The 56,378-nt window shown below is 62.4% G+C and carries 55 protein-coding genes and 1 tRNA gene (1 of these 56 running past the window's edge); 29 read left to right on the top strand and 27 right to left on the bottom strand.

The features are described from left to right. Nucleotides 1-929, bottom strand: the 5' portion of a protein-coding gene (locus tag IVA95_RS01000; RefSeq protein WP_247508797.1) for an ATP-binding protein. 1,018 nt of this gene lie to the left of the window's left edge; the window shows 929 of its 1,947 coding nt (coding positions 1-929); the start codon lies at nt 927-929; its stop codon lies off the left edge, out of view. Beyond that, nucleotides 926-1,603, bottom strand: a complete 678-nt coding sequence (locus tag IVA95_RS00995; protein WP_247508796.1) for a response regulator transcription factor — start codon at nt 1,601-1,603, stop codon at nt 926-928. Before IVA95_RS00995 ends, IVA95_RS01000 begins: the two co-directional genes overlap by 4 nt. Before the next feature lie 160 nt (nt 1,604-1,763). Here IVA95_RS00995 and IVA95_RS00990 point away from each other — a divergent pair, with 160 nt between their 5' ends. The 3 genes from IVA95_RS00990 to IVA95_RS00980 all read left to right on the top strand — a co-directional run bounded on the left by IVA95_RS00990 (nt 1,764) and on the right by IVA95_RS00980 (nt 5,561). Then, nucleotides 1,764-3,032: a threonine ammonia-lyase gene (locus tag IVA95_RS00990; RefSeq protein WP_247508795.1), complete on the top strand. Its 1,269-nt coding sequence runs from the start codon at nt 1,764-1,766 to the stop codon at nt 3,030-3,032. Nucleotides 3,033-3,443: 411 nt separating this feature from the next. Further along, nucleotides 3,444-4,019: a TRAP transporter small permease subunit gene (locus IVA95_RS00985; RefSeq protein ID WP_247508794.1), complete on the top strand. Its 576-nt coding sequence runs from the start codon at nt 3,444-3,446 to the stop codon at nt 4,017-4,019. A gap of 6 nt (nt 4,020-4,025) precedes the next feature. Further along, on the top strand, nt 4,026-5,561 hold the full coding sequence (locus IVA95_RS00980) for a TRAP transporter large permease subunit (protein ID WP_247508793.1): 1,536 nt from the start codon (nt 4,026-4,028) through the stop codon (nt 5,559-5,561). Between the two features lie 207 nt (nt 5,562-5,768). On the opposite strand, the gene IVA95_RS00975 is transcribed toward IVA95_RS00980, so the two are convergent. The 3 genes from IVA95_RS00975 to IVA95_RS00965 form a co-directional block, all read right to left on the bottom strand. Further along, the gene (locus IVA95_RS00975) at nt 5,769-6,881 is read right to left on the bottom strand and encodes a TRAP transporter substrate-binding protein (protein WP_247508792.1); all 1,113 of its coding nucleotides are present in this window, start codon (nt 6,879-6,881) and stop codon (nt 5,769-5,771) included. A 504-nt stretch (nt 6,882-7,385) separates the two neighbouring features. Continuing rightward, entirely contained in the window at nt 7,386-7,778 is a 393-nt protein-coding gene (locus IVA95_RS00970; protein ID WP_247508791.1) for a hypothetical protein, read from the bottom strand. Between the two features lie 191 nt (nt 7,779-7,969). Then, nucleotides 7,970-8,857, bottom strand: a complete 888-nt coding sequence (locus tag IVA95_RS00965; RefSeq protein WP_247508790.1) for a helix-turn-helix transcriptional regulator — start codon at nt 8,855-8,857, stop codon at nt 7,970-7,972. Between the two features lie 92 nt (nt 8,858-8,949). Here IVA95_RS00965 and IVA95_RS00960 point away from each other — a divergent pair, with 92 nt between their 5' ends. The 3 genes from IVA95_RS00960 to IVA95_RS00950 are packed head-to-tail and all read left to right on the top strand — an operon-like array spanning nt 8,950 to nt 11,214. Next, entirely contained in the window at nt 8,950-9,642 is a 693-nt protein-coding gene (locus IVA95_RS00960) for an ABC transporter permease (protein ID WP_247508789.1), read from the top strand. Nucleotides 9,643-9,644: 2 nt separating this feature from the next. Next, nucleotides 9,645-10,367: an ATP-binding cassette domain-containing protein gene (locus tag IVA95_RS00955; RefSeq protein WP_247508788.1), complete on the top strand. Its 723-nt coding sequence runs from the start codon at nt 9,645-9,647 to the stop codon at nt 10,365-10,367. 22 nt (nt 10,368-10,389) lie between these two features. After that, entirely contained in the window at nt 10,390-11,214 is an 825-nt protein-coding gene (locus tag IVA95_RS00950) for a substrate-binding domain-containing protein (RefSeq protein WP_247508827.1), read from the top strand. A gap of 30 nt (nt 11,215-11,244) precedes the next feature. On the opposite strand, the gene IVA95_RS00945 is transcribed toward IVA95_RS00950, so the two are convergent. After that, nucleotides 11,245-11,454: a hypothetical protein gene (locus IVA95_RS00945; RefSeq protein ID WP_247508787.1), complete on the bottom strand. Its 210-nt coding sequence runs from the start codon at nt 11,452-11,454 to the stop codon at nt 11,245-11,247. A 178-nt stretch (nt 11,455-11,632) separates the two neighbouring features. Between IVA95_RS00945 and IVA95_RS00940 the strand changes: the two genes are divergently transcribed. Further along, a complete protein-coding gene (locus IVA95_RS00940; protein ID WP_247508786.1) occupies nt 11,633-11,941 on the top strand; it encodes a hypothetical protein in 309 nt (102 codons plus the stop codon). Nucleotides 11,942-12,015: 74 nt separating this feature from the next. Here IVA95_RS00940 and IVA95_RS00935 read toward each other — a convergent pair whose 3' ends face one another. Next, on the bottom strand, nt 12,016-12,972 hold the full coding sequence (locus tag IVA95_RS00935; protein ID WP_247508785.1) for a lytic transglycosylase domain-containing protein: 957 nt from the start codon (nt 12,970-12,972) through the stop codon (nt 12,016-12,018). A gap of 203 nt (nt 12,973-13,175) precedes the next feature. Here IVA95_RS00935 and IVA95_RS00930 point away from each other — a divergent pair, with 203 nt between their 5' ends. The 3 genes from IVA95_RS00930 to IVA95_RS00920 all read left to right on the top strand — a co-directional run bounded on the left by IVA95_RS00930 (nt 13,176) and on the right by IVA95_RS00920 (nt 15,805). Then, the gene (locus IVA95_RS00930) at nt 13,176-14,360 is read left to right on the top strand and encodes an MFS transporter (RefSeq protein WP_247508784.1); all 1,185 of its coding nucleotides are present in this window, start codon (nt 13,176-13,178) and stop codon (nt 14,358-14,360) included. A gap of 57 nt (nt 14,361-14,417) precedes the next feature. Beyond that, nucleotides 14,418-15,368 carry an oxygenase MpaB family protein gene (locus IVA95_RS00925; RefSeq protein ID WP_213246578.1) on the top strand — a complete coding sequence of 317 codons (951 nt, stop codon included), beginning with the start codon at nt 14,418-14,420 and terminating at the stop codon, nt 15,366-15,368. An 89-nt stretch (nt 15,369-15,457) separates the two neighbouring features. Then, a complete protein-coding gene (locus IVA95_RS00920) occupies nt 15,458-15,805 on the top strand; it encodes a hypothetical protein (protein WP_247508783.1) in 348 nt (115 codons plus the stop codon). 117 nt (nt 15,806-15,922) lie between these two features. Here the strand turns inward: IVA95_RS00920 and IVA95_RS00915 are convergent, their stop codons facing one another. Beyond that, complete coding sequence (locus tag IVA95_RS00915) at nt 15,923-17,086, bottom strand: galactose oxidase (protein WP_247508782.1); 1,164 nt, start codon at nt 17,084-17,086, stop codon at nt 15,923-15,925. Nucleotides 17,087-17,265: 179 nt separating this feature from the next. Between IVA95_RS00915 and IVA95_RS00910 the strand changes: the two genes are divergently transcribed. The 10 genes from IVA95_RS00910 to IVA95_RS00865 all read left to right on the top strand — a co-directional run bounded on the left by IVA95_RS00910 (nt 17,266) and on the right by IVA95_RS00865 (nt 29,195). Further along, nucleotides 17,266-19,056, top strand: a complete 1,791-nt coding sequence (locus tag IVA95_RS00910) for a peptide ABC transporter substrate-binding protein (RefSeq protein ID WP_247508781.1) — start codon at nt 17,266-17,268, stop codon at nt 19,054-19,056. A 542-nt stretch (nt 19,057-19,598) separates the two neighbouring features. After that, complete coding sequence (locus tag IVA95_RS00905) at nt 19,599-21,560, top strand: peptidoglycan-binding protein (RefSeq protein WP_247508780.1); 1,962 nt, start codon at nt 19,599-19,601, stop codon at nt 21,558-21,560. 165 nt (nt 21,561-21,725) lie between these two features. After that, nucleotides 21,726-22,253 (top strand): DUF3592 domain-containing protein, encoded by a 528-nt coding sequence (locus IVA95_RS00900; protein WP_256470132.1) that lies wholly within the window; start codon nt 21,726-21,728, stop codon nt 22,251-22,253. Then, entirely contained in the window at nt 22,250-23,947 is a 1,698-nt protein-coding gene (locus IVA95_RS00895; RefSeq protein ID WP_247508778.1) for a caspase family protein, read from the top strand. The genes IVA95_RS00900 and IVA95_RS00895 overlap by 4 nt, the downstream gene beginning before the upstream one ends. A 185-nt stretch (nt 23,948-24,132) precedes the next feature. Further along, nucleotides 24,133-24,891, top strand: coding sequence for a phosphonate ABC transporter ATP-binding protein (gene phnC / locus IVA95_RS00890; protein WP_346657971.1), 759 nt, complete (start codon nt 24,133-24,135; stop codon nt 24,889-24,891). A gap of 30 nt (nt 24,892-24,921) precedes the next feature. Then, nucleotides 24,922-25,794, top strand: coding sequence for a phosphate/phosphite/phosphonate ABC transporter substrate-binding protein (gene phnD, locus IVA95_RS00885; protein WP_247508777.1), 873 nt, complete (start codon nt 24,922-24,924; stop codon nt 25,792-25,794). Between the two features lie 4 nt (nt 25,795-25,798). After that, on the top strand, nt 25,799-26,605 hold the full coding sequence (phnE, locus tag IVA95_RS00880) for a phosphonate ABC transporter, permease protein PhnE (protein WP_247508776.1): 807 nt from the start codon (nt 25,799-25,801) through the stop codon (nt 26,603-26,605). A 19-nt stretch (nt 26,606-26,624) separates the two neighbouring features. Then, on the top strand, nt 26,625-27,629 hold the full coding sequence (locus IVA95_RS00875) for a phosphonate dehydrogenase (protein ID WP_247508775.1): 1,005 nt from the start codon (nt 26,625-26,627) through the stop codon (nt 27,627-27,629). Between the two features lies 1 nt (nt 27,630). Continuing rightward, nucleotides 27,631-28,509, top strand: a complete 879-nt coding sequence (locus IVA95_RS00870) for a LysR family transcriptional regulator (RefSeq protein WP_247508774.1) — start codon at nt 27,631-27,633, stop codon at nt 28,507-28,509. Nucleotides 28,510-28,817: 308 nt separating this feature from the next. After that, the gene (locus tag IVA95_RS00865; RefSeq protein ID WP_247508773.1) at nt 28,818-29,195 is read left to right on the top strand and encodes a hypothetical protein; all 378 of its coding nucleotides are present in this window, start codon (nt 28,818-28,820) and stop codon (nt 29,193-29,195) included. Between the two features lie 90 nt (nt 29,196-29,285). Here the strand turns inward: IVA95_RS00865 and IVA95_RS00860 are convergent, their stop codons facing one another. Beyond that, nucleotides 29,286-30,755 (bottom strand): hypothetical protein, encoded by a 1,470-nt coding sequence (locus IVA95_RS00860; protein WP_247508772.1) that lies wholly within the window; start codon nt 30,753-30,755, stop codon nt 29,286-29,288. 299 nt (nt 30,756-31,054) lie between these two features. Continuing rightward, nucleotides 31,055-31,139: transfer RNA gene (locus tag IVA95_RS00855), tRNA-Leu, on the bottom strand. 171 nt (nt 31,140-31,310) lie between these two features. Between IVA95_RS00855 and IVA95_RS00850 the strand changes: the two genes are divergently transcribed. Then, the gene (locus tag IVA95_RS00850; RefSeq protein WP_247508771.1) at nt 31,311-31,853 is read left to right on the top strand and encodes a disulfide bond formation protein B; all 543 of its coding nucleotides are present in this window, start codon (nt 31,311-31,313) and stop codon (nt 31,851-31,853) included. A 598-nt stretch (nt 31,854-32,451) separates the two neighbouring features. Here the strand turns inward: IVA95_RS00850 and IVA95_RS00845 are convergent. Continuing rightward, nucleotides 32,452-33,504 carry an AbrB family transcriptional regulator gene (locus IVA95_RS00845; RefSeq protein WP_247508826.1) on the bottom strand — a complete coding sequence of 351 codons (1,053 nt, stop codon included), beginning with the start codon at nt 33,502-33,504 and terminating at the stop codon, nt 32,452-32,454. 284 nt (nt 33,505-33,788) lie between these two features. Between IVA95_RS00845 and IVA95_RS00840 the strand changes: the two genes are divergently transcribed. Beyond that, the gene (locus IVA95_RS00840) at nt 33,789-34,277 is read left to right on the top strand and encodes a hypothetical protein (RefSeq protein ID WP_247508770.1); all 489 of its coding nucleotides are present in this window, start codon (nt 33,789-33,791) and stop codon (nt 34,275-34,277) included. 41 nt (nt 34,278-34,318) lie between these two features. Here the strand turns inward: IVA95_RS00840 and IVA95_RS00835 are convergent, their stop codons facing one another. Then, nucleotides 34,319-34,915 carry a TetR/AcrR family transcriptional regulator gene (locus tag IVA95_RS00835; RefSeq protein WP_247508769.1) on the bottom strand — a complete coding sequence of 199 codons (597 nt, stop codon included), beginning with the start codon at nt 34,913-34,915 and terminating at the stop codon, nt 34,319-34,321. A 98-nt stretch (nt 34,916-35,013) separates the two neighbouring features. On the opposite strand from IVA95_RS00835, the gene IVA95_RS00830 reads away from it, so the two are divergent. The 4 genes from IVA95_RS00830 (at nt 35,014) to IVA95_RS00815 (ending at nt 37,509) form a co-directional block, all read left to right on the top strand. Next, complete coding sequence (locus IVA95_RS00830; RefSeq protein WP_247508768.1) at nt 35,014-35,439, top strand: acyl-CoA thioesterase; 426 nt, start codon at nt 35,014-35,016, stop codon at nt 35,437-35,439. A gap of 3 nt (nt 35,440-35,442) precedes the next feature. Beyond that, nucleotides 35,443-35,919, top strand: coding sequence for a PaaI family thioesterase (locus IVA95_RS00825; protein ID WP_247508767.1), 477 nt, complete (start codon nt 35,443-35,445; stop codon nt 35,917-35,919). Nucleotides 35,920-36,018: 99 nt separating this feature from the next. After that, nucleotides 36,019-36,804 (top strand): sulfite exporter TauE/SafE family protein, encoded by a 786-nt coding sequence (locus IVA95_RS00820; RefSeq protein WP_247508825.1) that lies wholly within the window; start codon nt 36,019-36,021, stop codon nt 36,802-36,804. A 30-nt stretch (nt 36,805-36,834) separates the two neighbouring features. Then, nucleotides 36,835-37,509, top strand: a complete 675-nt coding sequence (locus IVA95_RS00815; RefSeq protein WP_247508766.1) for a DsbA family protein — start codon at nt 36,835-36,837, stop codon at nt 37,507-37,509. A 70-nt stretch (nt 37,510-37,579) separates the two neighbouring features. On the opposite strand, the gene IVA95_RS00810 is transcribed toward IVA95_RS00815, so the two are convergent. The 8 genes from IVA95_RS00810 to IVA95_RS00775 form a co-directional block, all read right to left on the bottom strand. Beyond that, nucleotides 37,580-37,786 carry a hypothetical protein gene (locus tag IVA95_RS00810; RefSeq protein ID WP_247508765.1) on the bottom strand — a complete coding sequence of 69 codons (207 nt, stop codon included), beginning with the start codon at nt 37,784-37,786 and terminating at the stop codon, nt 37,580-37,582. 54 nt (nt 37,787-37,840) lie between these two features. Continuing rightward, nucleotides 37,841-38,695, bottom strand: a complete 855-nt coding sequence (locus tag IVA95_RS00805; protein ID WP_247508764.1) for a hypothetical protein — start codon at nt 38,693-38,695, stop codon at nt 37,841-37,843. An 8-nt stretch (nt 38,696-38,703) separates the two neighbouring features. Then, the gene (locus IVA95_RS00800) at nt 38,704-40,044 is read right to left on the bottom strand and encodes a hypothetical protein (protein WP_247508763.1); all 1,341 of its coding nucleotides are present in this window, start codon (nt 40,042-40,044) and stop codon (nt 38,704-38,706) included. Between the two features lie 118 nt (nt 40,045-40,162). Next, the gene (locus tag IVA95_RS00795; protein WP_247508762.1) at nt 40,163-41,236 is read right to left on the bottom strand and encodes a phospholipase; all 1,074 of its coding nucleotides are present in this window, start codon (nt 41,234-41,236) and stop codon (nt 40,163-40,165) included. Between the two features lie 32 nt (nt 41,237-41,268). Then, a complete protein-coding gene (locus IVA95_RS00790; RefSeq protein ID WP_247508761.1) occupies nt 41,269-42,240 on the bottom strand; it encodes a S1C family serine protease in 972 nt (323 codons plus the stop codon). A gap of 163 nt (nt 42,241-42,403) precedes the next feature. After that, a complete protein-coding gene (locus IVA95_RS00785; protein WP_247508760.1) occupies nt 42,404-43,921 on the bottom strand; it encodes an AMP-binding protein in 1,518 nt (505 codons plus the stop codon). Between the two features lie 227 nt (nt 43,922-44,148). Further along, nucleotides 44,149-44,466, bottom strand: a complete 318-nt coding sequence (locus IVA95_RS00780; RefSeq protein WP_247508759.1) for a hypothetical protein — start codon at nt 44,464-44,466, stop codon at nt 44,149-44,151. A gap of 115 nt (nt 44,467-44,581) precedes the next feature. Next, a complete protein-coding gene (locus IVA95_RS00775) occupies nt 44,582-45,505 on the bottom strand; it encodes a division plane positioning ATPase MipZ (RefSeq protein WP_247508758.1) in 924 nt (307 codons plus the stop codon). Between the two features lie 300 nt (nt 45,506-45,805). Here IVA95_RS00775 and groES point away from each other — a divergent pair, with 300 nt between their 5' ends. Both groES and groL read left to right on the top strand, forming a co-directional pair. Continuing rightward, nucleotides 45,806-46,120 carry a co-chaperone GroES gene (groES, locus tag IVA95_RS00770; RefSeq protein WP_213246753.1) on the top strand — a complete coding sequence of 105 codons (315 nt, stop codon included), beginning with the start codon at nt 45,806-45,808 and terminating at the stop codon, nt 46,118-46,120. 53 nt (nt 46,121-46,173) lie between these two features. Further along, nucleotides 46,174-47,814 (top strand): chaperonin GroEL, encoded by a 1,641-nt coding sequence (gene groL / locus IVA95_RS00765; RefSeq protein ID WP_247508757.1) that lies wholly within the window; start codon nt 46,174-46,176, stop codon nt 47,812-47,814. 66 nt (nt 47,815-47,880) lie between these two features. Here groL and IVA95_RS00760 read toward each other — a convergent pair whose 3' ends face one another. From IVA95_RS00760 to IVA95_RS00745, 4 genes are all read right to left on the bottom strand, one after another. After that, complete coding sequence (locus IVA95_RS00760) at nt 47,881-48,606, bottom strand: PEPxxWA-CTERM sorting domain-containing protein (protein WP_247508756.1); 726 nt, start codon at nt 48,604-48,606, stop codon at nt 47,881-47,883. A gap of 334 nt (nt 48,607-48,940) precedes the next feature. After that, on the bottom strand, nt 48,941-49,498 hold the full coding sequence (locus IVA95_RS00755; RefSeq protein WP_247508755.1) for an HNH endonuclease: 558 nt from the start codon (nt 49,496-49,498) through the stop codon (nt 48,941-48,943). A gap of 276 nt (nt 49,499-49,774) precedes the next feature. Next, entirely contained in the window at nt 49,775-50,407 is a 633-nt protein-coding gene (locus IVA95_RS00750) for a LysE family transporter (RefSeq protein ID WP_213246761.1), read from the bottom strand. Nucleotides 50,408-50,439: 32 nt separating this feature from the next. After that, on the bottom strand, nt 50,440-50,865 hold the full coding sequence (locus IVA95_RS00745) for a nuclear transport factor 2 family protein (protein WP_247508754.1): 426 nt from the start codon (nt 50,863-50,865) through the stop codon (nt 50,440-50,442). Between the two features lie 229 nt (nt 50,866-51,094). On the opposite strand from IVA95_RS00745, the gene IVA95_RS00740 reads away from it, so the two are divergent. After that, nucleotides 51,095-52,000, top strand: a complete 906-nt coding sequence (locus IVA95_RS00740) for a LysR family transcriptional regulator (RefSeq protein WP_247508753.1) — start codon at nt 51,095-51,097, stop codon at nt 51,998-52,000. A 24-nt stretch (nt 52,001-52,024) separates the two neighbouring features. Here IVA95_RS00740 and IVA95_RS00735 read toward each other — a convergent pair whose 3' ends face one another. The 3 genes from IVA95_RS00735 to IVA95_RS00725 all read right to left on the bottom strand — a co-directional run bounded on the left by IVA95_RS00735 (nt 52,025) and on the right by IVA95_RS00725 (nt 56,098). Beyond that, on the bottom strand, nt 52,025-52,993 hold the full coding sequence (locus IVA95_RS00735; RefSeq protein WP_247508752.1) for a peptidyl-alpha-hydroxyglycine alpha-amidating lyase family protein: 969 nt from the start codon (nt 52,991-52,993) through the stop codon (nt 52,025-52,027). A 124-nt stretch (nt 52,994-53,117) separates the two neighbouring features. Then, nucleotides 53,118-54,905 (bottom strand): NAD(P)/FAD-dependent oxidoreductase, encoded by a 1,788-nt coding sequence (locus IVA95_RS00730; protein WP_247508751.1) that lies wholly within the window; start codon nt 54,903-54,905, stop codon nt 53,118-53,120. A 95-nt stretch (nt 54,906-55,000) separates the two neighbouring features. Next, nucleotides 55,001-56,098 carry a DUF2855 family protein gene (locus tag IVA95_RS00725; RefSeq protein WP_247508750.1) on the bottom strand — a complete coding sequence of 366 codons (1,098 nt, stop codon included), beginning with the start codon at nt 56,096-56,098 and terminating at the stop codon, nt 55,001-55,003. Nucleotides 56,099-56,378 lie beyond the last annotated feature (280 nt).

Here is a 56,378-nt window from a genome sequence, read left to right as displayed (position 1 = left end):
AGGAAAAGGGCGCGCACCAGCGCCTGATTTCCGAACAGGCCGGCCAGCGCCAATGCGATGCCCGGAATGAAGATGATCCAGGCGTAGCGCTGCCACTTCCAGCCCGAGAGCAGCAGCGCAAAGACCAGCACCAGTGCGCTTTCGATCGGCGCGGAGGAAATCAGGATCACATTGAACCTGGAAAACGCCGTCTCACCCATCGGCGTTTGCAGGAACGCCTGGCCGACACCCACGGCCATCGCCGCCGCCAGAACGCCGTAGGCTGGCTCGTGTCGACGCATCACCCACATGATGCCGAGAATGACAGCCAGAATCGCCTGCCAGGATGAGAACACCACCGGCAACGTCACGAACACCAGCGTTCTGAGATTATAGGTCGGGCGCAACTCTTCATCCGGGCCGACCCAGATGCGATCGAGGAAGCCGGTGATCGGGCCCCAGATGAACAGTCGGATCGAGATGTCGTTGTCGCCATCGCGCAGCACGGAAGCGGGGATCACCGCAATCGCCGGCGTGTTGCGGTCGGGCCGGTTGGCGGCAGGATCGCGCCGGCTGTCGAGGATCACCACATCGTTGACGGTAACCTCGACGCCGTTGGTAAAGCGCGGCAGGAACACCGACCAGGCCTGCGAGGCCTCGCCGGCCGGGCGGACGAAGTGCCCCCTGAAGCGGGGCGGATCGTTCATCGCATTCCGCAACGGCGAGAAGTACGGCAGCGTCACCGCTCGCTCGGCGCCGGCTTCGGTGAGCTGAAAGGCCGTCACCTGATACTGCGCGGGAGGTCCGGGCAGCGATTGCAGAAGTGCCATGATGCAGGCGACGGCGATCACCGCCTGCAGCAACAGATACTGAATGAGCCGGGACGACCGCAGCCGACGCCGCGCGCGGCCGGGCAGCTCCGGTTGCACGTCGTCCCCGTGATCGTTCACAACTTGATCAAGCCCTGCTGGACCGCCTCGAACACCGCCTCGCCCCGGGTATGAACCTCGAGCTTGCGATAGATGCTCTTGATATGCCCGGGCACGGTCTGCCGCGACAGGCCGAGATGGCTGGCGATCTCGGCATAGCTGAAGCCCTTGGCGATGCCCCAGAGAATGTCGATTTCGCGCGGCGTCAGTTTGGCGGTGTTGAGCGCGGGGCCGGGCGGCGGCTCCGGCGTGCTCTGGGTCCGGCGCACGATGAAGCGCGCGATCGAGGCCGAGATCGGCGAATGACCCGCGACGAGGTCGCGCACGGTGGCGGCGATGTCGGTCGGGAACGCGTCCTTGAGCAGATAGCCCGTGGCGCCGACGGTGATCGCCGAAATCACGCTTTCCTCGTCGCCGAGGATCGAGATCACCATGATCTCGGTATCGGGAAAGCGCCGGCGGGTCTCGCGGATCAGGTCGACGCCATGGCCATCCGGCAACTGAAGATCGGTCAGCAGCACCTTTGGCGCGCCTTGCGCGAGACAGGCGCGGGCTTCGGCGAGCGTGCCGGCGGCCCTGACCTGGTATCCGGCCTTGGCCAGTGCATCCTGCAGCCGCCAAAGCGTCGGCGCATCATCTTCGACCAGCACGACCGTGATGGCTTCCGCCTTGGGCCCATCGCTCAATGAATTCATCTGAAAACTCCGGCTGCCTGTCCCTGCAGCCCGCGCAAGTGTAACCCCGTGGCAGCTTTTTGCGACACCCATGTTCATGGGGCGGAATTTTTGCGAGATTCGAGGGAGGCGAAAGGAGCGGAAAAGGCCTATACGATTGCCTCTCAACGAGGCCACCGAAATGCCGAATCCTCCTAAAAATGTACCGCCGACAAACGTCGCTTCCAAGCCCGGCCGCCTTGCGGTCACGCCGGAGGACATCACGGCTGCGGGCGCGTCCATTGCCGGGTCGGTCGTCGTCACCGAATGCGACCAGAGCCGGACGCTGAGCGAGATCGGCGGCTGCAACCTCTGGCTCAAATTCGAGAACCTGCAGTTCACCTCGACTTTCAAGGAGCGCGGCGCGCTCAATCGGCTGCTGGCGCTGTCGCCGGAGGAGCGCCGGCGCGGCGTGATCGCGATGTCGGCCGGTAACCACGCGCAGGGCGTGGCTTATCATGCCAGCCGGCTCGGCATACCCGCAGCCATCGTGATGCCGGTCGGTACACCGATGGTGAAAATCGAGAACACGCGGCGTCACGGCGCGAATACGATCATCTCCGGCAAGACGCTGGAGGAGGCCGGCGAATTCGCGCGCACGCATGGCGAGACGCACGGCATGATCATGATCCATCCTTACGATGACCCGCTCATCATTGCGGGGCAGGGCACCATCGCGCTCGAAATGCTCCGGGCCGCGCCGCAGCTCGACACGCTGGTGGTGCCGATCGGCGGTGGCGGGCTGATTTCCGGCATGGCGGTTGCGGCCAAATCGCTGAAGCCCGATCTGCAGATCGTCGGCGTGCAGGCGCAGCTCTATCCCTCGATGTACAACGCCATCAAGGGCGATCATCTGCCGATGCGCGGTGACACGCTCGCCGAAGGCATCGCGGTGAAGGTGCCGGGCCGCATCACCACCGAAATCATCCGCCGTCTCGTCGACGACATCGTTCTCGTCACCGAAGACCAGATCGAGCGGGCGGTGGCGATGCTGATCGCGATCGAAAAGACCGTGGTCGAGGGCGCCGGTGCCGCGGGCCTTGCCGCGGTGTTGGCCGCGCGGGAGCGTTTTGCCGGCCGCCATGTCGGCCTTGTGCTGACCGGCGGCAATATCGATACGCGGCTGATCGCATCCGTGCTGACGCGCGAACTGGCGCGCGAGGGCCGGCTGACCCAGATCGCGATCGACATCGTCGACCGCCCCGGCCAGCTCGCCGCCGTCTCGGCGCTGCTCGCCGAAGCCGGCGCCAACATCATCGAGGTCTCGCACCAGCGCACCTTCTCCGACCTGCCGGCCAAAGGCACCTTGCTCGAAGTCGTCATCGAAACGAGGGATCGGGTGCATCTCGACGAGGTGATGAAGCGGCTCGGCGAGGCCGGATTCGTCGCGTGGCTGCCGGGGCGAAGGTGACCGTAGCTCTTTCGAGCGAAGCACGTCCACGGACTTGATCCGGGCATGGCGACCGGTTCGCGTAAGGAAAACGCGTCAAAGCAAAAGAGCTGGAGCGTGAAGTCATCATTCAGAGTGGCCGGTTATGCGCGTTGGTGCGCATTTTGGGATCAAGCTGGATCTTGAGTGAGGTCCGGGAAGGACCCAGAACCGACGTTCCGTCCCGGCGGGACGGCTAAGCGGCCGACGTCTCGGATTGTTTTCTGCCCAGTTGTGCATCGCAATCGTGACCAGATCGCTAGCGGTCATTCATCCGCTGGCACCCAGACGGCCGCTAAGCTAACATCGCGATCATTTGAGAGGAGCGGTGGGTCGCACTGGGCGCTTTACTCTTACGGGAAGTCCAAAGCGGACACCGTCTGGACATGCTGCATGGCCAACATTTCTGCTTCGCCAAAGCCCATGCCACCCCGCGGCTATTTGGCCGTCATCCGTAGTATCGACAAGTTCACGGAATTGACCGGGTACCTCTTCGTCCTCTCGATCATTCCCCTGATTTGCGCCAATGTGGTTGAGGTTTTTGCCCGCTACGTCCTGGGGGATCCGACGATCTGGGCCCTCGATGTGACGACGATGTCTTACGCGACCTTGTTCATGCTGGGCTCGGCATTGGCGCTTTTGAAGGGCGCTCACATCCGCACCGATGTACTTTGGGAAAAATTCTCGGATCGCACGAAAGGCATGATCGACAGCCTGGCGTTCCTGCTGTTCTTCCTGCCGACAATGGTCGTGCTGTTCTTCCTCTCGATAGACGATTTCTTGTACTCGCTTTCGATCGACGAACGCGGAAGCTCCGGCGCGTGGACGCCGGTCCTGTGGCCGCTGCGCGGGGTTATTCCGCTGACGGCATTCATGCTGTTCTTGCAGGGTATCTCGGAGCTGATGAAGAGCCTCTGGGCGTGGCGAACCGGCACATTCTTGACCAGGCACGAGAAGATTGAGGTCTGAAGGACCATGAACCCCGCCGAAGCTCTCGGACTTGCCATGCTCGTCGGTATGGTCTTCGTCATCTTCATCGGTTTCCCGATTTCCTTCACGCTGCTGTTTCTCGCCCTTGTGTTTGGTGCCATTGGCCTCGGGTGGGAGCAGACTTTCAATCTCGCCTACCTGCAAATCTGGGGCACGATGAAAGACGAGATCTTTCCCGCCGTGCCGCTGTTCATCTTCATGGGTTACATGACCGAACAGGCCGGGCTCATGGAGCGGCTGTTCGTGGCTTTCCGCAGCGTTCTCGCACCGGTGCGCGGAGCGCTCTATTTGGCCGTGATTCTAACGGCAACTGTTTTTGCGATGGCGACCGGCATCGTGGGCGCCGCGGTGACTGTGCTCGGCATCATGGCCGGATCGATGATGATCAAAACCGGCTACGACGCGCGGCTGTCAGCGGGTGCAATCGCCGCCGGCGGTACACTCGGCATTCTGGTCCCTCCAAGCGTAATGCTGGTAGTCATGGGCCCGGTCATGGGGGTGCCCGTCAATCTGCTTTATTCAGCGGCGTTCGGCCCGGGCTTTCTGCTCGCTGGCTGTTATATTGCCTATACGCTCGTCCGCAGCTTAATCAATCCGAAGCTCGGTCCAGCCATGACCATGGAGGAGCGCCAAGCCACCTATGACGCGATGACCACCGAAAAGGTAGGCGCTCCTGTAGTCGGATTGGGCCTCGTATGCTCGGTCGCAATAGCGTATTTGCTGATCGAGTTGTTATTGAGCCAGGCGCGTGCACCGCGTCTGTCGTTTGCAATCGGTCCGTTCAGCCTGTCTGCCATCGCTTCGGTGTTAGCAATTCTGACGGCTTACCCCTACTTCCGGAACGCCTACTTCCGCGCCGTCATGCTCGGCGTTGCGCCTCTAAGCGCGCTGATCGGATTTACCCTCGGAACCATCGTCAGTGGAGTCGCCACGCCGACCGAGGCAGCCTCCTGCGGGGCTTTCGGCGCTGTCCTCCTTGCACTCTTTTACGGCCGGCTCAGCATGCGGTCGATAACCAACGCGGCCATCGGCACAATGGTGACCTCGGCCATGGTGCTGTTTCTGGCGTTGGCCTCGACGGTTTTCGGCGCTGTCTTCACCAAGCTGGGTACGGCGAACTTGATTACCAACTATCTGCTCGCCCTTCCGCTGAGTGACTGGTGGAAGCTGGCGTTGATCATGGCGATCTTTTTCATCCTCGGCTGGCCGTTCGAATGGCCCGTCATCATCCTGGTCTTTCTTCCGATCGTTTTGCCGGTGGTCGAAAAGCTTCAGTTCGGTTTGAACAAGCTCGACCTGTTGATCTGGTTCGGCGCACTGACCGCCGTCAATATGCAGACGTCGTACTTGAGCCCGCCGGTTGCAATGTCGGCGTACTACCTGCGGAACGTCGTTCCGCAATGGAGCTTGAGCACGATTTACAGGGGCATGTCCGATTATATGGTGATTCAGGTCATAGTCTTGGCGCTGCTGCTGCTGTTCCCGCAAATCGCACTGTGGTTGCCGAACCTCGTCAGGTAAGCGCGATGGGCTGCTTATCCATGTCAAGAAAAGGCGGCCAAGGCCGCCTTTCCTGCTATGTCATCCCTTCGCCAGAGCATGATCCGGAAAAGTGGGTACCGGTTCTCCCTCGGGACAAACGCGAAGCGTTTGCCCGGAGATCATGCTCAATCAAAAACCTGGAGCGCGACGGCGATTCAATCCAATCCCATCGCGTTCAAGGCCGTCTTATTCCTTAACGGGCCAATAATGGTCCGCCTGCAACGCGTAGGGCGGGAACATGAAGCGCTTGGCGGGCACGACCTTGGCGGCATAAGCCTTCTGAGATTCGTAAACTTTCTTGAAGAACGGGTTCTTCGCGGCCTCCGCCGCGGCAAACTCGTCCCAGGCCTTGAGGAAGGCCTGATTGACCTCGGGCGGTGTCGTCAGGAGCTTGACTCCGTGCTTCTCCTTAAACTCTGCGATCGCGTCCGCGTTTTGTCTCTGGAAGCTGGCCCACCAGCGCAGGAATGTCTCTGATGTAGCCGACTTGATGGCCTCCTGGTTCTGCGGCGGCAGGCTGTCCCACACGTCCTTGTTGATCGCGATCTCGGCGACTGAGGCGCTCTCATGCATGCCGGGTGTGTAGTGATATTTCCAGACCGTATGCAGGCCGAGTCGCAGATCCTCGATACCGCCGACCCACTCGGCACAATCGATCGTACCGCGCTCTGCGGCGGGCAGGATCTCGCCACCCGGCATGTTGACGACCGCCATACCCATTTTGGCGTAGAGCTGGGAGACGATGCCGGTCTGGCGGCACTTCATTCCCCTGAAGTCGGGCAGATCCTTGATCGGACGCTTGAACCAGCCGAGCGCTTGCGGGCTCGGCGGAATGCTCGGAAATGCCACCAGATTGAGCTTGAGCTCCTTCTGATAGAACTCGTTCCACAGATCGAGGCCGCCGCCCTCGTAAACCCATCCAATGAAGTCGACGGCATCCATGCCGAAAATGCCGGCCGGCGTATTGGCGAACAGCGTCGCGGTGACGCTCTTGCCGTACCACCAGTAGGAGATGCCATAGGCACCGTCGATCACCTTCTTGTGCGCGCCATCCAGGATTTCGAAGGGCGGAACGACCGCGCCGCCCGGCAGCGCCTCGATCTTGAGATTACCGCCGGTCAACTTGTCGACGCGCTCGGCAAAAAACTTGAGAGCATCGTGCGTGGTGGACGATGGCGGAACCGCCGATTGTATCTTGAGAACTCGGGGCTGTTGGGCGAGCGCTGTGCCCGCGAACGCCAATGTGGCGGAGGTTACTGAGACCAGAGCGACTTTCCTAATAAGCGAACTCATTTTCATTGGACGTCCTCCCTCCCTTTTGCTTTTGCTCCCTTTGGCAGAGTGCGGGCGAGCCAAGGGCGGCCAGCACACGAATAGCCTACAGCGGCGAGGTGCTGTCAGCCAGTGCGGCCCGCTGGAGTTCGTTAGCTGCCAGTAAGATGAACCCGCAGGCCATTAGAACAGCAAGCGAGCCACCCCGGTTCGCGAATAGACCGGACAGCCGCTCGTGGTGGCAAAACGGCCCCCTGGGCAGCGGTCAAGCCGTTCGCACGGTGGGCTGGAAAATTTGAAGGCTGGCGCGGCGCGAGACAAAACCGAGCGACATATGTTGTTGTATTTACACGTTTATTCTGGGAGGGTGACTCCAAGGCGGACATCGGTGCCGCTCACAGCGCGCTCAACTTGTCCGCGCCCAAGTTCACCAGCCGCACCGCGCCAGCCTCGCTGACATCATAACCGCCAAGCTCGGCAGCACGATCGTGGAAGCCTGCCCGGGCGCAAAGTCGAACAGCGCCTGCGGCCCTACCCGCGAATGCGTTGCTCGATGTTGGCAGCCGGTCCCCCCGCGCGCAGGTTACGAGTGCCTGATGGATGCGCTTGTGAGCCCGCGAAGCTTTTCCACGGACCAATAGTTTCGACGATGATGTTAATTCCGGCCACCGCGCTTTCGATTTGGCGCTGCACGCTGTCGACCTCGGATTTTAAGAATTCCTGCATTTTTTGCAGTTCGGAAGCCAGCTTGTGAAGGTCGTCTATCGAATTTGAGGTCAGCCGGGCGACGGAAGTGTTGAATCGCTCGGTGGTGATCTCCAGCGGGCTAGCGGGATTCGATTTCTCTTTGCCGGGTTGGGTCGCCAGCGTCTCCTCCGGCGGAGGCGCTTTCTCGTCGGGTACGGCAGAGGTCGTGGTATCCATCAGTTCCTCCCGTGGTGCCCGCGCCCCGCTGCACTAGGCGTCGTTGAGTCGTTTGGCGATTTGGTGGCGTGGCGGTGGCGATCCGGGGCCAGGTCCCGAGATTTCCGGTTTGCCCCAGTTAAACTTCGACGGTCGCTGCATATCCCTCTTCGGGGCGGACCAGCACGGGCGTCGGTGGCGATCGGAATCCCCTAGTTCACCAGCCGCACCGCGCCAGCCTCGCTGACGTCATAGCCGCCGAGCTCGCCCGCGCGATCGCGGAAGCTCGACCCGCGCATGAAGTCGAACAGCGCCTGCGGTCCCTTCATAAAGTAGTCGCGCTGCCGCATCACCAGGTCGAAGCGCTCCCAGGTCAGCGGCAGGAAATCGAGCCCCGCCGATTTCGCCACGCTTCGCGTCGCGATCCCGCAATCGATGCGGCCGGCGCGGATGGCCTGGGCGATATCGGGTCCGGTGGGGAAGGCGGGCTTTGCCAGTTTCAGATCGTCGAGTGCGATCCCCGCCCGCGCCAGCAGCGCGAGCAGCAGCAACTGCGCGCCGGCGCCGGGTGGGCGCTGCGCCATCCGCGCGCCCGATCTCGCGGTCGAGGCCAAGTCGGTCAGGCCCAGCGGATTACCTGAGGCGACCAGAATGCCCTGCTCGCGCCGGGCAAAGCCGAGCACGACTGCATCGTGCAGGCCCGGCGCATCGGCGACCGCTTCGACATTGGCTCGTTCGTCATCGCCATCCAGCCGATGCAGGTGGATCGCTGCGATCATCACCTCGCCGCGGGTCAGCCGACGCAGGCCTTCCTCGCTGCCTTCGGGCAGGCTGGCAAGGCCGGAATTGCTCTCACGCAGCGCCCATTCCAGCAGCGGATCATGGCTGCCGCCGACGATCGGCGGCGCCGCCACCTGCGCCAGCGCGGCGGGCGAGATCAGGCCGGCGGCTACCCAGCGGTCGAGCGCCGTGCGCGGAAACAGCCAGCGACCGGTCACCTTGCTGCAGGGCACTTCACGGTTCGCCACCAGTTCGTAGAGCTTGCGCTCGGAGAGCCGCAGATACTCGGCCGCTTCGTCTGTCGTGAGGAGTCCCGGCATAGGCACCAATATGCATTTGAATGAAGCTATTGCAGAAATTGACCATACCGTCTCTATCTGCGCAAGATGTACCGCGCTAGTTGGAATTACAAATGCCAGACGACCCGTCCGCCCTTCAACTCGTCCTCAGCGGTGATCCCGCGCTGTTCGCGATCGTGCGGCTGTCGCTCTATGTGAGTTTCTCGGCGGTGGCGCTGGCCGCGCTGATCGGCATACCTTTGGGCGCCTGGGTCGCGCTGACGAGATTCCCCGGCCGCCAGGGCGTCATAGTCCTGCTCAATGCGCTGATGGGCTTGCCGCCGGTCGTCGTCGGCCTCGCGGTGTATCTTGCGCTGTCGCGCTCCGGGCCGCTCGGCGCGTTCGGCCTGTTGTTCACCCCAAGCGCCATGATCGTCGCGCAGACCGTGCTGGTCACGCCGATCATCGCTGCGCTGACGCGCCAGACCATCGAGGATCTCTGGCTCGAATACCGCGACGAACTCACCGCGATGAACCTCGGGCCCCTCGGCCGCGTCATGGCGCTGATCTGGGACGCGCGCTTCAGCCTGGTCACGGCGCTTCTGGCAGGTTTCGGCCGTGCAGCCGCGGAGGTCGGCGCCATCATCATCGTCGGCGGCAACATCGAGGGCTTCACGCGCACGATGACGACGGCGATTGCGCTCGAGACTTCCAAAGGCGACCTGCCGCTCGCCGTCGGCCTCGGCCTCGTGCTGATTTCGATCGTGATCGCGGTCAACGCGCTGGCCTGGGGCGTGCGCCGCGCCGGCGAGCGACTGGCGGGATGACGATGCGCGCGCCCTCGAGCGAACTGCCGATCGAATTCCATGGCGTCACGGTGGCAGCCGGCGGCGTCACGATCCTCGACGACATCGCGCTCGCGCTGGCACCGGGTCCGCCCACGGTTTTGATCGGCCCCAACGGCTCGGGCAAATCGACGATGCTGCGCCTGGCGATGGGACTGCTGGCGCCGTCGCGCGGGCGCATCACCTGGGGCGGACTCGAACATGTCCCCCCGCTCAAGCGTGCGATCGTGTTTCAGCGCCCGGCGATGCTCCGGCGCAGCGCCGCCGCCAATCTCCGTTTTGCGCTGCGCGCCGCCGGCATCCCGCGCGCGGAACATGCGCGCCGCATCGGTGAATTGCTCGAACTGGTGGGCTTGCACGCGCTCGCGGACCGCGCGGCGCGAAGGCTATCTGGCGGCGAGCAGCAGCGGCTGGCGCTGGCACGCGCGCTGGCGCGCGATCCCGCGGTACTGTTTTTGGACGAGCCGACCGCAAGCCTCGATCCCATCGCCACGAAGGCGGTGGAAGACATCATCCGCGCCGTCAGCGAGCGCAACATCAAGGTCGTGATGGCGACCCATGATCTCGGCGAAGCGCGACGGCTTGCCGGTGAAATCGTCATGCTTCACCGCGGCCGCATCGTGGAGACCGCCACGGCTGCATCGTTCTTCGACAGGCCGCAAACCGCCGAGGCCAAAACATTCCTCGCGGGCGAACTACTGGTTTGATGGAAGGAAGACACCCATGAAAATGTTCACCCGCCGCGTGCTGATCGCCGCCGCCACCGTTGTATTCGCAAGCCACGCCGTCGCGCAGGACAAATCGATCGTGGTGGCCTCGACCACCTCGACGCAGGATTCCGGTCTGTTCGGCCACATCCTGCCGATGTTCAAGGCCAGGACCGGCATCGACGTAAAGGTGGTGGCGCAGGGCACGGGACAAGCGCTCGACACCGGCCGCCGCGGCGATGCCGACGTCGTGTTCGTCCACGCCAAACCTGCGGAAGAAAAATTCGTCGCCGAAGGTTTTGGCGTCAGGCGCCATCCCGTGATGTACAACGACTTCATCCTGATCGGCCCGAAGAGCGACCCGGCCGGCATCAAGGGCTCGAGGGACATCGTTGCTGCGCTCTCCGCGATCAAGGCCAAGGCTGCCGATTTCATCTCGCGCGGCGACAAGTCCGGCACGCACCAGGCCGAGCTCAACCTCTGGAAAGTCGCTGGCATCGACATCGCAAAGGACAGAGGCTCCTGGTACAAGGAGATCGGGCAGGGCATGGGCGCTGCGCTCAACACCGCCTCGGCCTCGAACGCCTATGTGCTCGCCGATCGCGGCACCTGGCTGTCGTTCAAGAACCGCGGCGACCTCGCGATTTCAGTCGAAGGCGACAAGCGCCTGTTCAACCAGTACGGCGTCATGCTGGTGAATCCGGAAAAGCATCCGAGCGTCAAGAAGGATCTCGGCCAGCAATTCATCGACTGGCTCGTATCACCAGAGGGACAGAAGGCGATCGCCGACTACAAGATCAATGGCGAGCAGTTGTTCTATCCCAACGCCAGCGATTCCGGCGCGTGATGCGCAGTTGCGATCAGTCCAGCGCAATGATCACGGTTCGCTTGCAGTCGGCGGCGTTTCGTCAGGCTTGATCGCTGGAACCGTGATCAGGCGATAGCTCGGCACCCACGCGGTCTCCCACTTTTCGAGCGTCGCGCCGCAGGTCGTGCACTCAAAACTGTCGATCTCGCGCGAGGCCGCCATCGCCTCGGTGCGGTGGTAGATCGCGCCACATCTGCAATGTCGCTGATTTCCGATCACCGACGATCTTTAAGCCCCGGCGCGAAGCCGTACAACGCTACTCTCGTCGAAGGAACTGCCGTTCATACTCATGAATATTTGTTCAAGGAGCTGTAGCAGTCTTAATGTCGCAGACGGAACGTGATCGCGGCGCGGTGATTAGTCTCGGTAGAGTCGACACAATCACTGGAGTTCGATGATGAAGAAGCTAGCCATCGTATTTGCCGTTGGTGCTGCTGCGCTGATCGGCGGTTCCGCCGCCAACGCCGCCGACAATGCGGTGAAGGCGAAACCTTCGACGGATGTCGTGCAGTCTTCCACTGACTTCAGCGCCCATCGCCGCCACTGGCGACATCGGCACTGGGGCTACCACCGGCACTATCATCGCCCGTACCGCGAAAGCTACGGCTACTACGCGCCGCGCCGGTACGGCCACTACGGTCCCCGCTATTATGGCGGCGGTCCCGGCGTAACCTTCAGCTTCGGCACCGGCGGCTATCGGTGGTAGGATAGTTCGGGTGAGACAAAAAAGCCCGCAGCAATGCGGGCTTTTTCGCGTGCCACTGGCCGGTCGATACGAGCCTATAGCTCCCGTGATGCTTTCGATGACTTTGTCCGGCTGCCGCTGCCGGCGGCCGACGCAAAGCGGGTGCCGGATTGTTTGCCGAGTTTCCGTGTCGCAGCCTTTGCTGCTAGCCGGGTCACCCGGGCATGCGCATTCCGGAACGCGGTACGTACGGCCCTTGCGGTTCGGCTTGCAACAACCCGCCGCTTTTTGACAGCCGCGTGGCTCTCTTCGGCAATGTCGGCCTTTCGCAACATCCCGCTGATGGAAGGCGCCAGATCGACCGGCACTTCGGCGATCTGGTCTTCCTTCGACAGGCCGCCGACCCCTTCACATGGCGCCTTATCCGGCAGGTCCGTCGGCATGTGGACGGTATTGTCTTCGTCCGTCCAGGCTTCGGCCTTGTGGCCGGTGATGATCTTGACGTAAGCGCGCGTTTCCTTCGGCAACGCGCCGCGTCGCGACAACCACTTCTCGATCCTGCCGCCGCCCGCATTGTACGCTGCCGCCGCAAGCCCGAGATTTCCGAACTGATTATAAAGCTTGCGAAGAAATCTTGCCGACGCAGGAATCGCCTGCAGCGGATCGAACGGGTCTCTCAAGCCCATTTCGACCGCCGTTCGCGGCATGAATTGCGCAATGCCCTGCGCGCCTGCCGAACTGACCTCCGCCGTTTTAAACCTGCTTTCCTGCCAGAGCAGGCGCGCGAGAAACCCGATCGGAATATCGTGTTCCTCAGCGGCAGTCCTGACCGCCTCACAGATCGGATTCGGTGACGCGGCCTCCTCCTTTATCGAGGCGACCGCATGAGCCGCGCCATCGGCTCTCGTTGCCGACTCGTACGGCGCGGTGACGACGTTTGTTGCGTCCGGTTCTTGCGAATGCTCGACCGACGCGGTCACAGTTCCTGTGTGAGAATTCGATGTCGTGGCGGGTTCCGATTGCGCTTCGGCGACAACGAAAGATGGTTCCATCCATACTGACCTGATTCCGGAACTTTCAAAATCCACCGCGACTACAAACACAGCAATCACGGCGGCGAAAAGATATCGCATCAACTTCCATCCATTTGTGTGAAGGCCGGTCGGATAGAAGTTGGATGTGGAGATTTCGCGGATGAACTACGGCAGAGCAGTGTTCTTTGTGGCCGTAATTCTACCGAGGGGAACTTTCAGAAATGCGCGTTTCTGGGCCAGTCGCCTACATAGCTCTTTACGCCGCGTTGTACGCGGCGTTCGGCGTTGCATCGCCGTTTTGGCCGAAGTTTTTTGAAACCAGAGCGCTCACGCCCGAGCAGATCGGCGTGATACTGGCGGCTGCGTTGCTGGTGCGTCTTGTCGCTGGTCCACTCGTCGGGATGTTTGCAGACTTCCTGCAATCGCTGCGTCTCGTGCTCGCATGCTGCGCCGCCCTGGCAGCAGCAACGGCTGTGGCGTTGCTGTGGGCCGATGGTTTCTGGATGTTGCTGCTTCTGGCGCTGGTTCAAGCCGTGGCACTAGCCCCTACGACGTCGGTGGCCGACGCGTTGGCGGTCAACGCGGCCAAGCCGCAGATGGCGGGGCGGCCTTTCGAATACGGCTGGATCCGCGGCGCCGCGTCGGCGGCTTTCGTCTGCGGTACGCTGCTCATCGGGCAACTCATCACTTCCACTGACCTGACGCGTGTGATCTGGCTGAACGCAGCCCTGCTTGTCGCTGCCGCTGGGGCAACCGCGCTGGTGCCTAGGGTTTCAGCTCCATCGGCGCCGCATACCGGCGCATCGCAGCTTGCGAGCGAGGTTCGTGGGCTCCTTGGGATCGCGCGATTCCGAGTCCTGATACTAGTCTCTGCTCTGATCTATGGCAGCCACGCCATGCATGACGCCTTTGCGGTGATCAGGTGGAGCAATGCCGGAATAGACACCTCCGTCATAAGCGTCTTGTGGTCGGAGGCCGTCGCTGCAGAGGTCATCGTATTCTTGCTGATCGGACCGGCCTTGCTCAACCGGATCGGCACGCGTGGTGCGGCGGCGTTGGCGGCGGCAGCCGGAATCATCCGCTGGTCGATTGCGGGGACCACGACTTCCGTTGCGGCGCTCGCGATGGTGCAGCCGCTGCACGGATTGACGTTCGCACTGCTGCATCTGTCTTGCATGCGATTGATGGCCGCTCTTGTCCCCGCCAGAATGGCCGCAACGGCCCAAGCAATCTACGCGTTTGGTTCAGGCGCGGTGACAGCCGCACTGACGCTGCTTTCGGGGCTTTTCTATGCCAGGTATGGCGGAGGGGCGTTCGTTGCGATGGCGGTGCTCTGCGGCCTAGCGTTGCCGCTCGCCTGGTTTGGCTTTACCGATGCTCGGGATATTTCTGCCCGCGCACGCTGAGTTGCGGTAGAATCCGCGTCGCGAAAAGCAGGTCGATCTCTGTCGAAGGTTTGTCAATTGGTCTCGGAAAGCGATCTAGACGCTACTCTTGATGTCGTCAGGGCCGGCGCCGCTGGGCCGGCTGAGGGTATCTTTGGCCCGGCGTCGGTGACGTGGCGGATCGACAGGGAAGCCGTGATGTTTCTGGGAGCCGGGCGCGCCTTACTGCTTCAACTGGCGCATCCCTGGGTCGCGGCTGCGGTTGCCGAGCACTCGCGCACCTTTGCCGATCCGGTCGGCCGCTTTCATCGAACCTTTGAGCTGATGTTTACAATGGTGTTCGGTTCGCTCGACGGCGCGACTGCCGCGGCCCGGCGCCTGCATCGGCGGCACGCGATGATCTCCGGCGTGCTTCCCGAGGCGAGCGGCCGCTTCGCCCAAGGCTCATCCTACAGCGCCAACGATGTCGCCGCGCTGCGCTGGGTTCACGCCACCCTCGTCGAAACCGCCGCCATCGCGCACGACCTCGTCTTGCCTCCGCTCTCGCCTGAAGAGCGCGAGCAATATTGGGCCGAAAGCCGGCTGTTCGGCGCGCTGTTCGGGCTGAGACCTGCGGACCTGCCGGCGGATTGGTCATCCTTCGCCGAGTACAACGCCGCCATGGCTCAATCCGATACCTTATCCGTCAGCACCGCGGCGCGTGACGTGGTCCACCACATCTTCACCGGCTCACGTCCATGGTTGCGGCCGCCGCGCTGGTACGTGGCCCTGAGCGCACAGATGCTGCCCGAGCGGCTGCGCACAGGTTTCGGCCTCGATCTCGACGAACGCGATCGGAGGGCCGCGGATCGCGCGCTCAAGTGGATACGCCGCCTATATCCCCACCTGCCGACCCGCCTCCGCTATGTCGGCCCCTATCATGAAGCGCAGGCGCGGCTGCAGGGAAAGCCGCGGCTCGAACTGGCTACCCGGTGGCTCAATCGGGCGTGGACTGGACGACCGCGTCTGGATGACAGCCGGAAGAAATGAGGCCGATGGCCATCGGCGCGTCAATTACGGTAAGAGATCTGCCCGCCGACGATTCTTGAAAATGAAACCTTGCAACCGGATTGAGACCGATGGACGAGGACGACCCGAGTGACGAGATTTCGCAGATCGAAGCGCGGCTCGAGGAGTTGGCCGAGATCGCCGAGCGCTGCCGCAAGATCATGCTGGTCTCGAAATTGGCGATCGCCGCCGGAGCCGGATTGATGCTCGTCACGGTGCTCGGCCTGCTCGGGTCCAATCAGGTCGCCACCCTCGGCTCGATTGCCGCCGTGCTGGGCGGCATCGTGTCGCTCGGCTCGAACGCCAGCACCTTGCGGCAGACCATGGCCGCCATCAGCGAGGCCGAGGCGCTTCGTTCCGATCTGATCGGCAGGATTGACCTTCGCGTGGTCGGCGACGAAATGAGAAAACGGATCTAAGCTGGTCTTGAAAAGCGATCTCTGAATCTTGGCTCGATGTCGTCAGGGCCGGAGCCGCCGGCCCGTGGGAGCGGTGAATCCCGTGCCCAAGCACGCTTGCCTTGCGGTCGGGCGCAATCAAGCAGCCAGTGTAAACGCCTCGTGCACGGACGACTGGACCGCCCCGCCCGTCACCGCGCCGCCGCCGGCAACGTAGATGGTATCGCCAATCGTGGTGGCGCCGACCGCGTGCCGCGGCGTCAGCATCGGCGCGTGGGATTGCCAGGTGTTCGTCTGCGGATCGTAACTCTCCATCTGACCGAATACCGTAGCTTGCGATATCTGACCTTTGTCCTGCACGCCGTATTCGCCGCCCATCGCGAACAAGCGGTCGCGGTAGACGACGAGGCCGTGACCGGAACGCGCCGTGGGCAGCGGCGCGCGCTCCTTCCAGGTGTCAAGCGCGGGCAGGTAAACGTGGTGAAGGTCGGTGTTGTATTCAAAGGTGTTGAAGCGGCCGCCGATGATATGGATCATGCCGTTATGGGCGACGGCGCCGACATGGTCGCGCGCCGCCGGGAGCGCCTTGCGGATTTCCCACTTGTCGGTTTGCGGATCGTAGACCTCATGCCAGCCGACGCTGGCGCGCTCGTTGGTGGGCGCGCCGGCGCCGCCGATCAGATGGATCTTGCCATCAAGCACGACCGCCGCGGCCGCCCCGCGCGGACGTGGCAATGGGGCGATGGCCGTCCACTTGTCGGCAGCCACGTCGTAGGCAAATGCATTCGGATCCGGATTGCGATTCTGCTCGATGAAGCCGCCGAGCGCGTAGACGCGCCCCGCATCCGCCACGACGGCGACATGGTTGGCACCGCGCGGCAATGGCGCGGCATTGAACCATCGGTCGTCCTTCGGATCGTAAACGTGGTGATAGGCGCGGTCGACACGGCCTTCGCCATAGCCGCCGACAATATGCATGCGCCTCGCCCAGGCAGTGGCCCAGGCCATTTCGCTTCGCGGCAGTGGCAACGCCGCCTTGGGCGTCCAGCGCCCTTGCGGACCCTTTGGCGCAGGGCTTTCCACCTTTCGCTGCGCAATCTGCTCGGTGGTGAGGTGATGCGGCGTGCCGCCCTGAAGCCGGGCGAACGGATCGGCGGAGGGCGCTGCTTCCGGCAGCGCTGCGCCTGACGGCGTGCCATGGCCCGCATGCTGGGCGAGCGCCGGCGCGCAGCAGATGGTTACGCTGGCAGCCCCGGCAACGAAAGCTCTCCTGTTCAGACGCGGCAGATCGGATGAAGACATGAGAGCTCCTGGGCTAGAGGTGCTGGATCATCGATGGTCGTAATAAAGGCGAGTGCGGTCAAGACAACAACTCCGTGAACTGCGGTGGCCCGGATCCTGCTTTGACAGGTTCGCGCTTAGGTGATCCATTTCAGTATTGAGAGTGACGAGGCATTTAGCACCAGTGAGGAGTCGGCCCCATGAAAGAACGGGAACTTCGAGACCTGATTGCTGACGTCAAGACCGGCCGGCTCTCGCGGCGGGCCTTTGTCCAGCGAATGATTGCCGTCGGCCTGACCGCGCCGATGGCAGGGATGATGCTTAGCCAGTCCGGGGTCGCGATGGCTGCGACCGAGCTACCCTACAAGCCGACCAAGGCCGGCGGCGGCGGCGTGCTGAAACTGATGTATTGGCAGGCCATCACCCTGCTCAATCCCCATTTCGCCGTCGGCACCAAGGATCAGGAAGGCTGCCGGATCTTTTACGAGCCGCTGGCGGGATGGGATGGCGACGGCAATTTGGTTCCGATCCTCGCCGCCGAGATTCCGAGCAAGGAGAATGACGGATTGGCCGAAGACGGCCGCTCGGTGGTCTGGAAGCTGAAACGCGGCGTCAAATGGCACGACGGCATGCCGTTCACGGCCGACGATGTCGTCTTCACCTGGGAATATGCCAAAACGCCGGAGACCGCGGCGGTCTCGATCGCCAACTACAAGGACATCACAGTCGAGAAGATCGACGACTTCACCGTCCGCCTCACCTTTGCCAAGCCGACGCCGTTCTGGGCCGATGCCTTTGTCGGCAATTACGGCATGATCATCCCGAAGCATCTGTTCAAGGATTACGTCGGCGCCAGGTCGCGCGAGGCGCCGCACAATCTGAAGCCGGTCGGCACCGGTCCTTATCTGTTCGTGGATTTCAAGCCGGGCGACATGCTCCGCGGCAAGATCAATCCGAACTACCACGTCGCCAACCGGCCGCATTTCGATGAGGTGGAGGTCAAGGGCGGCGGCGACGCGGTGTCGGCGGCGCGCGCGGTGCTGCAGTCCGGCGAATATGACTATGCCTGGAACATGCTGGTCGAAGAGGACATCCTGCTGAAGCTGGAAGCCGCTGGAAAGGGCAGGGTCAACATCACGCCGTCAGGCAATGTCGAGTTCATGTCGCTCAACTCGACTGATCCCGCCGTCGAGGTCGACGGCGAGCGCGCGAGCATAAAGACCAGGCATCCGCTGTTCAGCGATCCGGCCGTGCGCCAGGCCATCAATCTCCTGATCGATCGCGCGTCGATCGAGAAATTCATCTATGGCCGCACGGCACGGGCCACCCCGAACTTCCTCAACAACCCGGAACGCTTCCGGTCGAAAAACACCAAATTCGAATTCAACATCGAGAAGGCCAACCAGATCCTCGAGGCCGCTGGCTGGAAAAAGGGCGGCGACGGCATTCGCGCCAGGGACGGCAAGCCGCTGAAGTTCGTGTTTCAGACCTCGATAAATGCGCCCAGGCAGAAGACCCAGGCCATCGTCAAGCAGGCGTGCCAGAAAGCGGGCATCGACATCGAACTGAAGTCGGTGGTGGGATCGGTGTTCTTCTCCTCGGACGCCGCCAATCCCGATACCTACACGCATTTCTATTGCGACGCGCAGATGTACAACACCACCATGCCGCAGGCCGATCCGCAGTTTTTCATGAACCAGTATGTGTCGTGGCAGATAGCGAACAAGGAAAACAAGTGGCAGGGGCGCAATGTCTCGCGCTGGCAAAGCAAGGAATACGACGAGATCTACAAGCAGGTCGAACGGGAGCTCGACGCGGTGAAGCGCGCGGCGCTGTTCATCAAGCTCAACGACCTCGTCGTAACAGACAATTACATCCAACCCATCGTCTCCCGGAGCCGCGTCGCCGCGCTCGGCAACAAGCTGACCGCGCATATCTCGGGCTGGGACAACGATTTGTGGCAACTCGCGAGCTGGTACCGGGAAGCGTGAGAACGGGATAGCGGTGCAGCCCAGCGCTGTCACCGTAATACCACCATAATGCCACGGCCCGCATGCTGGGCCAGCGCGGGCGCGCAGCCGACTGTCGCGCCGGCAGCCGCGGCAATGGACGCTGTCCTGTTCAGGCGCGGCAGATGGCATGTCGAAGCCATGAGAGCTTCCGGGCTGGCATAGGTGCATCATCAATGGTCATGACAACGGCGAGCGTGGTCAGGACGACAACTCCGAGAACAGCGGCCGATGCACTCAGTTGCAGGTGACCTGCATCGCAACTGTTAGCTAGCTCACACGTGAAGGGCTGCAAAACGATGTAAGCTCTTCACGGTTCGCCGTGAGCCATAATGCTCCGGCTGCGCAAACGAATATCGATAGTGCGGACAGTGCGTCCGGCCGGTTGTCACTGGCCGCGACGATCGGATCATCGTGCCGAAAGGGCAGATCTGGGCCGGCCAATGAGCAGCAAACCGAGGCCGAGGACGCAGCGATCGGCGAAGAGGAAGCGGGCAACAGGCACACAAACGGGGGAGCGAGCAATGGGTCAAATTGGCAGGTCTACCGATCCTTCAACCGCTGATAATCGCGACGACGTCGCAGGCAGCGAGGTCGCTTCGTTCCGCTACAACAATCCCGGCGCTCAATATCCGAGCGCACGCGCCGCGCGCTTTGGCCAGACCGGCTATGGCATCATCGGCGGCGGGCACAAGATCGCGCGCTTTCCCTCGCCGGTGAACGGCGCCGCCTCGAACTTCGACCTCTTGTCACGGAGCTATGTCGGCATGCGGATCGGCGAGGCCGGAACGAAGTGGACCGGCGCTCACGGCTTCGGCGTACCCGGCTATGACTCGAACGCGATCCTGACGAAGGAGATGGTCGACGACCCCGTTCAGGCCATTGCCTTGCTGAAGGCCATTGCCGGCCGCGAGTCGGGCAAAGGCAATAACCTGACCGAAGAGCAGTGGCGTCAGGCGCATCGAATGTACAAGGCCGGCAGCGCCGATGCCTTCCTGAACAGCCTGCCCGCTGTAGCCGTTGCCCAGCCACCCACGAGCGGTGTGCCCTCGGGTGCGGGTCTGGTTCAGCGCGCCCGCGCGCATATCGGCGAGCAATACGTCAACACGCAGGTGCCGAAGGACGATCCGCATTGGCATGGCCCGTGGGACTGCGCCGAGTTCGTTTCATGGCTGGTCTATCAGGAAGCCGGCACGCTTTACGGCTGCGTCGACCACACGGCGCTGCCGGCCAAGGCCGATGCCTATACCGGCGCCTGGAAGGCTGACCTCGAACGGCTCGGTAAGCGCGTTTCGGTGGAGGAGGCGGCGGCAACCGTCGGCGGCATCGTGCTCCGCTATCCGCCTGGTCCGGGCAAGATGGGCCACATCGCAGTATGCGACGGCAACGGCGGCACCATCGAGGCAAAGGGACGGCGTTACGGCGTGGTGGCCGACACGGTGCACGGCCGCGGCTGGCATACCGGCATCCTGATTCCCGGCATCTCCTATGACAGTGCCGCGCCGATCAAGGTCAACCCGCCCGCCATCATCTACGAGGTCGATGCACCGAACATGGATATGGCGGTGGTTGCGCGCATCCAGGCGGCGCTGGCCGCCAAAGGCTTCGATCCCGGCCTGATCGACGGCGAGTTCGGATTAAACACGCAAGCAGCCGTGCTGCGTTTTCAGGAAGCCGAGGGCATGGTCGTCGATGGCGCGGTCGGGCCGGAGACGGCGGCCGCGCTCGGCGTCTCGCTCGGGGCCGAAGCCGCAATGCCTGGCGTCCTCGTCGCGGAGACCGGTACCGCCTCTGGCGCTGCCGCGCTCGACCTGCAGCAACTGCTCCCGCTTATTCTCATGTTGCTATCGAAGGAGAAACCGATGGCCGATCCTGCCAAGCCGGGCCAAGGCCTCGAACTGCTGCTGCCGCTGATTTTGCAGTCGGCACTTACCGGCAAGCAGCTCGACATCACGCAGCTTCTTACCGTGCTTGCGACCGGCAAGCCCGCTGCGATGCCGGCGATCACGCCGATCGCCAATGCGCCGGTGCTCGCGCAACCGGTCAACACCGTCCCGGCGCCGGTCGTCGCGCAGCCGGCAACGCCGCAACAGCCAGCCGCCGCGCCGCCGGTCGATCTCATCACCGTGCTGATGCCGCTGCTCTACGAGCGGCTGACCGGCAAGCCGCTTCCAGGCACCGAAAAACCGGATAAGCCCGCCGAGCCGCTCGCGCCGGCGATGTCGCGGCCGAGCGTACAGCTTTCAGCGGGCATGCTTGGTATCGTCACCCTGCTGCAGTCGGCGGGCATTCTCAACCTGCCCTTCAATCTGGGAGCGATTGCCGGTCAGGCGCCAACCACAGCCGCGCCGGTTTCAGGTTCGACCATAGCAACCTTGATTCCGATCATCACCGGCGTGATCGGCGCCACCGGCGGCTTCGGCGCGATCGGCGGAATCGCATCGAAGCTGCTGGGCGGACTGCTCAGCGCGTTCGGGAAGAAATGAGGGGGTGGAGGTTGGAAGAGTAAACCTCGCTGCCTCTGCGCCCCGCTGCTCGGGAGTTGTGCCCGCCGCTGGTGCCATGACACCTGCTCGGGGCATTGAACCTTTCAGTCCACGCCAAGACACATCCACGCCTACAACAGTGTTTGCCGCAGGGCGCGTCGTTTCATGGAAGATCCTGCAGTTTTTCTCAGCCGCCTTGCCAGGTTCGCCCTGATACCGATTGGCCTGCTGCTATTGCTCGCAGCGGGCTTCAGTGTCTGGTCAACAAGAACATGGATTGCACGCGCCATTGAAACGCCCGGGTCGGTGATCGAGATGGTGCGCCTGCGCGACAGCGAGGATAAGGGCTACGTGTTTGCGCCAGTCGTGCGCTTCCAGACGATGGACGGTCGTACCATTGAATTCCAGTCCGGGCTGCGCACCAATCCGCCGGCTTATCGCACCGGACAAACTGTCTCGGTGCTCTACGATCCCGATGTACCGGAATCGGCGGCCATTCGAGGCGTGTTTTCCCTTTGGCTGATGCCGATCATCCTGGCTTTCATCGGGTCGATCTTCCTGATGGTTGCAACAGCCATGATCATGCTGATCAGGCGGGTGGCGCGGGCTCTCGACCAGCCGCCGCATCTGACTGACGTGGTTGGTTCGCCGGCGCGCGGGCAAGTCGCCGTTTTCAACAGGACACGTTCATGATCGCGCTTCTGTTCGGTCATCGCCACGCCCGGCCGGGCCATGCCATGGCGCTTGTGCTAGCGCTTGCGTTGATGTTGCCCGGTGCCGGCGCATCCGAGGCCGCACCTTCCGACAATCGCGCAAAGCTCTGGAATTCCTGCCGTGCGGACGACAACGAGGCCGGCCTCGCAGCCTGTATGGCGATCATCAGCACGCCCGGCATTTCAAAACGAGAGCGCGCGATCGCGTACTACAATCGGTGCTATAAGTTCATCACCCGGCACGACTACAGGAACGCACTCGCCAGCTGCGACCGGTGCCTCGAAGACAATCCCTCCTTCGTCGAAGCATGGCTTAACCGGGCGTTGATCCGCAGCGGGTTCGGCCAATTCGACCTCGCCATCATAGACGCGACCAAGGCGCTCGCGGTCGCGAACAATAATTCCGACCGCGCCGACGCGTTGCGCAACCGCGCCGCTGCCCATGTGCGGCGTGGCAGCATCGCGGAGAGCCGGGCCGATCTGGACCAGGCGGCCAGGCTGCAACCTGGCGGCATCTACAATTTCATCCACCAGGCCGACTTCCTGGTGCAACTTGGCCGTCCCGATGAGGCGCTCCAACAGATTGCGCGAGCTCGCGCCGCTCGGGTCAGCGGTAACTCTTCGCAGCAGAAGACTTCCGCCGACATCGGCTTGCTGCACGGAAAAGCCCTCGTGGCGCTGAAGCGTTACCCGGAAGCGCTTCCTGTGCTGGATGCGCTGCTCAAGATCGACCCCCAAAACGCCGAAGCGTTTGCGCTAAAGAGCGTGGCATTGGGTCGAACCAACAACATCGCGGCCGCACGGGATGCGCTGTCCACCGCGCGCCGGCTGCCGCTGTCCAGTCCCGACGCCGCCGACGTGTTCCGCGAGGCGGAGCAGCTTGTGCGCGAGGTGGATAGCGCAATGGCGCCGCCCCGCGGCGAACCGGTCGCGCCGGGCGCAACGCCGTCGCGCGAGCGCAGCAATCGGGTTGCGCTGGTGATCGGCAATGCCGCCTATCAGAACGTTTCACCCCTCAAGAATGCGCGCCGCGACGCCGAGGCGCTGGCGGCGGAATTCGACGCGCTCGGCTTCCGCAAGGTGACGCTGCTGCGCGATCAGACGCGCGAACAGATGTTTGCCGCCCTGCGAGCCTTCGCCAGGGAGGCGGAAACGTCTGACTGGGCCGTCATCTATTTTGCCGGCCACGGACTCGAGATGGGCGGAGTCAACTGGCTCGCACCTGTCGATGCGCAGTTGAAGACCGATCGCGACGTGCGCCTCGAAGCAGTTTCGATCGACGAGCTCAGCACCGCGATCGAAGGCGTGCGGGGATTGCGGCTCATCGTGCTGGATGCGTGCCGGGACAATCCTTTCGCGCCGCAGATGCGCTTCACTAACAGCACGCGCTCGCTCGGAATGGGGCTAGCGCGCGTGGAGCCCGAGGGCGGGACCATGATCGCCTATGCGGCGAAAGCCGGTCAGGTGGCGCACGATGGGGACGACGACAACTCTCCGTTCATGAAGGCGCTGCTCAATCGGCTGAAGCAGCCGGGGCTGGAGATCTCCATGCTCTTTCGCTTCGTCCGCGATGATGTGATGGCCGCAACCGGACGGCAGCAGGAGCCTTTTGTCTACGGCTCGCTGCCGAGCGAACCTTTTTATTTCCGTACCGCAGCGACAGCTTCGCGGTGAGGCGGATCAATCGCGTACAGAACACTTAACACGTCCGAGTTTTGAGAGAGTAGCTCGGACCAGCAGGTCGGGCATCGAGCCTGCCTTGGGCTGTGTCATCCTGACGTCATGGACGCTTGATAGTCGGACTAAGCGAACAATTAACGATTTTGTTCGGAAACAGCGAACACGCTGCGAGGTTCGAGATGTTGTCGCTCCAGAACGTGACCGTTACATACCCCAACGGGGTCGTCGCGCTGCGGCCGACCACCGCCATGTTCGAGCGGGGAAAATTCATCGTTCTTCTCGGCACCTCAGGGGCGGGAAAATCGACATTGCTGCGCAGCCTCAATGGGCTCGTGCGGCCGACGTCGGGTGAGGTTTGCGTCGAGGGGCGTGGATCGATCTTCTCCAGCCGCACACAGTTGCGGGCGCATCGGCGGCGGACTGGAATGGTGTTCCAGCAACATCATTTGATCGGCCGGCTGTCGGCGCTCGACAATGTGCTGACGGGACGGCTTGCTGCGCACAGTGTGGTGCGGTCGATTTTTCCGCTGCCGCGCGCTGACCGCCTGCTGGCCCTGGAGGCGCTTGACCGGGTCGGACTTGCCGACAGGGCGCTGGACCGCGCCGATCAGCTTTCCGGTGGACAACAGCAACGCGTCGGCATCGCGCGCGCCATGGCCCAGAAGCCGGAAATCATGCTCGCCGATGAACCCGTCGCGAGCCTCGACCCCGCCACGTCCGTCCGGGTGCTCGAAGATCTTCATCGGATCTGCCGCGAGGACGGGATCACCGCGATCGTCAGCCTGCATCAGGTCGATCTGGCATGTCGGTTCGCCGATCACATCATCGGCCTCGCGCAGGGCGGCATCGTTTTCGAAGGGGCGCCAGATCAACTCGGGTCGGTTACGCTCGATCGTATCTATGCGACGGAACGCAAAGGCTTGGCCAAAGCGGCTTAGTCGAGCCCTCAATCTGGATGGAGAAATCAGATGATTCACCGCCGCAACTTCCTCGTTGCATCGGCCGCGGCCGGGCTCTGCGTGCTCGCCGCTCCGGCATTTGCCGCCGACAAGACAAACCCCGACAAGCTGCGTATCGCACTGCTTCCCGACGAGAACGCGTCGACCATCATTCAGAATGCACAGCCGCTCAAGAAGTACCTTGAGGAGGTGCTCAAGAGACCCGTCGAGATCATCGTCACCACGGACTATTCGTCGATGATCGAGGCGATGCGGTTCGGACGCATCGAGGTCGGGTATTTTGGCCCGTTCTCCTACGTGCTCGCCAAGTCGAAAGCGCCGGAAATCGAGCCCTTCGGCGTAGGCGTCGAAAAGGGTAAACCCAATTACCAATCAATCCTGATAGCCACGGCGGATGGCCCGGTGAAGGAATTGGCCGACATCAAGGGCAAGCCATTCGCATTCGGTGATCGGGCTTCCACGTCGAGCCATCTTGCGCCGCGCGCCCTTCTCGCCAAGCAAGGGCTGACCGGAGACGCCGACTATAAGGTCGTCCACCTGGGCCAGCACGATGCGGTGGCGCGTGCCGTCGCTGCCGGGCAGGTGCCTGCGGGGGCATTATCCGAATCCATTTACCGGGTCTTGGTCGAGACCAAGAAGATCGATTCCACCAAGCTCAGGCAGCTCGCATTGTCCGAACCGATTCCGAACTACCCGCTCACGGTGCAGGGCTTTCTGAAGCCTGAGCTCAAGGAAGCTATCAAGCGAGCGTTCCTGGACCTAAAGGACCCGGCCATCCTCAAGCTGTTCCGCGTTGAAGCTATCGCGACGGCAACCGACAAGGACTACGACGTGCTGCGCGACATGGCGAAAGTGCTGCAACTCGATATTGCCAAGCTGTGAAACGATGAAATCGGTTTCGCACACGTTTGACGCCATTCTCGAAGAACAACGCCGCTCCGCCTTGCGCGGGGCGGGCCTCGTCGGCTTGATCATCGCTGCGTGCGTAGCGGCGCTGGCGGCCACGGGCTTTTTCGACGCGCAGCGATTTCTGGAGAGTGGGCCTGCGATCGGTACGCTAGCCTCTGAAATGGTGCCGCCGGATTTCAGCCGCTGGCAATCATGGTTGCGGCCGCTTCTGGATACGCTTGCGATGTCGATCGCCGGGACGGCGCTCGCCGTGGCCTTCTCCTTGCCGCTCGCACTTTTGGCCGCTCCCAATACCAGCCCGCACCCGACCGTTTATCTGGCGGTTCGGACATTCCTCGCCTTCTTGCGTTCGGTGCCGGAGATCATCCTTGGCGTTCTGTTTGTCGCCGCGGTCGGTTTCGGGGCGCTGCCTGGTGTCCTTGCGCTGGCGCTGCATTCGATCGGCATGGTCGGCAAGTTCTATTCCGAGGCAATCGAACATGTCGATCCCAAGCCGCTGGAAGCGGCTCGCGCCGCGGGCGCGACGCCGTTGCAAGTCATCCAGCACGCCGTTCTGCCGCAAGTCCTGCCGCAGCTCACCGATGTCACGATCTACCGGTGGGAGTATCATTTCCGCGCTTCCGCCGTGCTCGGCATCGTTGGCGCAGGGGGAATCGGTTTCGAGCTGATCTCGGCTCTGCGCCTCCTGAACTACGACCAGGTTTCGGCCATCCTGCTTTCGATCCTCGCATGCGTTGTAATCGTCGACAGCGTCGGCGCGTACTTGCGAAAATCGCTCAAGTAACCGTGCCTCGATGACAGAGTTGCCGCTCATCGTTCTGACAAACCGGGTCTTTCCCGAGACCCGCGCCGTGTTCGATGGCGTTGCTCGCATCGTTGCAAACGATGGGCCCGAACCATGGAGCTATCACGAGGTGATCGAACGCTGCAGGGAAGCAGCCGCGCTAATGGCATTCATGACCGATTGCGTCGACCGGGCGTTTCTCGAGCAATGCCCGAACCTGAAAGTCATCGGCGCCGCGTTGAAGGGCTATGACAATATCGACGTCGATGCCGCAAGCGAACGCGGCATCCAAGTAACAATCGTGCCGGACCTTCTCACCGAACCGACGGCTGAACTGGCTATCGGATTGATGATCGCGCTGGGGCGGCATATTGCCGCCGGTGATGCGGGAATTCGCAAATCGGGATTCGCCGGCTGGCGGCCTCAGCTTTACGGAACCGGCATCGGCAACTCGACGGTGGGGATCGTCGGCTTCGGCCGAGTCGGCCAGGCCATTGCACGCCGGCTTTCCGGATTCGGCTGCCGCATCGTCGCATATGACGCTGAGCCGTTCGAGAGCCCCGGTGTGGAAGCCATGGCGCTCGAGAATGTGTTGAAATCAGCCGACATCGTGGTGCTGGGTTTGCCGCTGACGGAGGCCACCACCGGTTTGATCGATGCAGAAGCGATCGGCCGGATGCGGCGCGGCGCGTTACTCGTCAACCCCGCACGGGGTTCACTCGTCAATGAAGCCGCCGTGGCCGATGCGCTCGATAGCGGTCAGCTCGGAGGATATGCCGCCGATGTTTTCGAATGCGAGGACTGGGCGCGGCCCGACCGGCCAACGTCAATCGACACGAGATTGACCAGGCCGGGTGCCCGAACCGTATTGACGCCGCATATCGGGTCAGCGGTGATGTCGGTGAGGCGAGAGATCGAGTTATCCGCAGCGACCAGCATCATCGAGGCCTTGGCCGGCAAGATGCCTCGCGGGGCCATCAACAGCCCGGCGAGAAAAATCAGAAATCCTGCATTGACGAAATGAAATGCTGAATCTGATCCATGCCCGCTCCTTCGTGACCGTGATCGCTGCGCGGGGCGTTCGTGCAGCGGCGCGTGAACTTGATCTGGCGCCATCCACCATCGTGGATCATATCCGCCAATTGGAGGAAGTCTTGGCTGCGCCTCTGTTAGTACGTCAGCGTGGCAGCGTCATGCCGACGGATCAAGGCGCCCGCTTCCTTCCGCTGGCGCGCGCACTGGTCGAGACGGCCGGCCGCGTGCGCAGTCTGATTCACCTTCCTGCACTGCGCCTGGCGGCATCGAGCAATGTTGGTACATACTTGCTGCAGCCTCACATCGCAGCCTTTCGGCAAAGTGCCGGCATCCCGGTCGAACAATGGATTGGATCGAACTCGGATGTAGTCGCCCGGCTGGAACGAGGCGAAGCTGACGTTGCAGCAATGGAATGGTGGGATGAACGACCGGGCTTTACCGCGCGCACCTGGAGGCGGGAGCCGCTCGTCGTCATCGTGGGATCCGGTCATCGTTGGGCCCGACGTGGATCCGTGTCCGTGACTGACTTGCAGACCGAGCCGCTGCTGGGCGGTGAATCCGGCACCGGAACCGGTTATCTCTTGCGCCGGCAACTGGGATCAATCGCGAAATCCCTGACCATCATCGATGGTTTCGGCAGCACCGAGGCTGTCAAGCGCGCGGTCCGCGCCGGCTGCGGTGCCTCGATTGTCATGGAAGCCTCTGTTGCCGACGAAGTTGCTACAGAGCAGCTGGTCGCTCTTCGAATCGAAGGGGTCGAACTCGACAAGCAGATCAAGCTGATCGTGCCGGCGACTTTGCCTCCTACCGCCCCGGCAATGGCAATGTTCGACGCGGCGCGGAGCTGGGGGCGAGGTCTTCCCATTTAGCTGTCGTTAACCGGCCGCTTGCAATCGAAGCAGCGAAAGCTGTCCGTCTTCGCTTTCGCACGCTCAAGCTTCGCAGGGCACGCTCCGGTCTCGCAGTTCTGCGCTGCTGCGCCACGCGTAGCCCGCGAGGGCGAAGCGTGGTGCCCCTGGCCGGAATCGAACCAGCACTCCTTGCGGAACTCGATTTTGAGCTGATCATGGTACCTAGCTCTCTTTCAAAAACCGCGGAAGGCGACGCGACGCCTCCATTCCCTGCGGTAGTGATATGCTCCTGATGGGGCAATCCTCGAAAGCGTGGAGCGTTGATCATGAGCAAACGTCGTCAGCGCCAACCTGCTGCAACGCAGGCGCAGCGCAATTCGCTTACGTTTAACCCGGTAGAAACGCGGTTCGACTGGGACAATGAAACTTGGGCACTAATCTTCCTCCCTCGCATTCGCCTCGCGTCCGCGTTGCTTAACAATGATGAACGGGGTTGCGAGCAGATAATGGCGGATTGCGTTAGAGGAGGTTTGGCGCCGGACATGCTTGAGGGGTGGTGTGAGACAAAGAAGCACCTCGAATGCCTCGTTGAGATTTGCGATGTAGCCCTCAACCGCAGTTTCCTCGTTCTCGAGCGACTCGGTTATGGGCCTGATAATCCACCGCCGGACATGCGCGTCGAAATATCCAACAGCCTGAACTAGGAATTAGAATTACGGCGACAGTGCATTCTAGTTTGCGGATGATGCCTGCGAAGGCCTGACGCATGAATTGGATGCACTGTCCCTGTAATGCTATTTCTCGTTCTTACGCTTAGGCGCCGCTTCAGCGCTCAACGCCCATTGCTCACATACGAAAATAGCGAGGTCCTTCTGAGAGAGAGCACGCAAACGTTCGAGCTCGGGATGTTTACTCAAGAATTCAGGTAGCTTCTCCTTTGGAGTGTGTTGATAAGTTTCGTAGAAGAACTCGGCGAGTTCTAAAGCATCCTTTGCATTTCGTCCGACATCCTGGACAATGCCAAAGAAGGTATTCGGGCTACGCTTGTAGGCGCTAACCTCTGCTTCCGTCATAGGAGCTTGTGCTATGAAATGGGCTCCTTTCGCTAGGAAAACGCCGTGCATAGTCTGTTGCTCGGGAATCGCGATCGCGCTTTGAAGCACGGCCTTAACTTCTTCATTATTTGGTCCCGGCACTAGATAATTATTGCCAACGATCCACCGCGGGTGGGTAGTGTCGCCAAAAGCAAACTCCGGGTGCTGGCCATCAAATGTTGATGGTGGCTCGCCGTGAATCTTCATCGAATCGATCAAGGCGTGCATTTCGGGATGTTGATCACGTCCCAAGACAATTTCACGGAAAGATGCTGGTCTTGGGGGATTGAAGGTGTCGAGTCGAAAGCCGAGCGCAGCAGCCATAGGAGCGCCATCGAGAGAATTGAGATTAAAGTGGAATGGTTGGTTTACAAGGAAAAGGTAAGCCGAAGGAGCCGGCGCTCCTCTGATTTTCAGCGTACGCTCCGCGTCTTCCACCGCCGCTAACATATTATCGAAAAATTCGCCTTCGATGCCTGTGAAAATCAAAGGGATGTTCAAATCGATGAACACCACTCGCGTCCATGGAAGCTGCTTTTTCAAAGCTTGCGACAGCTTGTTTTTAAGTTTCACTCTGCTGATCAGATCTTGATCATCATCGACGAGCGCTCCTGTGCGAGTTTTGACTTCGACAGAGAAGCGGCGGCCGGTTAGTGGGTATGTTGCTGTAAATTCCGCATGGTGACCGGGACGGAGATCATCTTCGTACTTGAGCAAGAAGCCGGCCTTCAGGAAAGAGGCTGCAGCGTTTGTCTCAGAGAGCGACGAAGGAAAATCATTTGGAACGCGAAGCTTGCTCAATAGTCGTTCGAATAGTGGCTCGTCATATTGTTCGTAGTGATGTTCGATCAGATACAGATTGTAAGCAGCGGACAACAGGCTGCGAAAGCCATTGTTGGCTTTTGACTTGGCAATGACGCCTACAGGCTGCGCGCTTGGTTGATTGCGCATTGCAGTGGCCCATTGCCCGATCGGGTGGCCGTCCCCCTTTCGCATTTCATCGTGGATCCAACGCCTTCCAATCCTCTCAGCGAAATAGCTCAAGAGAAAATCCGTGAAGGTCTTCCAGTCCCCGACCATCAATGATCGTCCGATGACGACAGCTCTTCTGCTATTCAACGGATAGGACTGGATTCGGCTTTCCAAAACCCTGCTGTAGTCTTCGTTCATGAAGCAGGGCTTCGCTGCGCCGTCGCAGCAACTCCGATGCGCGGTCATAATCGGAGCCGATGCGCCCATGGCAGTGCTTGAAGCGTTTGCCAGAGCCGCAAGAACATGGCGCGTTCCGCTTGGTCAGGACTTCAGCCTTTCTAGCAACCTGTTGGGCAACCTAAGGCGGCGTAAGGGCGCGAGTGCCAGCCACCCGTTGGGTTCAGAAATTGACAGCAAAATGGACAATCCGTCTGTGCCTAAAACCCGGCCCTAGAACGGCACGCGACGACTTGGAACGCTGGCAGTACGCGCAGGCGTGGTGCCCCTGGCCGGAATCGAACCAGCACTCCTTGCGGAACTCGATTTTGAGTCGAGCGCGTCTACCAGTTCCGCCACAGGGGCCTTCGGTCGCGGGCCGGAGGGGCCGGTGCGGCGAAGCCGGCGGAATATAGCTGGCGGCGCTTCCGGGTCAACCCGCGTGGAAGTGATTGTGGGTGTCTCGACACCTGGGCGGTGGCGGGATAGGAGGCTGATGCCTATTTTGAGCATGCACCCATGCTCCGGAGAACATCCGTGACGTCAGATGCCCTCCATTCGTCGCATGCGCGCCATCCCGCCGATCCGGTCGTCGTTGCAGCACTGGCGATCGCGGTCGTCGCCGCGGCGACGCTAGCGGGCGCCTGGTTCTTCCAACTCGTGCTGGATATCCGCCCCTGTCCGCTCTGCCTCGAACAGCGCTACGCCTATTATCTGGCGGTCCCGCTCGGCCTCGTGGTCGCCTTTGCCGCTTCGCGCGGGGCGCCGCGGCAGGTAGCGCTGGCCGGGTTCACGGTGCTGCTGCTCGCTGCGCTCGCCAATGCCTGGCTCGGCGGCTATCACGCCGGCGTCGAGTGGCAATTCTGGCAGGGACCGACCGATTGCTCCGGCCCGCTGGCCGATCTCGGCAGCGCCGGCACGCTGCTGCAGCGTCTCGACACGGTGAAGGTGATCCGCTGCGACGAGGTGCAGTGGCGCTTCCTCGGGCTCTCGCTAGCCGGCTACAACGTGCTGATCTCGCTGGCCATGGCGGTGATCGCCGTGTGGGGCTTCGTGTCGGCCAAGCGGGTAACCTCGTAGCGCTGTAGGGTGGGCAAAGGCGCGATAGCGCCGTGCCCACCATTCATTCCCAATCGTACGATCTCGATGGTGGGCCCGCTTCCGCTTGCCCACCTACAATTTTCAACCCTCATGGTGAGGAGCGCGTCTTCGCGCGTCTCGAACCATGTGGCCCGGCTCATGCCATACATCCTTCGAGACGCTGCTGCGCAGCCTCTCAGGATGAGGTCTAACATCTGTGATCTCGCCTGTGACTGCGCGCGACGGGCAAATCAGTTCTGATTTTCCGAAATCGTGTCAAGTCCAGGAGACATAAAGAATCAAAAATATTCCGCTTTCGTTCTCACCAAATCAGTCACATAACTTCGCCCGTCTCACGCAGATGAGGGGCGCTCGCGATCGTCACGAACGTGCGGTGAGATGCGATGGACGCGAGAGGCGCACAAGACGGTGGCGCCCGACGCGTACGGCGAAGTCGTGTGGTTCTGGCGCCGCGGTGCTGGCGTTAAGTTGGCGGGAAGTGTCCCGCCGATGACGGTGGCAAGAAAGCCGTTCACCGGGAAGAGCTCGAAGTAAGCCGCTGCGCTCGCAATGACGTGGATAGGTCGGGAGCGGCCCCTCAATCGTCTACATCCTCCTGTGGCCGGCCGAACAGGTGCACGATGCCGGGTGTCGTGATCGAGACGAACACGAAGCGCGACAGATGATGGGCGCCGACGAAGATCGGATCGATATGCAGCGTGAGCGCCAGCGCCAGCATGGCGTCCATCGCGCCTGGTGCAAACGCGACGACGACATCGGCGAAGCGCACATCGGTGACCAGCATGATCACCGCGACGAAAATGGCGGAGATCAGAATCGCGACCGCAAACGAGCCGAGCCCGGCATTGATGTGGCTGAGCAGCGTCGACCTGCTGATCCGCGCAAAGCGCGTGCCGATCACGGCGCCGATGCCGACCAGCGCCACGCCGCGCATCCAGGGCGGCAGGCCGCCCTCGATCACGCCGGTGCCGTGCAGCGCGGCGGAGGCAATCATCGCGCCGAACATCCAGCTCGCCGGAAATTTGGCGAGCCGCAGCAGCAGGGCTGCGGCGACGGCTGCCGCCGCCAGCACGGCAAGTTCGGGCGGCGAGGCGACGAGGCTGGCGACTTCCGCCGGCGCCGTCGGCGCGATGTCGGTCAATGCGAGTAGCAGCGGCAGGGCGGCGGTCAGGATGATCACCCGCATGGTCTGCACCACCGCGATTGCCGCGACGTCGGCGCCCTTCTCGGCGGCGAGCATGGTGATCTGCGACAGCGCGCCGGGACTTCCCGCCAGTAGCGCCGAGGTCTGGTCCCAACCGTGCACGCGCTGCAGATAGAAGCTCGAGCCGAAGGTCGAGCAGAATGTCGCCAGCGCCAACAGGCCGATGGTCAGGGGATATGCGCTCATGTGCTGGATCAGCTGCCGCGACACCAGCGAGCCCAGCGTGATGCCGAGCAGCACCAAAACACTCTGCGTCAGGATCGCCGGCATGGTGACCAGCCGCCCCGCCAGCGCGGCGATGCCCACGGCGGCCATCGCGCCGGAAATCAACCCGCCCGGCAGATTAAGCCACAAAAACAGCAGGCCGCCGGCGGTACCGATGACGAGCGTCTCGAGCGTACCGAGAATCTTGGCGCGATCGGCCATAGCGGAGGATATCGAGGCGGGGATCAGGCTCACGCCGTCTTATGGCAAATCCGCTTGCACCGGACAAATGCGCCACGCGATTGCAGCAATGCAGGGAGCACGCCTGCACAATGTCTGCACAAACATCTCGCGGCCTTGGCTGAACGCGGGCTGAATGCGACGGCGGATCGCGCAGGCTCGGTGCCAGAAAATTTTTACCGCGGGGATCGTTCGATGCGTTGTCGCAAGCTGTGGTTGCGCTAGGATGGTCGCCGCAGATGACTGTTGCCCTAAGGAGACCAGGGATGACTATTCAAGCAAAAATACTGGGCGCGTTTGCGCTGTCGGCATTGGCTGGGTTTGCGATGACCTCGCAGGCGAATGCCCTGACGGCGCAGGAATGCAGCGCCAAATACCAGGCCGCGAAGGCCGCCGGCACGCTCGGCGGCCAGAAGTGGAACGACTTCCGGAAAGCCCAGTGCGGGGCCGACGCCGCGCCCGCTCCGGCGGCAGCGGCAGCACCTGCCGGGGAGCCGAAGGAAGCCGCCAAGAAAGAATCCAAGAAGGAAGCCAAGGAAGCTGCGGCGCCTGCCGCGCCGTCGGGTCCTGCGGTCTACCCGAACGCCGTAGATGCAAAATATTCGAAGGAGACGGCGAGGAAGCAGCGCTTCAACACCTGCCTCGATCAATACAACGCCAACAAGGCCAGCAACGCCAATGGCGGGATGAAGTGGATCCAGAAGGGCGGCGGCTATTACAGCGAATGCAACAAGAAGCTGAAGGGCTCGGCCTAGCCAGCAAGCAACGAGGGCGCGGCCGGAGGCTTCGGCCGCGCCTATATTTCGCGGAGCAATGTTTCGGCCGACTTTGCCACCAGTTGCGCGCGCTTGCGCTGGCCCCGTTCGAGAAACAGCAGGCTCTGGCCGAACACGAAACAGTAGAACAGGAACGCCTGCGCGTCGGCCTCCTCGGCCGCCAGTCCCGTCGCGCGATAGAGATGCCCGACATTCTTCAGCCGCGCGGCGTCCACGCTCGCCACCGCATTGGCCGCAAGTTCGTCGGAGCGGGCCCATTGCCGGATCGCCAGTTCGACCGCCATGGCCTCGGTATTCATGCGCTCGGAATAAAGCGTGATCAGCGCCTTCAGCCGCTCGCGGGCGGTGGTGCCGTCGAGGCTGGTCTGTTTCTCGATCGCGGCGATGCGGCCCGCGCTCCAGTGCTGCAGCATGGCGTCCAGCAGGCCCGCGCGGTCGCGGAAGCGGCGGTAGAAGCCGCCCTTGGTGACGCCGAGGTTCTTGGCCAGCACCTCGACCCGTACGCCCTCGACCCCGGTCCGGGCGATTTCCTGAAAACCGGCCTCGATCCAGTTCTCGTGGCGAACCTCGCCGGCGCGGACATCTCCGGTTCGCGCCTCTCCTTTGACATCGCTCATGGTCCGGTCTCACCGAGTGTTGATACGGTGCCGTATTGCTAACCCGGAGAAGGGCTGATACGCTACCGTATCAAGAGGCAAAACAGCGGGAGCAAACGATGGAGACAGACGCGACCTATCGCGGCACGGTCTATCCCTGGCAATGCGATCACGTCGGGCACATGAACATCATGTGGTATGTCGGCAAGTTCGACGAGGCGAACTGGAATCTGTTCGCCCGGCTCGGGCTGACGCCGTCGTATTTGCGCACCTCCGGCCGCGGTATGGCCGCCGTGCAGCAGAACATCAGCTACAAACGCGAACTGCTGGCCGGCGACATCGTCGAGGTCAGGAGCCGGGTGCTCGAGGTTCGCGACAAGTCGATCCGCTTCGTCCACGAGATGCGCAACGCCGAGACCGGTGAGATCGCCGCCACTTGCGAGTCTATCGGCGTCCACCTGGACCGGCAGGCGCGCAAGTCGATTCCCTTCGCGCCCGTGATCCGCGACGCCGCGATGCGTCATCTCGAACCGGCGATGGCGTGACCGATGTCGCGCTACCAGCCGAAGAACCCAGATTACCATGCGGTCGCGACCGAGATGTTCGAGCAGCAGCGCGCGATGAAGACGCTCGGCATATCCATCGCGCGGCTGGAACCGGGCGAGGCCGATCTGGCGATGGACTATTCGCTCGACCTCACCCAGCAGCACGGCTTCATCCACGCCGGCATCATCACGGCTGCGCTCGACAATGCCTGTGGTGTCGCCGCCTTCACGCTGATGGCGCCGGGCGCGGGGATCCTCACCGTGGAATTCAAGACCAACCTGCTGGCGCCGGCGCGCGGCGAGCGGTTCGCGTTCCGCGCCAGCGTCATCAAGCCCGGCCGTACGCTGACGGTATGCGAGGCCCGCGCCTATGCGACGCATGACGGCAAGGAGACCCTGATCGCGACCATGACCGGCACACTGATGGCACTGACTAGCCGTGAGGGCGCATCGCCAGAGAGGGGGCATGTCGCAGCCTGATCGGCTGATGAGTATTGCAGTGCAGCTTTGTGCTGCGGCCATGGCGATCTGCAGAAAATCCTTCTATGGTCGTGCCGTGCAACAGAGTCTTTCAACTTGATCATCTCCACCGCGCAAGGCGTGCTGGGACTGGCGTCGGGGATGCTGGTCGGGTTCTCGCTCGGCCTGGTCGGCGGCGGCGGCTCGATACTCGCCGTGCCGCTGATGGTCTATGTGGTCGGCGTGGCGGAGCCTCATATGGCGATCGGCACCAGTGCGATCGCAGTGGCCGCCAACGCCGCGCTCAACCTGTCCAACCATGCGCGCGGCGGCACCGTGATCTGGTCCTGCGCGCTGATCTTTGCCGCGGCCGGCATGGCGGGCGCCTTCGGCGGCTCGATCCTCGGCAAGATGATGGACGGCCAGCGGCTATTGGCGCTGTTCGCGCTGGTGATGATCGTCATCGCGCTGTTGATGCTGAAGACGCGCTCGCGGATTGGCCTGCCTGACGTCAAGGTCTCGATGGCGAACATGCCGGCGATCGTCAGCCTCGGCCTCGCCACCGGAACGGTGTCGGGATTCTTCGGCATCGGCGGCGGATTTTTGATCGTGCCGGCCCTGATGCTGGCGACCGGCATGCCGATCATGAACGCGGTGTCCTCCTCGCTCGTCGCGGTCACCGCGTTCGGCCTGACCACGGCCGCCAGCTATGCCTGGTCCGGGCTAGTCTCATGGGCTTTGGCAGGACTGTTCGTGGCGGGCGGCCTTGCCGGCGGATTGGCCGGTACGCGCTCGGCGCGGCACCTCGCCGAGCGCCGCGGCGCGCTCAACATCGTGTTCGCCGTAGTCATTATTGCCGTGGCGCTCTATATGCTGGCGCGTAACATATCCCTATCTCAGCCGTAGACAGGAAATGCAGCCCTTCGCGAGACCCAGATGAAGCGATCGAATAATCCGGCCGGGACGATCCCGGGCCCGACGCGGCGCGAAGCGCTTGGCTTCCTTGGCGCAGGCGCTGCCCTGCTTGCAACCAGCGCCCCGTCACGTCCGGCGTTCGCGCAAGGCGATGACGTCCTGACCGAAGCCCTGGTGCTACGCGACCCCGACGCTCCCGCGACCGGCAATCTCGACGGCGACATCAACATCGTCGAATGGTTCGACTACAACTGTCCCTACTGCCGCAAGATCGCGCCGGAAATCCAGCAGGTGGTGCAGGACGACGGCAAGGTCCGCCTGGTGCTGAAGGACTGGCCGATCCTGGGCGACGTCTCAAAGTACGCGGCGCGGGTGGCGCTCGCCGCCAAGTATCAGGACAAGTACCTGCCGGCGCACGAGGCCTTGATCGGCGTCAGTTCAAGATTGACCGAACCGCGCATCCGCGAACTGGTGGCAGGCGCCGGCATCGATATGGACCGCCTCAACCGCGACCTCAGTTCGAATGCGAAGGCAATCGACACCATTCTCGCCCGGAACCACGATCAGGCGGTGGCATTCGGATTCAAGGGAACGCCGTCCTTCATCGTCGGCAAGTTCCGCGTGCCGGGCATCCTGACCATGGCGGAGTTCGAGATGGTGATTGCCGACGCGCGCAAGGCGAAGAAGAGCAATTAGCGCGCGTCAAAACGCCGTCGTTCGGGACGACGGCGTTTGAATATGTGACGATCTCGCGAATTATCAGGCATTATCGCGACGAGATCTTGACCCAATCGTCATGGGCGCGTGCTTTCAGCGCCTTCCAGTCGTCTGCCACGACATCCCAGTTGACGAGGGTGCGATTGGCCTGCGCGACCTGGCCGCTGGCGACGCTCGACGTCCGCATGGAATCGTAGACATAGACGCCGAAAACCAGCAGCAACGCGCCCAAAATCATTCCGACAAACGTCTGCATGCGATACCTCCGTGACCGGTCACTAACGCCGAGGTCGAGGTATGGTTCCCCGATCTACGATCGCACCTTCGGCGGCGCCGGGCGGGGCGCCGAGGCGGAAGGTGCCGTCCCTGTGGCCGTTGCCAGATTGAGCGACTTCAATTCATCGGGCTTGAACACGAAAAGCTTGTCGTGCGGCGTCTCCATCGCATGCACCCAGACTTGCAAGTTCACACCCATGCCGCCGAGATAGCGCTGGCACCGCGCCGAGATATTTTGCGCCACGTTCATCTCGTCGCGGGGCAGGCCGGCTGTGGTGCCGAGCGCCGCGACCTGATGCACGCCGACGATTGCCTTGTCGCCGACCCGGCGCTCGACGCCGCCGGCGAACACCAGCGGGCAGGATGAGGCGCAGTACTTGCCAGCCTCGATCTCGGTCGCGAAATTACGGTCTCGAATGAGCCGTCCCATCGCCAACGCATCGCTGACCGAACCACCCGGCGAATTCAGCACCACCGTCTTGATGTAGTCGCCGCGCTTGGCGACCTCGGCTGCAAACGCATCCGAAATCCCTGGCGTGATTGTGCCGGTCGCCATCAGCTTGCCGCCAGCCACCAGCTCGAAGTTCATCGGCTTGGCCATCGCGCCATCCGCTTGCGGCCGTGGCGTCAGGCGCTTGTCGTCGCCGGGCGCCAGCGGCGCCAGAATGGATGGCACCGCATCGGGAAGGTTCTGCGAAGGCGTGTCCTGCCTACGCTCGACGGCCGGATCGGTAGCGCCGATCCATCCATTCATACCGGCGAGATCGGCCGCCAGTACAGCAATCGTGATCGTGACGATGCTGCGGAAGATCCAGCGCAGGATCGCTTCGTCCGGATTGGCCGCAAGAAAGGCTTGAACGCGCTGTCGAAGCGTTGCGGATGGCTGCATGGCAATACCTACTTGGTATGCCGCGCCGACGATAGCGAGGTAACGTTTTCGTCCGTCTCCGTCGCCTGATCGGCCACAGCAACTTCCGCGGGGGCCTTGCTCCCGGCCTCACGTGGCGCCACGCGGCGCGCGTCCTCGACTTCGCGGGCCATCTGCAGGGCCGCGACCAGTTCGCCCGCGGTCATGTCAGAGGCGCTGAACGCGGGAAGGCCCTCGCGCCGGATCGCGGCGTGCACCACGCACAGGATCAAGACCAGCACCGCCGGCATCAAATCGATCGAGATCGCGCCGGCCCAACTCGGAATGAAATCGCCGGCGTAACGAAGCACGGCTTCGGCCGGCGACATGGTCTGGAATCGCGCCGGCTCGACCCGCGGCAAGGCCAGGATCTTGTCGGCCGCCTCGGCGAGCGAAGCCGCTTGCATCGCGATCGAGCTCTCGACCTTACCCACCACGGCAGTCTGCCGGTCGGCGAGATCGGCCGTGCGGCTGCCCGCGGCGGGCGCGATGAAGCCTGACGACAGCGACGCCGCGGCGCGCTTGACGGCGGGCGCCACCGAGGTCTGCTGCAGGTTGGCGATCACGCCGGACAGCGCCAAGGATTCGGTCGCAAACGCATCGCTGCGCGTCGAGATCGGCCCACGGTCGGAAATCAATTCGCGCATCTTCGCCAGATGCTTGCCGCCCTGCTCGAACAGTGCCGAGACGCGCTTGGCCGACGCCTGGACTTCCTGCCCGAGACTATCGAGCTGCCCGGACATCTGCGTCAGAAGCTGCACGACGGTGCCGGATCCGGCGGTGCCGGTCAGTGATCCCGCGCGCTCCGCGTCGGCCAGTTTCGCGAACCGCGAGGAGGCGAGCTGGATATCCGGCAACAGCCCTTGCGCGGCAATGGCGTTGCTGTTGGCGGTATCGAGGTCGCGGGTGTAGTTCTGCACGGTGATGGCGAGATGCTGCTGGATTGCGGCCGCGCCTGCCAGCGCCGAGGCGTTGAGCCAGGATGACATCGCCACGATCATCAGCGAGCCCAGCAGCATGCAGCCGAACATCAGGCCGCGGCCGGTGCGGTCCACCACGTGCGGCATGAACTGCATCAGGAATATCCAGAAGGCATAGATGCCGACCGATACGGCCACCGAATAGATCACCGCGGCGAAGAACACCGTGGTCGGGTTGCCATTGAGCAGTTCGCGGACGCCAAGATAAGTGTAGACGCCGGCGGCCAGCGCGAGGATCGCGGTCGTCAGCTTCAGCGTGACTTCGAGGCGGCTGACGCCTTTCGAAAGCAGCAGCGAATTGGAGGCACGCGCGGTAGGCAGTGGAGCGGCGAGGCCGGTGTTCGAGGGCATGACGTATCCTGTCGCGGTTCAATGAACCGGTCTGATCAACGCCCCCACGTTGTTGGCTAAGTTGTTCTGCTGATAGAGATAAATTCCGACCAGATTGTGTCGATGGCGTCGCCGGTGGTCAGGACTGGCCGTTCAGCCACTGCAAGATCTCGGCGTTCATCTCGCGCGGATAGGTGTGGCTGAGATCGTCGAGCTCGCGATAGATGACATTGGCACCCGCGGCAGACAGCGCTTGGGCAGTCTGCCGCGCCACCTGCACAGGAAACATCCAGTCGAGCCGGCCGTGCACGATGTGAACGGGCAGGCCACGCAGCCTGTCGGCATCGGCCATTTCGGCCATCAGCGGATGAAACGTTGCCGCGACCGGCGCGAGGTGGGTGAAGGGCGAGGCGCTCTCGAATCCCGTGACGTAGCAGAACGTGCCGCCGTCGCTCATCCCGGTCAGCAGCATCCGCCTGGGATCGACGTTCCAGCGCGAGCGCACGGCGTCAAGGATGCGCATCAGGTTCGGCGTGTCAGTGTCGTCGCCCATCAGTGCCCAGGTCGAGCCGGTCGCCGTTGGCGCGACCAGGATCGCGCCGCGGCTACGGGCGTCGCGCAGCCAACTCCACAGAAAGCCGCGGCCATTGCCGCTGCCGCCATGCAGTGCCATCACCAGCGGAAGCGCGCGATCGGGCGTATAGTATTCCGGCACGTATAGCGAGAAGCCGCCGCGGCTGCCGGGCTCGTTATGATCGTGAAAAATGCCGGTATTCGTATTGGCTGGCGCCGCGAGCCGTGCCGCGAGATCCGCCTCTCCCCGCAGCGAAGGATCGATGAAGAACTCGCTCACCGGCGGCAATTTCGACGACAGCGCATACAGTGCCTCCTGCGCGCGTGGCGCGTAACGCAGCGCACGGAACAGGCTGGTGAAATCGCCTTGGCCATTTTGGACGACGCGAAGACCCGCGAACGCGGCGAGTGCCGCATCGCTCGCCGTTTCCAGAGAGGTCTTGATATCTGCGAACTCCGCCGGCCATTCTGCGAGCTTCGACCGAACCGCGCGCAAGGCTTCGTCAGGCTGGCCTGCGGCCTGCATCACGCGGTCGAAATCGGGCGGGTTCAGGTAGCGCGCGACAAAGCCGAGGGCTTCCAGCGATTGCAATAGCGGCGGCAGCACGGCCACGATGTCGTCCACCACGGCCTCGCTCATCACGCCATCCCTTATTTCAATGCAGCCTCAATCTAGTGAAGTCTTGGCGCCTTCAATAGCTTGGCACGGTCGGTCGAGGCCAGCACCACGTCGAAGGTGAGGCCCTCGTGGTAGACCGTGAGCGGTACGTCGACGCCGGCACTGCCGAGCGACCAGAGCTTGCGATAGAAGCCGGTCTGGCTGGTGATCTTGTCGCCATTGACAGCGAGAATGACGTCGCCGGTCTTCAGTTCGGCGAGCGCCGCGGGTCCCTTGCCGGCGATGCCGACCACCACGACGCGGTTGTCGATTTCGGTCGTGAACATGCCGAGCCACGGTCGCGCCGGCTTGTTGACGCGGCCGAATTTCCTGATGTCGTCGAGTACCGGCTTCAACAGATCGATCGGCACGATCATGTTGACGTGCTCGGCCTTGCCCTCGCGCTCGCGTTCGAGCTGCAGCGAGCCAATGCCGATCAGTTCGCCGCGGCCCGAGATCAGCCCGGTGCCGCCCCAATTGGGATGCGCGGGATGGGTGAAGATCGCCTCATCCAGCAGATATTCCCAATAGCCCGCGAATTCCTGCTTGGCGGCGATCTGGCTGGCGACCGAGCGCGTGCGCCCGCCGGCGCCGCCGACCACGACGCGGTCGCCGATCGCAGCAGTGGCGGAAGAACCGAGCGGCAGCGGATCGAGGTCGAGGTCGCCGAGCGCTTGCACCAGGCCGAAGCCGGACTCGAAATCGAAGCCGAGCGCGTGGCCTTCCACCACCCGGCCGTCGCCGCGGTGCAGCCAGACGGCCTCCGCCTCGGTGATGAGGTAGCCGATCGTCAGCACCAGCCCGTCATCGATCACGACGCCATTGCCGGCGCGTTCGGTGCCGAGCGTCTCGGCGCTGAAGGCATCGGGTGGAATGATCGAATGCAGCCCGACCACCGACGACAAAGTCTTGTCGAGGTCGAAAGCGTAATCGCCCGGGCGCGGCTGGTTTGCGGGCGGCACTCTCCATTCGGTCAAAGAAGGCATGGATGGTCTCCTGGCGAACCGGCGCGCCTTTCGTGAGGGCGAAAGCGCGGGAATTCGTCACAATCTATGCTGCAAACGGCCGTCTTGAAAGTGTCCCCCAAAATGAGCCGGCATGCGACTCATAAGGGGGCAGATTCACAATGGTTCCAGGGCCAATTAAGGATCATTCCACGTTTGCCCGCGCACGGGCCGGCATGATCCGGAAATCGCGGTTCTCCTTCAGCCAGCCGGCGCGTTCGTCGCGCAGCAACGTGCGGCGAACCTTGCCGGAATCGTCGCGCAAGCCGATATGGACGGCCTCGAAACTTTCCGGATGCTTGTAGCGGCTGAGCCGGTCGGCCAGGAACGCAGCCATGCCGTCGGCGACGGCCTGCGCATCTGTGCCGCGGTCGAGTTCGAGGATGGCGTGCACGCGCTGCCCGAATTCGGCATCGGGCAAGCCAACCACGACGCATGAGCGCACATCGGGATGCGCCGATACCGCGGCCTCTACTTCGGCCGGATAGATGTTGGCGCCGCCGCGCAGGATCATGTCGGCGAGCCGGTCGCCGAGATAGAGATAGCCCTCTTCATCCAGCCTTCCGATATCGCCGAGCGATTCCCAGCCGTCCGGCCGGCGCTTCGGCTCGGCGCCGAGATAGTGATAGGTGGAACCGGGGCCATCATTGGGCAGGAAATAGATCTCGCCGGTCTCGCCGAGCGCTACATCGTTGCCGTCCTCGCCGATGACCCTTAGGCGGCAGGTGTCGCCGATCTTGCCGACCGAGCCCTTGTGCGCCAGCCATTCGGTGCCGGAGATGATCGTCGCGCCCTGTCGCTCGGTGCCGCCATAGAGCTCATAGATGCGCTCCGGCCCAAGCCACTCGATCCATTTTTCCTTGAGCCATGGCGGCATCGGAGCCGCCATGTGAAACACGATCTCCAGGCTGGAGAGGTCGTAGGAATTGCGCACCTCGCCGGGCAGCGCCCAGATCCGATGCATCATGGTCGGTACGAAATTGACCCATTGCACGCGGTTCTTCTCGATCAGCCGCAGCGTCTCCTCGGCGTCGAACTTGACGAGGCCGGTGACGCGGCCGCCGTTGAACAGCGCGGTGTGCGACACGATGAACGGCGCGTTGTGATAGAGCGGCCCGGGATTGAGCAGCGAGACGTTTTGCGGCATGCCGAGCGGGGAGGGGGCGGTCGTCTCCACTACCGCCGGCATGTGGTCGAGGATCACCTTGGGCCGCCCTGTCGAGCCGCCGCTGGTCATCGCCTTCCAGTAACGTGCTACCGGATTGGTTACCGGCTCGTCCGAAAAACCTTCGGGGACGAAATCGGCGGGCAGTGAATTCGGCGCGTTCCAGTCCGGCTGGCCGCCGACGACGAGCGAAGGCTTGAGGATGTCGAGCACGGCTGCGGCCTCGCCACGCGGCAATCGCCAGGTCAGCGATGTCGGCGTCGCGCCACATTTCCACACCGCAAAGGTCGTCTCGAAAAACACGTTGCTGTTGGACAAGCCGATGGCGACGAAATCGCCGGGCTTGACGCCCTTGGCGGCGAAGGCGCGGGCGCGTCGGTTGGCATTGCGCTCGAGCTGCTCCCAGGTGATGGCATCGGCGCCGTGACTGACCGCGATGGTGTCCTTCGGTTTCCGTTCGGCATACCAGCGTGGCACATCGGCGATGGGAATGAGCATGGGACGTTTCCGTTGGAGCGTTGATGCCGCTCTTGTGGTTGTGACGAGGCTGGCGCCTCAAAAAACTATCGTGACAGAATTAAGTGGCTGCGTGAAGGCGCAGCTTGCGTTCCAAGATTGCGCGCGCCGCCTAGTCCGGCCCAACCGCTCCTCAAGGAATTCGACGGACGCGAAAAGAAAAGGCCCCGCCTCGGCGGGGCCTCCTGCGCGGCGTCTAGGCGATCGGCTTACCAGTCGGAAACGGTATAGCCGACTTCCGTGGTGTAGCCGTAGGGTCCGTAGTCGAAAGGCAACGGCGCGCCAAACGCGGGGGCCGGCACATAGGCCCGACGGCTCACCACCACAGTGCGTGGCCGTACAATCGGCGGCGCCGCGACAACCGGCGCCGGTGCGACGTAAACGCTGCCGGGAGCCACTGCCACGGGATAGGGGTCGACGTATGAATCGAAATAGATTGCCTGCGCGGATGCACTGGTGATGCCAAGGGCCAACGAGCCGGCGATCGCCATGCCGGCCATCGAGCAAATGCGCGACTTATTTGTCATGTTCCGCAATCTCCTTTACTGCTTGTTACGGCTTCCAACGAACCCACACCGCGCACGGGCGTTCCGGTGCTCACGAAGTTTTTTGGGCGCAAGCCCCGTAGTGACGCTTCCCACCTTACGGACCGGCCAGGATATCGGTATCCAGCGCGCTATTGCGCGAAGCAAACCACTCGGCGCGAAGCGCCGCGCGGCGGCGACCGCGATCGTGGATTGGCAGCTTCAACCCCTCGATCAGGCCTTGAACCTCGCAGCGCGCGGGGAGACGAGATGCCTCCCCGTCGCTGTCGGGCATTGTCTCGCAGAGCTCGTCCAGCGCGGTGAGCCCACGGGGAAAAAGATCGCGATAGATCGCCCGCTCCTGAAGGCCAGTCATGGCCCGGAAACCTGCATTGAGGGCAAGTTCCTGCAAGCAGCCGCAAAGAACCGGGGCGGTAGATGATCGTTGCGGCGAAATGCGGTTGCGCACCACGACCCAATCGATGAGAGCGCCGTCAACCGGCCGGCGATGACGGCGTATCTCGCGCACCAACTCGCCGTAGTGGCCGACCCCGGTGACCGTCAACGTCACCGGATCGAGTGTCGCCAGCACGTCGAGGTCGAGAAAACTGTCGTTCAGCGGCGTCACCAGGGTGTCCGTGATCGAATGGGCGAGCCGCATCAGGTAGCTGTCATGCGGGGGCGTATCGATCACGACGAAGTCATGGCGATCCTCCGCGGCGGCAACGGCTCGCTGGAAATCGGAGAATTCGGCGGCCTCGTTTTCCTCCACCACCGGGCCTTCGACGCGTGCGATGCAGAAATGCGTCGGCAGTTCCAGATCGACCTGGCTCCGCCGCGCCCAACCGCGCCGGCTCTCGACGTAGTGGGTGAGGGTCCGTTGCCGGCCATCGAGGTCGATGGTTGCGACGCGCTGGCCGGCCTTCAGCAGCGCCACGGCGACGTGCATCGCGATTGTGGTTTTACCCGAGCCGCCCTTCTCGTTTCCGATCACGACGACATGCGGCGACGGGCGCAATTGATATGCAGGCGCGGTAAGCACGGTTGCGCCTCCACCAACCGTCGGTTGCTTTTCCAGCCTGCTCAGGACGGGCGCTCTGCAAAGGCGCGGCAGTCCTGTGCGGCAGGCAACGACATAACAGACGCGTGGAGCCGTTTGTTCCTGGAACGCCTGTAACCCCCGCTGCCGTCGATCATTTTTTTTGCAGGTCCCTTGAAGCGCAATTCTGAGCCACCTAGGTCGCATACTGCAGCCGCAGACTTCCGCCTGTCTGTCGCAGACTTCCGCCTGTCGATGGCTGCGATTCCCTGTCATCTCCACAAACAGCCGAGGAGGAGCGCAATGAAATTCCGTCCGCTTCACGATCGGGTAGTCGTCAAGCGCATTGAGGCCGAGGAAAAGACTGCCGGAGGCATCATCATCCCCGATACCGCCAAGGAGAAGCCGCAACAGGGGGAGGTCGTGGCGGTCGGGCCCGGCGGGCGTGACGAGGCCGGCAAGCTCGTTCCGATCGACCTTCAGGTGGGCGATCGCGTGCTGTTCGGCAAATGGTCGGGCACCGAGGTCAAGATCGACGACACCGAGTATTTGATCATGAAAGAGAACGACATCATGGGCGTGCTGGTGGAGTCCGGCGCCAGTCGCAAGGCCGCTTGAAAGCCCGCCCGATGTAATGGGTAACCGATGAACAGTATCTTAGGAGCAAGACCATGGCTGCCAAGGAAGTCAAATTTTCGGTCGATGCCCGCGAGAAGATGCTGCGCGGCGTCGACATTCTTGCCAATGCGGTGAAAGTAACGCTCGGACCGAAAGGCCGAAACGTCGTTCTCGAAAAGTCGTTCGGCGCGCCACGCATCACCAAGGATGGTGTAACGGTCGCGAAAGAGATCGAGCTCGAAGACAAGTTCGAGAACATGGGCGCCCAGATGGTGCGCGAGGTGGCGTCGAAGACATCGGATCGAGTTGGCGACGGCACCACGACCGCCACTGTGCTCGCCCAGGCGATCGTGAAAGAGGGCGCGAAGGCCGTCGCCGCAGGCGTGAATCCGATGGACCTCAAGCGGGGTATCGACCGCGCTATCGAAGCCCTGATAGGCGATATCGAGAAGAACTCGAAAAAGGTCACCTCGAACGACGAGATCGCGCAGGTTGCAACCATTTCGGCCAATGGCGATGCCGAGATCGGCCGCTTCCTGGCCGACGCCATGAAGAAGGTCGGTAACGACGGCGTAATTACGGTCGAGGAGGCGAAGTCGTTGCAGACCGAACTCGAGGTGGTCGAGGGCATGCAGTTCGACCGCGGCTACATCTCGCCCTACTTCATCACCAACGCCGAGAAGATGCGGGTCGAGCTCGAAGACCCCTACATTCTGATCCACGAAAAGAAGCTGTCCGGTCTGCAGCCAATGCTGCCGCTGCTCGAATCGATCGTGCAGTCAGGCAAGCCGCTGCTCATTATCGCCGAGGACGTGGAGGGGGAGGCGCTCGCCACTCTCGTCGTGAACAGGCTGCGTGGCGGATTGAAAGTCGCGGCGGTGAAAGCGCCCGGCTTCGGCGATCGTCGCAAGGCGATGCTCCAGGATATCGCCATCCTTACCGGCGGCACCATGATATCCGAGGATCTCGGTATCAAGCTGGAGAGCGTGACCATCAAGATGCTCGGCCACGCCAAGCATGTGAGGATCGATAAGGAAAATACCACGATCGTCAACGGCGGCGGCAAGAAGGCCGACATTGAAGCTCGCATTACCCAGATCAAGGCCGAGATCGAGGAGACGACCTCCGACTACGATCGTGAGAAACTTCAGGAGCGGCTCGCCAAGCTCGCGGGCGGTGTCGCGGTGATCCGTGTCGGTGGGGCGACCGAAGTGGAGGTGAAGGAACGCAAGGACCGCGTCGACGACGCGCTGCATGCGACCCGCGCGGCAGTCGAGGAAGGCATTCTGCCCGGCGGCGGTGTTCCCCTGCTCCGCGCCATCAAGGCGCTCGACAGACTGAAACCAGCCAACGAGGACGAGCGCTTTGGCGTCGACATCGTCAAGAAAGCGCTTTCGTGGCCGACCCGCCAGATCGCGATCAACGCGGGCGAGGATGGTTCGCTGGTGGTCGGACAGATCCTGGACAAGGATACATACGCCTTCGGATTTGATGCCCAGACCGGCGAGTTCGGCAACCTCATGTCAAAGGGAATTATTGATCCGACCAAGGTGGTGCGCACGGCGCTCGAGGACGCGGCATCGGTGGCGGGCCTGCTTGTCACCACGGAGGCAATGGTGGCTGAACTTCCGAAGAAGAAAGCCTCGCCGACGGCTCCGGGCGCGAGCATGGCCGATATGGATTATCAGATCTAACTCGGGAGTGATTGGCGCGTCTTCGACCGCGCCAATCACCGTTTTGTCGGCGGTGGGTGCCTCCGATCAGGCGACCATCAATGCTGGCCTTGACTTCCGGCGGTAGGCCATAAAGCCAACAGCAGCGAAGCCCAATATCATCATCGCCCAGGTCGCGGGCTCCGGCACGGCCGCGATGCTCACGTCATCCAAGCCAATGTAGGAGGGGCCGTTGACTTCGTTGAAGCTGATCGTGTTGGAGGTACCGTCCGCGATAAAGTTGAATGCGAACCGAATCCATGTGGAGGACTCGTTCGTGGAGGGGGCCGTCACGCTCTCCGACAACGGGATCGTATTGGACGTCCCGTCGGTAATATTAACGTTGAGCCCTGCAGGACCATTGTTAGCGCTGTAGTTACCAACCCAGAAGCTAAGTTGATACTGCTGAAATGCGAGAAGATTGATCGTCTGACTTATCCTTATAGTGTTTACGGTGCCATCGGCCAAGTTAACGCCGAAATTTCCTGTGCGCGGGGTCAGCACGATCTGCTGAGGGTTGTTGTTCCATCCGCTCGCATACCAAGTCAGGGGCGCGTCGCTGACTGTCCAGCCTGAAAGCCCGCTCTCTCCGGGCTGAATTTGCTGAGCGAGAGAATTTCCTCCAGTGAACGTTCCCAGCTCAAAGCTGCCGTTCAGGACGAGACCTGCCGCTGCAGGGCCGGTCCAGATGATTGCACATGCCGCGACAAGAATGGCGATCGAACGGCTCGAACCAAACAGAGAATTTGTCCTGACGGAAGAAAGCCTATCCACATCAAATCTCCTTTTTAAGAAAACGGGTCAGCCGGCCATTCGTACAGGTTTTGACTTCCGCCGATATGCAGCAACCCCATTCCCTCAAATCCAGATCAGGAGCATCGCCCAGGTGGAAGGCTTGCGAGTGGCGGCACTGCATCGAAGGGAGCCCATCAGGTGGGCGTCAAAAAAATGTGAAAAATGGTAAGCCGGCAGCTTGGAGGAGGGCTGGAGGACATTCTCGGGATGAATATCCGAGAAGTCCATGTAAGGGGAGCGGCCGCAAGAAGCCTGTGCTTTCGGCCACGCGAAACTGTCTTATGAGGGAGCGACAACAGCCCGCGGAGGGCTGCTACGGATCGAGCTCGGTGTCCCAGTATAAATAATCAAGCCAGCTATCGTGCAGATAGTTCGGCGGAAACAATCGCCCGTTGCGATGCAACTGGTGCACCGTCGGTGCGAACGGCGCTTGCTTCGGAAACATCTTCGCCTGCTGCGGGGTCAGATTGCCCTTGCGCAGGTTACATGGCGAGCACGCCGCGACGACGTTCTCCCAGGTGGTCTGGCCGCCCTTGCTGCGCGGGATGATGTGATCGAAGGTGAGGTCATCGTGCGCGTTGCAGTACTGGCAGACGAAGCGGTCGCGCAGGAAGACGTTGAAGCGGGTGAAGGCGGGATGCGTGGTCGGCTTGACGAAGGATTTGAGCGACACCACGCTCGGGAGCTGGATCTCGAAGCTCGGGCTGTGCACCGCGCGGTCGTAGTGCTCGACGATGTTGACGCGATCGAGAAACACCGCCTTGATCGCGTCCTGCCACGACCAGAGAGACAGCGGGTAATAACTCAGCGGCCGGAAATCCGCGTTCAGCACCAGTACCGGCCAACCGCCCTGCGAGACATGTGCGTTCAAGTAACGCTCCTGACCCCCATGTTAGCTGCGAAGCAGCGTGTGCCTTGCATACTACAGGCAGCGTGACGGGATTGTGAAGAGCGTTCCGGGGCTTATCCAGCCGGAGCAATGCGTGATTCTGCGCCTGGCGCTGGAAAAAGCCTGGGTTCCTGACCCCCGCCATGCCTGATGTTTGCGGTCAACCCATCGTGATAGGAGGCCCGGTCCGACGGGGAGACACGCATTTGCGATGACTTCATGCGGGAAATGGCGAAGGTGGGTACGTTGCGCTGACGTCTACGGCTTGGCGGCGCTGGTCATGAGCTTCAAGCCGAGACCGAACATGACGGCACCGGCCGCGCGATCGACCCAGGATTTGTACGACAGATAAGCCCGTTGTGGCCCGGACGACGAGAAGAGAACGGCGACCAACGCATACCAGGCGGACTCGACAAAAAACACAGCGGCAAGCAGCGCGGCCGCGAACCCCAGCGAAAAGGACGCAGGGAGGAAAGCGGCGAAGACGCTCGCATAGACGATGGCCGTCTTCGGGTTGCTCACCTGCGTGGTGACGCCCAGCCAGAACGCGCGGAAGGGCCGCGAGCTGGCCTCGCCGCCGGCTGCAACCGTCGTGACAGGCTGCCGCGCAGATCTGAAGATGAGAAAGCCGAGGTAACAGAGATACAGGCCTCCCAGCACCCGGAGGCCTGTATAGAGCACCGGTACAGCCAGCAGGATGCTCTGCAGCCCGAGCAGCGCCACCGCGCCGAAAATGGCGCCGCCTGCGCCCATGCCCAAAGCTGTGGCAAGCGCCCGAATTCTGCTTGATGCGACAGCGACGCGCGCGACCATTACGAAGCTGGGGCCGGGGCTGATCACTCCAACGCTGAGCGCGGCGACGATGCTGGCGAGTGCGGCAAGTTCCTGCATGGCTATTTGTCCGGTGTGGCTGTGTGGCGCGACTATTCAGTGTGCGGTGGAGCTTCGACCGCCCAGCCCGGATCGGCACCGAAAGGGTGATCCATGAAGAACACCCAGGTGCCGTCGGGCATCCGACGGTGAACCTCCATACCATGGTGATGCACCTCGGTGCGCTTGCCGTTTTCGTCGGTGCCCCTGATCAGCCACTGCGACCGCGTCATCGCGAAGTCGCCGGAAACCGTCGTGTGATGGGTCACGACATCCATGTGCGGCTTCAATCCGACATAGGCCGCCATCGTCTTGCGGATGCCATCGGCGCCGCGCGCGACGCTGCTGCCGCCATGGACCTCGTCGACCTGAACGATCGAGGCGTCGGGGTGGTACATCGCTGCCGCGGCGTCGACGTCCTGGGCATTGAACGCGCGTGCCAGCCAGAGATTGCAAAGTTCGGGGGACGGAGCACCCATTTCTCGGACTCCCATGTGTTGAAGGTTGATCGATGCGAGGAGGCAGTGGCCTCACGCTCCGGCGCAAGGCCGGACCGGTGTCACCTTAAGTTCCTCATCTCGCTTTCCGTTGCGGTAGATAATATCTGGCGCAGTGGAAAGCACGTTGGGAATACGCCAGGGTCACTTGCGAAACTGCAAGCGGCGCTTACGTCATGCGCCAATGGAGGACTGGAACGAGCCCCAACTCGTGTTGGCGGTGCATCGGGCAAGTAGCCTCACCGGCGCCGCCAAAGCGCTTGATATCGATCATTCGACCGCGTTTCGGTGCCTGAATGCCTTGGAAACGCGACTCGGCGTGCGTCTGTTCGAGCGGCTTCCCGGCGGAGCGTATCAAGCGACGCCGGCCGGCGAGCGGATGGCGGCAGCGGCTGAGCGGATGGAAGATGAGGCGCTCGCCATCGATCGCGACATTGCGGGCCGGGACCACCGTCCCTCCGGCCGCCTGCGCGTAACATCCTCGGAAACGCTGGCATATCGAAAGCTGACCAGCCATCTCGCCGCGTTCCGGCGAACCCATCCCGGTATCGTCGTCGAGCTCGTGGTCGACAACCGCGTCCTCAATCTCTCGCGCCGCGAGGCTGATATCGCGCTTCGTCCGATGCGGCCGAAGGAAGGCGATCTCTGGGGCCGCAAGCTCGCCGATGTCGCGTGGACCATCTACGGTGCGACGGGCTATCTCGATGAAACAGGCGGAGCCTTTTCATCCCCGCAAGATCTCGGCCGTCACGCCCTGATCGGATGGGAAGAAACGGCTGTCGGCATCATGGCTGCCGACTGGCTCAATCGAACGGTGCCGGGTGACGCCTTCGTCTACCGGACCAACAGTCTCGTCAATCAGTTCATCGCCGCGAAGGCCGGCATCGGCCTTGCGCTGCTGCCCTGCTATCTCGGTGACGAGGATCGCGATCTCGCCCGCGCGCTGCCCGATCCGGTGCCGGATTTGGTTGGTGAATTGTGGATCGTGACCCACGCCGATCTGAAGAGGACGGCGCGCGTGCGTGCCTTCTTCGATATTGTCGGAGAAGGCTTGGCGCGTGAGCACTGCCTGTTTGACGGAGGCGGCCGGTCCCGCGCTGCCGGCTTCGAATCGTAGCAAGGCTTTGCCGTTAGCAACGGTCTAAATCTTCTCCAGCTTCTGCAGGCAGCGCGCTACCCCGACCTCCGGCGGCATCGGCGTGTCCGGAAAGCTGGTCTTCCAGTCGGTGACGCCGACCTCGCCGATATAGATGTCGCCCCTGGAATCCAGCGCGATGCCGTGGGGCGCGAGGAATTTGCCGGCCTCCAGCCCCGGCCCGTTTTCGCCGCCGAGCCGGGCGATGCGTTTGCCTTTTGAATCCACGATCGAGAGCCGCGGGCCGAGATTGGGCACCTTGCGGTTCACAGCCATGCCGGGCCCGAGCTCGCCGACGATGAAGGTCGGCTGCTTGCCGCCGCAGCAGCACAGCGCGCATGGCCGGTGCAGATAGTTCCACTGCGTCTCGTATTTGCCATTGCCGTCGAACACCTGCACGCGATGGTTCTCGCGGTCGGCGACATAGACCCAGCCATCGGAATCGGTTGCGATGTTGTGGACGATGTTGAACTGGCCGGGATCGGTGCCGGGCTCGCCCCAAGTCTTGAGCAGCTTTCCATCCGGCGAATATTTGTGGACGCAGGCATTGCCGTAGCCGTCCGAGACGTAGATGTCGCCCTTCGGCGACAGCGCCGTATGGGTGCAGCGGTGAAACGGCTCACCGCTCATGAACGGCGCGGGCTTGTTCGGGATGCCGATGGTCAGCAGCACCTTGCCGTCTGTGGTGCACTTGCGCACGGTGTGGTCGCCGTCGTCGGTGCAATACAGATTGTTGTCGGCATCGATGTGCAAGCCGTGCGCGCGGTTGAACAGCCCTTCGCCCCAGCTCTTGATGAAATTGCCCTCGCGGTCCAGCACCACCATCGGATGGGCGCCGCGGTTAAAGACGTAAATGCGGTCCTTGCTGTCGACGGCGACGGAGGCGACGTCGGTCAGGCTCCAGCCGTCCGGCAGCTTCGCCCAGTTCTCCACCACGCGGAATCGATGCTCGCCCGAGCCTAGGATGGTTGGCATGTGTGTTCTTCCCGTTGTTTTGGCCATTCCGGGGCGTGCGAAGCACGAGCCCGGAATCTCGAGATTCTCAGGTGCGCAATTGCGCACCACAGTTCGCTTCGCGCCGCGGAATGACGTGTTCCTTTCACGCCATTGTTGCCCGTGGCCCGACGCCGCGCGGCAACAGCCCTTCCTCAATCGCCTTGATCTGCAGCGCCAGATGTTTGGAGCCGATGCGGCATTGCGCGAGGCCGCCAGCGATGAACCACAGGCCGGGCTGGCCGGTCCGCTTATACATGTTGCGCAGTTCCTGCTCCGCGCCAAATCCCCAGATCGTGCCGACGCGCTTCTCGACCGCCTCGCCGAACAGTTTTCGCACCAGCTCTTCCTGGCGCTTGTAGCCCGTCGCCAGCACCACGAGATCGGCGGCGATGGTCTCGCCGTCCTTCATCCTGGCGCCTGCGGCCGCAAACGTGTCGAGATCGGAAAATTGCTTCAGCGCGATATCGCCTTTGACAATAAGATCGGAGCAGCCGACGTTGAAATAATAGCCGCCGCCACGTGTGAGATATTTGAACTGCCAGCCGGTATTGTCCTCGCCGAAATCGAGCTTGAAGCCGACGCGTTCGAGATCGTCGAGCAACTCCCTGTCGAGCGCCTTGGATTTTTCCGCCGTCATCGCATGGCTCTTGCGTGCCAGCTTCAGCGGCATCGAGGTTGTGATCAGGTCGTTGTCCTCCAGCGTGCCTTCATTGTAAGGCGCGTAGACCAGTTGCGCCGACGGCTCGATGCTGACGACCAGCGTCGAAGAGCGCTGGAATAGCGTGACTTTTGCGCCGCTGGAATGCAGGTCCTGCGCGATGTCGTGGCCGCTGTTGCCGGTGCCGATCACGATGGCGCGCTTGCCCTTCCAGTTCTCACCGTCGTCATACTGGCTGGAATGCACCACCTTGCCGGCGAAATCTTTTAATCCCGGAATGTCAGGCACGCTCGGAATGCCGCTGACGCCGGTCGCCAGCACGACATGGCGTGGATGCATGCTGCGCTTAGCTCCGTCGGCGCAGCGCAGCGTCACCATCCAGCGGCCTTCCGTCTCGTCATAGCTGCCGCCCTCGAATTCGGTCTCGGTCCAAAAATTCAGCTCCATGGCCTCAACATAGGCTTCGAACCAGTTGGCGAGCTTGTCCTTCGGAATGTAGGTCGGCCAGTTCGGCGGGAAGGGCATGTAGGGCAGGTGATTGACCTGCACCTGGTTATGCAGCGTCAGCGCGTGATAGCGCTTGCGCCAATTGTCGCCGATGCGCTTTTCGCGATCGACGATCAGCGTATCGACGCTCAACTGCTTCAGCCGCGCGGCGATCGACAGCCCGGATTGTCCGCCGCCAATGACGAGAACGGTGGGATCGTGGTCTGCATATTCAGCCGACGCCTTGCGTAGGTCGAGCCAGTTCGGCCCGCGAAAGTCCCGCGAATAGGCGTTGCCGCGCGGGCGATTGACGCCGAGCTGTTCCTCAAAACCCTTGAGTTCGCCAAGCTCGGTGAGCAGCGTCCAGGCCTTCAGGCTGTTGCCGTCGTCAGCGTCGGGAATGAGACGGATAATGCCGCTGCCGCGCCCGACCCTGGTTTCGAACTTGAAGATCGCCTCGATCGCGTCGGTGCCCGCGCGCATCACCCTGCGCGGGGCGGCGCGATCGGGATCGACGCCGAAGCCGCTGGGCGCGGCGTTGCGAGCGAGAGGGGGAAGCGCCTTCAGTATGGCGTCTCTGCCGTTAAGCGTCTGGATGTTCCAGCTCAGCGCCAGCACATCGCGCCAATAGCTGTCGGGATGGAACAGCTGATACAGCAGGGCTTCATCGGGCTTTCCGAGCGCTTCCTCAAACTGCGCAAGCCAAGTGTCGGCGGCTACCGAACTGTCGTCCGTCCTGTCGAGCATGGGCGTTTCCATCACCAGCCGTCTTCGCGGCGTTTTCCTGTGGGCGAACCTATACCTATTCCAGACGGCGCGGAAATGGCGGGAGAAGATGCCGCCTATTCCGATAGAGAGAGGATCAGCCCCTGATCCGGCGGCACGCGGCCGTTGAGGGTATCGAGATAGGCGCGTTGGACCGCCGCGGGCCCATGGCTCTCGATCACCTTCATCCAACGTTCCAGGTTCGGCACGAAGCCGGACCACGCGGCGCCGAACCGCGTGTCGACGCCCCCCGGTCCCCACTCCTTGGCGCGCTTGCGGATTTGGTCGGGCGCGAAGAAGAATTGCGGCTTGGCGCCCGGCAGTGCCTGCGCCGGTTCATCAGGCGATGACTTGCGATGCGTGAGCCCAATGATTCCGCTGTATTTCATTTGCTCGCCGAAGTGCCGGTGCAGCGTGGCGCGTAACGGGCTGTTGCCGGCCATGTCGACATAGGCGACCGCGGAATCCGTCGGCAGCGAGATTACGTTTTCATAGGTCACGACCTCGTCGTAGCAGCCGAGCGATTTGACGAAGGACGTATTGCCCGGCGAGGTCAACCCGATCACCTTGATGCCGTTACCTCTTGCATGCAGAAGGTGCGCCAGGCCGTAGGCGGTCTTGCTGGAAGCCGACGACAGCATCACGCTTTTCGCACCATGGAATTCATTCTCGGCGAGAAAGTCGTCGACCATGAACGACAGCATGAACAAGGGGCGCAGCAGCGCCTGATAATCGCCGTGCTTGCCCGCAAACGCCGGATCGCCGCTGACGCGGGCATAGGCATTGTAAACCGGCGCCACGCCTTGCCGGTGCGCGGCGGCGTCGCGCAGGCCACGCTTGGAGACGTCGGCGGCTTCGATCACGAGATGTGTCGACATCGGGAAATAGCCGAACAGGGTTTCGCCAACGGCAATCCCGGGATGTTTCGAGGCGATCACCTCGCCAAATCCCCACACCGGAACGTTGCCGAAACCTTCGGGCGCCGGAAACAATTGCCAATATTTTAGATGATCGCCGAGCACGGCATAGGTGATGTTGTTGGCGGTGAAGGCGAAGCGCGTCACCTTCACGAGCAATGTCTCGTCAGGCAGCGCGGCCGCGTCGGGCAGTTGCGTCTCGATCACCTTGCATTGTTGCAGATCGTTGCGGGCGACGACGAAGTCGGTTGATTGCATGTTTCGATCCCTGCGCTTCACATGCAGCAATCTTTGCGCCGTCCGATGACTGTTTTGCAACAGCAATGATGTTTAAAACGCTGTTTGGATTGGTCTCGGAATGTCCCCCTCGTCATCGCGAGGAGCGTAGCGACGAGGCAATCCATCTATCCCCGCGCGGAGGAATGGATTGCTTCGCTCCGCTCGCAATTGTGCATGTTCACTAATTCGCTGATTGGATCGCTCCACTGGAGGACGATCCAATGCGCGATAACAGCTACGACCGGACGATTGAACGCAA

The organism is Bradyrhizobium sp. 157 (genome assembly GCF_023073815.1).
Lineage (GTDB): Bacteria > Pseudomonadota > Alphaproteobacteria > Rhizobiales > Xanthobacteraceae > Bradyrhizobium.
The sequence above is the reverse complement of the archived record's forward strand: the minus strand, read 5'-3'. Positions and strand labels throughout refer to the sequence as shown.

Bases quoted from the DNA above. Each gene is read 5' to 3' on its own strand.
- IVA95_RS00910 (WP_247508781.1), top strand. From the start codon at position 17,266: ATGAAAGAACGGGAACTTCGAGACCTGATTGCTGACGTCAAGACCGGC.
- IVA95_RS00730 (WP_247508751.1), bottom strand. From the start codon at position 54,905: ATGCTCGACAGGACGGACGACAGTTCGGTAGCCGCCGACACTTGGCTT.
- phnC (WP_346657971.1), top strand. From the start codon at position 24,133: ATGTTGTCGCTCCAGAACGTGACCGTTACATACCCCAACGGGGTCGTC.
- IVA95_RS00950 (WP_247508827.1), top strand. From the start codon at position 10,390: ATGTTCACCCGCCGCGTGCTGATCGCCGCCGCCACCGTTGTATTCGCA.
- IVA95_RS00870 (WP_247508774.1), top strand. From the start codon at position 27,631: ATGCTGAATCTGATCCATGCCCGCTCCTTCGTGACCGTGATCGCTGCG.
- IVA95_RS00865 (WP_247508773.1), top strand. From the start codon at position 28,818: ATGAGCAAACGTCGTCAGCGCCAACCTGCTGCAACGCAGGCGCAGCGC.
- IVA95_RS00995 (WP_247508796.1), bottom strand. From the start codon at position 1,603: ATGAATTCATTGAGCGATGGGCCCAAGGCGGAAGCCATCACGGTCGTG.
- IVA95_RS00750 (WP_213246761.1), bottom strand. From the start codon at position 50,407: ATGCAGGAACTTGCCGCACTCGCCAGCATCGTCGCCGCGCTCAGCGTT.
- IVA95_RS00815 (WP_247508766.1), top strand. From the start codon at position 36,835: ATGAAGCGATCGAATAATCCGGCCGGGACGATCCCGGGCCCGACGCGG.
- IVA95_RS00955 (WP_247508788.1), top strand. From the start codon at position 9,645: ATGCGCGCGCCCTCGAGCGAACTGCCGATCGAATTCCATGGCGTCACG.
- IVA95_RS00725 (WP_247508750.1), bottom strand. From the start codon at position 56,098: ATGCAATCAACCGACTTCGTCGTCGCCCGCAACGATCTGCAACAATGC.
- IVA95_RS00980 (WP_247508793.1), top strand. From the start codon at position 4,026: ATGAACCCCGCCGAAGCTCTCGGACTTGCCATGCTCGTCGGTATGGTC.
- IVA95_RS00960 (WP_247508789.1), top strand. From the start codon at position 8,950: ATGCCAGACGACCCGTCCGCCCTTCAACTCGTCCTCAGCGGTGATCCC.
- groES (WP_213246753.1), top strand. From the start codon at position 45,806: ATGAAATTCCGTCCGCTTCACGATCGGGTAGTCGTCAAGCGCATTGAG.
- IVA95_RS00975 (WP_247508792.1), bottom strand. From the start codon at position 6,881: ATGAAAATGAGTTCGCTTATTAGGAAAGTCGCTCTGGTCTCAGTAACC.
- IVA95_RS00785 (WP_247508760.1), bottom strand. From the start codon at position 43,921: ATGCTCATTCCCATCGCCGATGTGCCACGCTGGTATGCCGAACGGAAA.
- phnD (WP_247508777.1), top strand. From the start codon at position 24,922: ATGATTCACCGCCGCAACTTCCTCGTTGCATCGGCCGCGGCCGGGCTC.
- IVA95_RS00990 (WP_247508795.1), top strand. From the start codon at position 1,764: ATGCCGAATCCTCCTAAAAATGTACCGCCGACAAACGTCGCTTCCAAG.
- IVA95_RS00965 (WP_247508790.1), bottom strand. From the start codon at position 8,857: ATGCCGGGACTCCTCACGACAGACGAAGCGGCCGAGTATCTGCGGCTC.
- IVA95_RS00835 (WP_247508769.1), bottom strand. From the start codon at position 34,915: ATGAGCGATGTCAAAGGAGAGGCGCGAACCGGAGATGTCCGCGCCGGC.
- IVA95_RS00985 (WP_247508794.1), top strand. From the start codon at position 3,444: ATGGCCAACATTTCTGCTTCGCCAAAGCCCATGCCACCCCGCGGCTAT.
- IVA95_RS00970 (WP_247508791.1), bottom strand. From the start codon at position 7,778: ATGGATACCACGACCTCTGCCGTACCCGACGAGAAAGCGCCTCCGCCG.
- phnE (WP_247508776.1), top strand. From the start codon at position 25,799: ATGAAATCGGTTTCGCACACGTTTGACGCCATTCTCGAAGAACAACGC.
- IVA95_RS00780 (WP_247508759.1), bottom strand. From the start codon at position 44,466: ATGACAAATAAGTCGCGCATTTGCTCGATGGCCGGCATGGCGATCGCC.
- IVA95_RS00795 (WP_247508762.1), bottom strand. From the start codon at position 41,236: ATGAGCGAGGCCGTGGTGGACGACATCGTGGCCGTGCTGCCGCCGCTA.
- IVA95_RS00905 (WP_247508780.1), top strand. From the start codon at position 19,599: ATGGGTCAAATTGGCAGGTCTACCGATCCTTCAACCGCTGATAATCGC.
- IVA95_RS00825 (WP_247508767.1), top strand. From the start codon at position 35,443: ATGTCGCGCTACCAGCCGAAGAACCCAGATTACCATGCGGTCGCGACC.
- IVA95_RS00800 (WP_247508763.1), bottom strand. From the start codon at position 40,044: ATGCCCTCGAACACCGGCCTCGCCGCTCCACTGCCTACCGCGCGTGCC.
- IVA95_RS00810 (WP_247508765.1), bottom strand. From the start codon at position 37,786: ATGCAGACGTTTGTCGGAATGATTTTGGGCGCGTTGCTGCTGGTTTTC.
- IVA95_RS00930 (WP_247508784.1), top strand. From the start codon at position 13,176: ATGCGCGTTTCTGGGCCAGTCGCCTACATAGCTCTTTACGCCGCGTTG.
- IVA95_RS00895 (WP_247508778.1), top strand. From the start codon at position 22,250: ATGATCGCGCTTCTGTTCGGTCATCGCCACGCCCGGCCGGGCCATGCC.
- IVA95_RS00790 (WP_247508761.1), bottom strand. From the start codon at position 42,240: ATGCCTTCTTTGACCGAATGGAGAGTGCCGCCCGCAAACCAGCCGCGC.
- IVA95_RS00735 (WP_247508752.1), bottom strand. From the start codon at position 52,993: ATGCCAACCATCCTAGGCTCGGGCGAGCATCGATTCCGCGTGGTGGAG.
- IVA95_RS00935 (WP_247508785.1), bottom strand. From the start codon at position 12,972: ATGGAACCATCTTTCGTTGTCGCCGAAGCGCAATCGGAACCCGCCACG.
- IVA95_RS00940 (WP_247508786.1), top strand. From the start codon at position 11,633: ATGAAGAAGCTAGCCATCGTATTTGCCGTTGGTGCTGCTGCGCTGATC.
- IVA95_RS00920 (WP_247508783.1), top strand. From the start codon at position 15,458: ATGGACGAGGACGACCCGAGTGACGAGATTTCGCAGATCGAAGCGCGG.
- IVA95_RS00830 (WP_247508768.1), top strand. From the start codon at position 35,014: ATGGAGACAGACGCGACCTATCGCGGCACGGTCTATCCCTGGCAATGC.
- IVA95_RS00860 (WP_247508772.1), bottom strand. From the start codon at position 30,755: ATGAACGAAGACTACAGCAGGGTTTTGGAAAGCCGAATCCAGTCCTAT.
- groL (WP_247508757.1), top strand. From the start codon at position 46,174: ATGGCTGCCAAGGAAGTCAAATTTTCGGTCGATGCCCGCGAGAAGATG.
- IVA95_RS00900 (WP_256470132.1), top strand. From the start codon at position 21,726: ATGGAAGATCCTGCAGTTTTTCTCAGCCGCCTTGCCAGGTTCGCCCTG.
- IVA95_RS00915 (WP_247508782.1), bottom strand. From the start codon at position 17,086: ATGTCTTCATCCGATCTGCCGCGTCTGAACAGGAGAGCTTTCGTTGCC.
- IVA95_RS00840 (WP_247508770.1), top strand. From the start codon at position 33,789: ATGACTATTCAAGCAAAAATACTGGGCGCGTTTGCGCTGTCGGCATTG.
- IVA95_RS00805 (WP_247508764.1), bottom strand. From the start codon at position 38,695: ATGCAGCCATCCGCAACGCTTCGACAGCGCGTTCAAGCCTTTCTTGCG.
- IVA95_RS00845 (WP_247508826.1), bottom strand. From the start codon at position 33,504: ATGGCCGATCGCGCCAAGATTCTCGGTACGCTCGAGACGCTCGTCATC.
- IVA95_RS00745 (WP_247508754.1), bottom strand. From the start codon at position 50,865: ATGGGTGCTCCGTCCCCCGAACTTTGCAATCTCTGGCTGGCACGCGCG.